Origin of the sequence: Paraburkholderia sp. USG1 (assembly GCF_031570135.1) — a bacterium.
Lineage (GTDB): Bacteria > Pseudomonadota > Gammaproteobacteria > Burkholderiales > Burkholderiaceae > Paraburkholderia > Paraburkholderia dioscoreae.
The window spans coordinates 1-42,543 of record NZ_JAMWXW010000052.1 but is presented as its reverse complement, the minus strand read 5'-3'; the positions used below and the strand labels follow the sequence as shown (position 1 = coordinate 42,543).

Here is a 42,543-nt window from a genome sequence, read left to right as displayed (position 1 = left end):
GAATGGGGGGAAGTCGCGGGGTGTTTCATTAAATGCGGTGGGGACGGCTTGCCAGGGACGGTTTGTTGGCACGGCAGGAGATGTCGCAATTGGCGCGTCGCCATTCCTGACATCGAAGGTAGATTTTCGCTCACATAAAGCAGCGCTTTCCAGCGCCTCTCATTTTTACAAACGAATACCTTCGTATTACGAATGGGTATCGGTGTTCGTGCGTTTTCCAAACGTAAGCACGAGCGATCACGAGAGATCTGGGAGATATAAAAATTGAAAAAAGAGAGAGCGGAAACCGGAAAGGTCGGCCTTCAACACGCAGTTATCCGAGCGGATTCGATCCGGTCAAGGATATCAATAGGCCGCTTCGCTGCCAGCGTTGCAAACGTCACGCTAGCGCTGGCTTTGGCGGCGTGTAGTGGGAATGGCGCGAGCGACACCGCCTCCCAATCCGCACCGACGGCCCGGGATGCGGATGAAGTGGCCGCTGCAGCGGGCGCCGCAGCTTCCAGTACGGTTCCGCTCGCAATGTCGTTGAAGATGAATACAACTGGCATTACATCGGACTCTCAGACGGACCGTTTCATCATTAAATACAAAACTGGCTCTGCTGAACGCGGTTCTTCCTCGGCGGTGCAGTCAAGACTTGACAAGCTTGCAAGCACTTTCCCAGCAAGAGCGCATCATTTGCGTCGGATGGGCATCGGCGCGGATGTGGTGACGACTGAGCGCAAACTGTCCAGCACGCAAGCGAAAGCATTCATGCGCGCCATCGCAGCCGATCCGAACGTGCAATATGTTGAGCCCGACATTACAGTTTCAGGTGGCGCTGTACCCAATGATCCGTACTTTAACGATCAATGGGGTCTTCTTTCAAATCTTGACCTTGGGCAACCCTACGCGGGTATCCGCGTGGCGAATGCTTGGAACACCGGAACCGGCGCGGGCGTGACTATCGCGCTCGTGGACAATGGCGTAACAAGCCATAGCGACCTGAATGCGAACATAGCTCCCGGTGGATCGGATTTTACATTTCTTCCAGGGCCGGGTGATGGCACAAACCCTGGCCGCACAATCGAAAATCCGAACTGCCAGGTAACCTGGCATGGCACTCACGTTGCCGGTATTTTGAGCGCGGTGGCAAACAATGGCCTCGGCGTCGCAGGCGTCGCACCGTCGGCGAAAGTGCTTTCAGTCCGCGCGCTGAGTGCCTGTAACTTCGGCACAATGTCCAGCGTCGTGGAAGCTATGGTGTGGGCCGCGGGCGGATCTGTTCCGGGCTTTCCCATCAACCCTCGTCCTGCAAAGGTCATCAACGCGAGCCTCGGCTCGTCTGGCCAATGTTCGCAGACGTATCAGGATGCCATAGACACTGTGAACGGTTTGGGCGCTACGGTTGTAGTAGCCGCCATGAACGATAACGATGACGCATCGAACACCTAACCTGCCAACTGTCATGGCGTTATCGCTGTCGGTAACACGCAACGCGACGGTTCGCGAGGCTACCTGTCCAACTACGGGCCGACGGTCGACATTTCCGCTCCTGGAACCGACATCTTATCGACCTATAACGATGGAACTTCGGCGGTGGGCAGCGAAAGTTATGCCGCTTTCAGCGGCACTTCCATGGCCGCGCCGATGGTTAGCGGCGTCGCTGCTCTCATACAGTCAGTCGCACCAAAGCCACTAAGCATTGCAGAGACGCGCACACTAATCACGCAGCACGCCCAACCATTCCCGAAACAGCCGGATCATCCTCTGGGTTCAGGCATTCTCGATGCAACGGCGACAGTTGCGGCGGCGAAGGCCGGCCAGATTCCAGCAACGGCAGATTTCAAATGTTCGCAGGCTGTGGCCGGGATGCTGGTTACTTGCGCAGACCTGTCGACCGCGAGAGGTTTTGCATCGATCAAGTCATGGGCGTGGAACTTCGGGTCGAGTAACTCGGTTGAAGTGGTAAACACGCAATCAGTGAACCCGACCTACGACTACGAACATCCGGGCATTTACAACATCACATTGACGACGACCGACAGCACGGGAGCAGTTAGCAGGGTAACCCGCCCCTTTACCGTAGTCGCCCCTGAATCAACTGATTTGAGTTTCGACGTCAACATCACGATCGCTGCGAAAGCAAATGTCATGAAATTTTTCAAGCTGGACGTCCCCGCTGGCGCGCGGATCCTGAGAGTAGCTCTCTCGAACAGATCCAGTCTTGAATCGGGAACGATGTATCTCAGGGCCGGTTCGCCCACTACGGTAAACGCGCCTTGCGTGAGAGCATTCGCTTCAGGCAGTGGCGCCCAATGCATCATGTCAAGCCCGGCAGCAGGCACTTATTACGTCACAGTGAGCCCAAATACAAATCTCAACGACGGCGTGCTTTACGCCACCTATACACCTTGAGGCTTGTGTTGGCGAAATGCATCTGCATCGCTCTTACGCCGCGCAGATGCACAACTTCACGCATAAGCGAAGCTGGTTATCTTTGAAAATGCCTGACGCCACCGCCCATCATTCCTACGTCGTCGACATCGACGCCCTGATTGCTCGCGCGGACGCCGACTATTCCGCCTTACGCATGAGGGATGCGGAAAGCGGCTATCAACGCGCATTGGCCCTAAGCCCGCTCAACGTCCATGCCCTGCATCGTATGGGACTGGTGTGCGTGCACCTGAAAAAAATCGCCGAAGCAGATACTTATCTGGAGCGTGCTCTAAACGCCGATCCGGCACGTGCCGATCTGTGGGAACACGCGGGCCTGATTGCCGCGATGAAGGGCGAATACATACGTTCGGAAGCCTTCTACCGTCGTGCGCTCGGCCTCTCTGGAAGCACCGCGACGTTGCATCGCAATCTCGCGGATTGCCTGCGACTGAGCGGCCGCCTTGCTGATGCGAAAGTGCAATACAAAAAGGCTCTCTCCATAGAGCCGGACCTTCATCATGCGATACGTGCCATCGCGCGTTTGAGTGCCGAACTCGGGGAAACCGATGACGCCGCCGATTATTGGCTATCTGCCTGGGCGCTCGACTCATCTTCCCTGCAAGACGGGTTCGATCTGATCCATGCGCTAGCCAAAGCCAATCGAACGGTGCGGGTAAACGAAGCGGTCGCACAGATCAGCAAACGGGAAGCGGACAATCCTGAAGCATTGCAGGCGCTGTGTCTCGCGCTATACAGAGTGGACAGCTTCGCCAACATGCTGAATGTCGCCCGCCAGGCAATCAGGATGGATCCGCAACGCGTCGCGCTGCACCACTATGCCGCCCATGCCCTGAGCGTACGCGGCAGAGTTGCAGAAGCGTTGGTCTACAGCAGCGAAGCGGTACAGCTCGCGCCCGACGATCCAGTCATGCAGTGTCAGCTTGCATGCCTCGAACTGAGTCAGGGCGACTTCAAGAGCGGATGGGCACGTCGCAATATGACTTACGCCATGCCGCTCGCGCATGCCACGTTGGTTTTTCCAGATTTTCCGGTGTGGAACGGCGAACCGGTTTCCGGGTCTAGTTTCCTGCTCGTCGGCGAGCAAGGACGTGGTGACGAAATCCAGTTCATCCGGTTTGCCGAGTGGCTGCATCAGCAAGGCGCAGTTGTCGATGTACTGGTCAGCCAACCTGTCGCCAGAATTGCGGCCAGCATGACCGGCGTACGATCGGTTTTTACAAAATTACCGGCCGGTCCTTACGACTATTGGAGCCATATGCTAAGGATGCCGGAGCATATGAAGCTCGACCTGCCAATGCTCCCTGTTGCCATGCCATACATCTCGGCATCGCCGCTTCATATTGACCAATGGCGGTCAAGGATCGATGCAGCTTCACCGTCAACTGCGTATAAGAAAACCGCGAGAATCGGCGTAGTGTGGGCAGGCGGCGCCCACACTGCTCTGGATCGATTCCGGTCGATTAGTATAGAAGCGCTGAAACCTCTATTGGAGCATCCGGGGACGACATGGTTTTCATTACAGAAAGGCGAGCATGAACGCGACAGCGAACATCTGGCGGGCAAGTTCGATTTGCACACGCTCGGACCAGTCATCGAAGACTTCGCCGATACGCTCGCCATACTTGAAACGCTCGACCTGCTCATCACCGTTGATACGGCCGTCGCACATCTTGCCGGCGCGGCGAACCTTCCTGTCTGGGTACTCTTGCCCGCGTATTCGGAGTTGCGCTGGCTGACCGGCAGAACAGATAGCCCCTGGTATCCATCAATGCGGCTATTCCGCCAGCGCGAACTCGGAGAGTGGAACACCGTTGTCGAAGAAATGAGGGAGGCTCTGACGGATTGGTGCCGTACCGGATCGATATAGCCGCCGCGCCTCTCCCTTCTTCCACTTCACCGCCGGTTCGACCCCGACACCACATCGATCCACACGGCCAGCACGAGAATGCTGCCCTTCACGATCATCTGCCAGTAAGCATCGACATCGAGCATCGACATGCCGTTATCTAGACTCGCCATGACCAGTGCCCCGATCAGCGCACCGTAGACCGTGCCGGAACCACCGCGCATCGACGTCCCACCGATAAAGCAAGCCGCAATCGCATCGAGCTCGCCCATCGATCCGGCCGAAGGCGACCCCGCAGCAAGCCGCGCCGTATTGACGATGCCGCCGAACGCGCACATCAGCCCCATCAGCGCGAAAATCGCCAGTTTCACGCGGTTGGTGTTGACGCCCGAGAGCCGCGTCGCTTCGAGGTTCGAACCGACCGCATAGATGCGTCGCCCGAACACCGCCTGCGTGGCGATCCACGTAAAGATACCCAGCAACGCGAGCAGTAACAGAACCGGCACCGGAATACCGCCGTAACGGTCGAGCGTAGCGACAAAGCCCGCGAGAATCACACCCGCGCCCACCACCTTCACGACGTCCTGCCAGAACGGCACCACACGCAACTGATAACGCTCGCGGTTGCGCCGCTGCCGTATCGTCAGAAATGCCAGCAGCAGAAACAGCACCACGGCAAGCGTATCGCCCGCGAGCCTCGGCAGATACCCTTGCCCGACGAACACGAAGCCGTCCGACACCGGCGCAATCGTCGAGCCGCCTGTCACGCCGAGCAGAATGCCGCGATACGCCAGCATGCCGCCGAGCCCGACAATGAACGACGGCACGCGCCGGTAAGTCGACCACCATCCGTTGAACATGCCGATCAGCACGCCGAGCAACATCACCACGGGTAACGTGACGGCGAGCGGCCAGTGCCGGTTGACGTCGAGTATCGCCGCCACGCCGCCGAGCAAACCGAGCAGCGACCCGACCGACAGATCGATCTCGCCGGCAATGATCACGAACACCATGCCGCATGCGAGCATGCCGGTAATCGACATCTGCCGCAGCAGGTTCGACAGATTGCGCGGCGTAACGAACGCGCCGTGCGTCAGCACCGAAAAGAAAATCCAGATCGCGGTCACCGCGATCAGCAGCGCGAGAATCTTGTAACGCGCGAACAGTTGCTGAAGGCGCTGCGGACCGCCGAATGCGCCTCGCGGCAGGGTTTCTTCGGCGCGTTGTGAAGTAACGTCGGGCGTCATGCGGCACTCGCTACGGTTGGGTTCGGGGATCGCTGCACGGGACGGATCGCGGCACTAAGAATGTCCTCCTGCGTCAGGCCGTCGTTGACGAAATCGCCTCGCAACTCGCCTTCGCCGATCACCAGCACGCGATCGCTAATGCCGAGCACTTCGGGCAATTCGGAGGACACCATCACGATCGACATGCCGCGCTGCGCCAGCTGAAAAATCAGTTTGTAGATTTCGTATTTCGCACCGACGTCCACGCCGCGCGTGGGTTCGTCGAGAATCAGCACTTTCGGATTGGTCAGTAGCATGCGTGTCAGCACGGCCTTCTGCTGATTGCCGCCCGACAGACTCGCAATCGATAACATGGGATGCGCGGCGCGCACCGAGAGTCGCTTCATCTCCGTGTGAATCGTATCGAGTTCGGCCGCGGAATCGATCCGGCCAGCCGATGCAAAGCGCCCCAACACGGCCAGCGTGATGTTGTGGCCGACGCTCAGCCCCGGCACGATGCCGTGGCGTTTGCGATCTTCCGGCACCATGCCGATACCGGCGCGAATCGCGTCCACGGGTGCGCGAATCTTGAGCGGCTTACCCTCCATCACCACGGTCGCCTCGCTCACACCCGGATACGCACCGAAGATCGCCTGCATCAACTCCGTGCGCCCCGCGCCGACCAGGCCAGCCACGCCGAGAATCTCGCCGCGCCGCAGTGCGAACGACACATCGTTCACACGCTTGCGACGCGGATTGGTCACATCGAAACAGGTGACGTGCCGCGCTTCGAAGATCACGTCGCCGATTGGATGCGGCTCGCGCGGAAACAGGTTCTTGATCTCGCGGCCCACCATCAGCGAAATGATGCGGTCGGTCGTGAGCGCGCGCATTGGCTCGGTCGCGACATGACGGCCGTCGCGAATCACGCTGATGGTGTCGCACACGGCGGCTACTTCGTCGAGCTTGTGCGAGATATACACGCAAGCCACGCCGCGCCGCTTCAGATCGCGCACGATGTCGAGCAGAATGCTGATCTCGGATGCCGTCAACGAAGAAGACGGTTCATCGAGAATCAGCAGCTTCGCGCGCTTGTTCAGCGCCTTGGCAATCTCGATCAGCTGCTGATGGCCGCCGCCGTAGTTCATCACCGGCTGCGCGGCATTGATTCCGCTAATGCCGAGTTCGCGCAGCAGTTCATCGGCGCGCTGATACATCGCGGCGTAATTCATGCGGCCGCCGGGCAGCGTGATTTCATTGCCGAGAAAGATGTTCTCCGCCACCGACAATTCCGGCACCAGCATCAACTCCTGGTGAATGATGATGATGCCGGCGCGTTCGGTGTCGCGCACACTGACGGCTTTCAACGGCGCGCCTTCCCAGATGATCTCGCCGTCCCAGGTGCCCCACGGATACACGCCGGAGAGCACTTTCATCAGCGTGGATTTACCCGCGCCGTTCTCGCCGCACAAACCCACGCACTCGCCCGGTGCGATCGTGAGGTCGATGCCGTCGAGCGCCTTCACGCCGGAAAACGCCTTGACGATGCCGCGCATCGTCATGAGAGGTTGCGTCATTCGCTATGCCTCGCTGCAAGGCGCGCGGCAGCGCCGATACGCATGACGCGCATCGACGTACGCCGCGCATACGTTACGCTCATTGGCTCGCGAGCTGGGCCTGGGTATAGAAGCCGTCCTTGACGACTACGTCGACATTGCTCTTGGTAAGCAACGTGGGTTGCAGGAGCACCGTGTCGACTTTCTTCTTGCCGTTGTCGTATTGCGCGTTATAGGCTGGCTTCTGGCCCTTCGCAAGTGCCACGGAAAGCTTGGCCGCTTCGCCGGCAATCAGTTTCAGCGGCTTGTAGACGGTCATGGTCTGCGTGCCGGCAATCACACGCTTGACCGCCGCGAGGTCGGCGTCCTGGCCCGATACCGGCACCTTGCCAGCCAGGTGCTGCGCTGCGAGCGCCTGGATAGCGCCGCCCGCTGTGCCGTCGTTAGAGGCGACGATCGCGTCGATCTTGTTGTTGTTCGCCGTGAGCGCATCTTCGACAATGCGCAGCGCCGTGGATGCGCTCCATTCCGGCACCCACTGCTGACCGACCACTTTGATGTCGCCCTTGTCCATCGCGGGCTTCAGGATTTTAAGCTGGCCTTCACGCAGCATCTTGGCGTTGTTGTCGGTTGGCGCGCCGCCGAGCAGGAAGTAGTTGCCCTTGGGTTGCGCGTTGTAGACGCCTTGTGCCTGCAATTCGCCCACTTTCTCGTTATCGAACGAGATATAGGCGTCGACATCGGCGTCGAGAATCAGGCGGTCATACGAGACCACCTTGATGCCCGCTTTCTTCGCTTCGGCCACCACATTGCCGAGTGTCTTCGAATTGAACGGCACGATCACGATGACGTCCACGCCGCGCGAGATCAGGTTTTCGATCTGCGAGATCTGCCGCTCTTCGCTCGCGTCGGCGGATTGCACCGATACTTTCGCGCCGAGCTTCTCTGCCGCGGCGACGAAGTAGTCGCGATCGCGCGACCAGCGCTCCACGCGCAGATCGTCGATACAGAAGCCAATTTCCGGATGATCCTTGCTTGCATGCGCGAGCGGCGCGGCAAGCGAGAGGCTGGCGAGCACCGCTCCACATACGAGCGAACTCAACACACTACGACGCGTTGCGAATTTCATGTCTGTCTCCTTCTTCTGATAGCCGGAATACCGGATGGGCGGCCTGCGCTGCGAGCCGCAGGACCGGACAAGCGACAACCCAAAGCTTCCTGTTTCGCGCGGTCGACGTGGCCGCGCGATTTTTATGTGGTGCTGCTACTTTCTCATGCACTGCTTCCTGCGATACGCTTCAGCGTCCGCTGTAAATAGCCTGATTCACGATGTTTTCCATGAGCTCCTGGTGACCGCTTGCGTGCTGCGGGTTCAGACCGCGCGAGAGTGCATCCGTTGCCAGCGTGGAGAGCGAATAGTCGCCGGACAGGATCTTGCGCCCAAAGTCGGCGTCCCAACCCGCATAGCGTTGGCGCTTGAATTGATCGAGACGGTCGTTTTCGATCAGCACCGCTGCGCGCTCAACGGCGAGCGCGAGGTTATCGATTGCGCCGATGTGGCCATAGAACAGATCTTCCGGATCGACACTTTGGCGCCGCACTTTCGAGTCGAAGTTCATGCCGCCCGTAGTAAAGCCACCGTGTTTGAGAATTTCGTAGAAGGCGAGCGTCAGCTCTTCCACACTATTTGGGAACTGGTCGGTATCCCAGCCGTTTTGAGGGTCGCCGCGATTTGCGTCGACGCTGCCGAAAATACCCAGTGCGTAGGCCGTGGCAATCTCGTGATGAAACGAGTGGCCCGCGAGCGTCGCATGATTGGCCTCGATGTTTACCCGAATCTCTTTCTCCAGCCCGTGTTGCAGCAGGAAGCCATGTACGGTTGCGACATCGTAATCGTATTGATGCTTGGTCGGTTCCTGCGGCTTGGGTTCGATCAGCAGCGAGCCTTTAAAGCCGATCTTGTGCGCATGGTCCACGACCATATGCAGAAAACGGGCAAGTTGATCGCGTTCACGCACGAGGTCGGTATTGAGCAACGTGTCGTAACCTTCGCGGCCGCCCCACAATACGTAGTTGTCGCCGCCTAGCCGTTGGGTCGCATCGAGTGCGTGGCGCACCTGCGTCGCCGCAAACGCGAACACTTCCGGATCGGGGCTGGTGGCCGCGCCGGCCGCGTAACGGGGATGCGAAAACAGATTGGCCGTGCCCCACAGCAGCTTGATGCCGGTGTCCTCCTGCTTGCGTGCCAGATAGTCCGTAATGCGCAGGAAGTTTTCGCTGTACTCCTTCAGGCTCGAACCTTCCGGCGAGACGTCAGTATCGTGGAACGTGTAATATGGCGTACCGAGCTTCGAGAAGAACTCGAATGCGGAGTCCGCCTTCTGCTGTGTCCGCTCCATTGCATCGCCGGCTTGCTGCCAGGGACGCCGAAACGTTCCCTGCCCGAAAATATCCACGCCCGGCCAGACGAATGTATGCCAATAGCACACCGCAATGCGCAGATGTTCTTCGAGGGTTTTTCCGAGTACCTTTTTACTTTTATCGTAGTGGCGGTATGCAAGCGGGTTATCCGATTGCGGGCCTTCGTAGCGGATCTCGGGAATGTGTTCGAAATAGGACATCTGCGTCTCCAGTTATGTTGCACCGCAACCCGTGCGACGTCGTCGCGCCGGTCGACAAGGTGACGCCATGCTGCCGCTTGCAAGATGCGTCGGCAATTGCGAAATTGCGCAGCGTGCTTGATGTTTCTTACCGCCTTCCATTTTGTTTCGCACCGGCGCGTGATTCGGGGCCTAGAATAACCGGACGCTTAAAACCGGTGCCGCGTGAAACGCGTGCCTTGCCCACTGCCATGACCCGTCCGCAAACACCGCAAACCAGCCACCGGATCGCGTTGCTGTTCAACGCGAACAAGGTCTACGACCGCGAGATCATCACCGGTATCGGCAATTACCTGCTGTCCACGCGCGTGGCGTGGGACCTCTTTCTGGAAGAAGACTTTCGCTGCCGGCTGACGGGCATTGAACGCTTCGACGGCGACGGCATCATTGCGGATTTCGACGATCCCGCCGTGGGCGAAGCGCTGCGCGATTGTCCGCTGCCCGTGGTCGCCGTGGGTTCGTCGTTCGAAGATCCGGCGCACTATCCTCCGGATTTGCCCTATATCGCCACCGACAACAGCAAGCTCGTCTCGCTTGCGTATACGCATCTGATCGGCGCGGGTCTCGAGCATTTCGCGTTGTATAGCCTGCCGCAGGCGCAGGAAAACCGCTGGGCGCAACAGCGCGAACTCGCGTTTGCCCATTTACGCCGTGCGGATGGTCGCAGTGCAGCACAGATAGACGGCGAGATATATCGCGGCCTCTCGACCAGCGCGCCGTCATGGAACCAGGCGACCGAGCAACTCACCGCATGGCTGCGTGACTTACCGAAGCCGGTCGGCATCATTGCCGTGACCGATGCGCGTGCCAGGCATCTGCTCCAGGCGTGTCTGATTGCCGGCATTCCGGTGCCGGAGGAAGTCGCGATCATCGGCATCGACAACGATCCGCTAACGCGCACACTGACGCGAATTCCGCTTTCTTCGGTAATTCAGGGCACTGAAGAAATGGGCCGCACCGCGGCTCACCTTTTGCATCAGATGCTGCACGGTGCGCGCTTTCCGGGGCGGCGCATTCTCGTGCCGCCGGTCGGCATCAACGTGCTCGAATCGACCAGGCACCAACCGCTTGCGAGCCCGTATGTGATGCGGGCTCGCCACTTTATCCGGCAGTACGCATGCCAGGGTATTCGCACCGAACAGGTTGCCGATTATGTGGGCGTGTCGCGCTCGTCGCTCGAAGAGTACTTCAGGCGCGAGCGGCAGTGCACCGTGCATCAGGAAATTCTTCGCCATAAACTCGATGTTGCGAAAGCACTGTTGGCCAAGCGCGATGCGTCGAGCGCGGAAGTGGCGATCCATTGCGGCTTCACGTCGCTGCAATACATGTATGCGGTGTTTCGCCGTGAGCTCGGTTGTACGCCGCGCGAATACCAGGAGCGGGTGAATTCGACACCGGCACCGGGCTGAGCATGCCTTTACCTTTTTATTCCACCGACGACATGATGAGCATCGCACAACTTTCTTCCGAGCCGTGGGGCACATTGCGCGGCGGCGATTCCGTCAGGCTCTTCACGCTGCGCAACGCACACGGCATGAAAGTCGCCATTAGCGATCTGGGCGCGACGCTGGTGTCGTGGCACGCACCGGATCGCGCGGGCGTGCTCGGCGATATCCTGCTCGGCCACGACACGCCCGCCGAGTACGTGGCGGCCACTACTTATATGGGCGCACTGATAGGCCGCTGGGCAAACCGCATTGCCGATGCCCGCTTCACGCTACACGGTATCGAATACGCACTCGACCGTAACGACGGCACGAACCTGTTGCATGGCGGCACGACGGGATTTCATCGCGCGCTGTGGGAAGCGAGTGAAGACAACGGTGCGCTGCTCATGCGGCTGGAGTCACCCGAAGGCGACGCCGGTTTTCCGGGCAACGTGACCACGCAAGTGCGCTACTCGCTCGACGACGACGGCACGCTGACCATCGCCTATGAAGCGATCACCGACGCCGCGACGCCGCTCAATCTGACGAGCCATCCGTACTTCAATCTCACAGGCCGGCCGGGTGCGGATATTCGCGGCCATATGCTGTCGATCGACGCCGACCGGTTCTTTGAAGTCGACGCCACCATGATTCCATGCAAGCTGGCCGAGGTAGCAGGCAACGCATTCGATTTCCGGCGCAGTGCGCCGATCGGTGCGCGATTGGACTGGCCGCACGCGCAGTTGGCAACGGCGGGCGGCTTCGATCATTGCTACGTGTTGCGCGATACGCCTGACACCGGCATGAACGGTGCCACGCCGCCCATGCGCCAGGTTGCCTGCGCTTACGATCCCGGCAGCGGACGCGAATTGACCGTCTTGACCGATCAGCGCGGCTTACAGTTCTATAGCGGCAATTCGCTGAATGGCGATCCGGGACGCGGCGGCATTGCATATCAACCGCACGCCGGTTTATGTCTTGAAGCAGGCGGCTTCCCGAACCAGGTCAATATGGCTGAGCAGGACGAGGTGATCGTGCGCGCCGGCAGCACTTATCGGCAAGTGACCGCCTATCGGGTAGACGTACGCAAGGGCGTATAAAACGATTCTTCAGATATTACATCACGCCGACTTGCTGTTTGTCGCAACACTGAATTACCGTCTTAGTGGTTTCCCCTAGATCACTCGCTTCCTAGAATCCGTGCAGGGTGTCAAAGATTGCTCGGCGCCTAAAAAAATATTCTCGGAGGGAAGCATCATGAAATCGCTTATCAAGGCAACGACGCTGGTCGTCGTCCTCGCAGTCCCGCTGGCATCATTCGCGCAATCCGAGCAACCGGTCACGCGTGCCGAGGTCAAGGCACAATTGAAGCAGCTCGAACAGGCCGGCTACAACCCCGCGGTAGCAACCGACTCCGTCTACCCCGCCGACATTCAGGCAGCCGAAGCCCGCGTTTCCGCGCGGAACAATGCAGCTACGGCGTACGGTCCTTCCACGACCGGGTCGTCCGAAACCGGCTCCGGCGTTCCCGCCGGCAATCCGAATCTGCAAGGGCAGTAGGACGCCTTTGTCGTGCAATTCGATTGGTGCGCTCCTTCGCAATGCCTTCAGGAGTTAGCGCTTGGCACGCTGACCGGATCGGCGACGATACGATCACGTCCCGCCTCTTTCGCCTGATACAGCAGACGATCGGCGCGCCTGAAAAGACGATCCACGTCACGCGAATCGCACGCTGACGCGAACGCGACGCCAAAACTCGCAGTGATGGTGAAACCCTCGCCACCGCTAAAAGGGATTCGGGTCTCGCTGATCCTGCGACGCAAACGCTCCGCTACGGCAAGCGCTTGTGCTGCATCCTGCACACGGCTCAATACCGCGAACTCTTCCCCACCCCATCTCGCCACGACATCCGATTGCCGGCAGATTTCACGGCAAAGACGGGCCACGAGTTGCAGCGCATGATCGCCGGTGGCGTGACCATACGTGTCGTTGATTTTCTTGAAGTGGTCAATGTCGAACATGATCAGCGCGAGCTCCGGCTCGGCCGCGTTCCGTTCTGCACAGCTCAGGCGCGCCCTGCTCTCGAATGCGCGGCGGTTGAGCAGATGAGTCAGAAAGTCCGTTTCCGCCGTGGCTTTGAGTTCATGAATCAGACGGCCACGCTCCCGTTCGAGCTGCTGCCTCTCCACGCTGTTCGCCTTCAGCACACCGATCGCATTGAACATGGCCTTGATTTCGCCGCGATAGCGTGCTGCCGGAATCTCTGCCGTGAGGTCACCGTTTGCAATTGCTCCAATTACGTGGGTCGCATCGACAAGCGGTCGAATCACGCGCCTTCTGAATAACATCGCCATCGAGAGCAATATCGCTATCAGCAGAAATGCGGCCAGCCCGCTGACCGCCAGAAGGCCCAACGCATTGCTGCGGTGATGACCGATCTCCGTTTCAGCAAGGTCCAGCACCTGATCGCGGAATGCCGTGATCGGACGCATCATCGGCACGTAGCGGTCCGCGAGCTGCGCGGGCGATATCGCAACGCCACCCGGCCGGCTCGCCAGGCTGCGGACCTCGGCAATATAGGCAATGCCCTCGCCGAAGTACTGCCGGTTCATTTTGTCAAACGCCGTGGACTCCAGCGTCGGCCGGTCCCGCACGTGCGAATCGATCAATTCACGCAACTGGTCGATTCTCCCCTCGGTTCGCTCGATCACGAGCTGATTGTCTTCACCTAGCGTCCTGTGCGCGGTCAGCGTGGCGGTAAAGTGCGAGCCGAGCTGGCCGGCGGCTTCCCGCAGGTCCGCAGTCAGCGTAGCGAGGATCAGACAATTCAGTGCGCGAGTATCGCCCTTGACCACGTTCGCAGCCAATGCATCGATGGCAGGCGCAAACTGCGGAATGACCTTGATCATCCGGTCCACTGCATTCGAGAGCGTGCGCTCCCGCCGTTGCGCCAGCGGCAGGCCTATCAGTTGATCGACGTTCTCCCGTGCGCTTGCGAGGTCGTTGCGCGCTTCCTGTATGCGAGCAAGCTCGACGGCACACCCCGGGCAACGGCCGGCCTGAAGCATCTCGAGCAACTTCTCGATCCGCGCATCGCTTTCGTCACGGGCGCGGCGCAGCGAGACCCGCCTCGCTTCCGGGATCGGCAAATCTTCGCCTAGCACGCTATTGGTCGGGCCACGCTCCGCGGACACGCTCTCGATTGCCAGCAATCCGGCGCGATAGGTCTGGAACGCATAGAGGGCGCCGTCAGCTACCATGTATGCGTGCCACTCGTGCACGACCAGCCTGCCACACAAAACCAGAACCGGCAGGAGTGCGACCGCAACACTAATACTGAAGCGCCTGTCTATGGACATGGCGGAGAATGCATTCCTGATCATGGAAACTTGCGCGAGACATCGCGCGTCAAAAAACGATGAATACCGCAGGCGGGCGCAAACGTATGCGGATATTTCTACGCACGTTGCAGCCGCCTAAGGGAGGCGACATCACTCAGTGCTCGACCGTCTCGCTCATGATAGCGGTCACAAGCCGCTGGCGCGCCGACCGATAGGCCAGACTGTCCGGCCCGTGACTCACTGCTGCCGCAATCAGGGCTCGCTGTGCTGTCGGATCCGACAGTCCCTTTGGCAGAATGGACTCCGTTTCGCTAAAGAACCTTGAGAATGGGCAAACCTGGCAGGCTGAGTCGAGCGGCGCCGGCGCAACGGGTTCGACGACTCCGAGCGTAACCGGTATCGTCACAATATCAGACAGCCGGCCGAACGCGCGCGGATCTTCACAGATCAGGTGCAGGCGTTCTTCCCAGATCAACAGCGTGGCCAGTTTCCCCAAGGCGCTTCTCGCGTCCAGAGAACGCGGCAAGTAAGGCTGGTTATGCATCCATGCCGTCAACTGCTGCGCAGGCATGGGGCGTGCGATCGCATAGCCTTGAGCTACGTCGGCACCGAGAATGACAATGGCTTCGAGCATCCCCGCATCTTCGATCCCTTCCACCACCACCGATTTGCCTAGCGAACGGCCAAGCCTGGTCAACTGGTAGACGAAACGCAACACATTCGATGCATCCTGACCGGCAACACTCACGATACTGCGGTCGATCTTGATCCAGTCGAACGGCAGTTCGCGCAACCGGTTCAGGCTGCTGTGCCCGGACCCCAAGTCGTCTTCGGCCAGGTTGATGCCGAGCAACTTGAATTTCGCCAGTTCACCGGATACGTCCATGCCCGATGGAAGCGCGTCCGTTTCCAGAATTTCCAGAGTCAGCATGTCGGGACGGCAAACGTACTCCGTCAAGGCTTGCCGCGTGGCTTCGAAATAGCGGTTGTCGCCCATCGCACTGGACGGCAGATTGACCGACACCTTCAACTCGACGCCAACCTGCAACCAGCGGTTCCTCTGGGACAACACCTGTGCGAGTCCGCGAACGTAGAGCTCAAGGAAATCATCCGTGGATAGTGCCGGGAAAAACTCGCCGGGCGTCAAGACGCGATCGCCTTCCCGCAGCCGGGCCAGCGCCTCGACTTTGGTCACCTGCCCGGTTTTAAGATCCAGTAGCGGCTGGTAGTGCATTTCCAGCGCATCGGACCGGAGCAGCGCAGCCCAATGTTGTCGCGTGGCGTACGGTACGGCATGAGTACGCCCTTCCTGATTCTCGATCCGCGCGATGGCGAGCCCCAGAAGCGTTTGCAATGGCATGATAAAAGCCATCTGGTCTGCTGCCGAATATCCGCCGGGAAATGAGCTATAGAGCGAAAGGATGGCCTTGGGCGGATGCCCGGGTTGTCGCAGAGGAATCGCCACGCTGGAGCGGAAATTCTCGTACAGCGCCAGCGTTCTCCACGGCTCCATCAGCGGATCCGTTGCAAAGTTGATGCTTCGCTCCACGTTCCCGCTGCGCCAGGCGCGTCCGACAGGTCCTTGCCCCTGAGGCAGATCGCCATTCGAGACCGGCCGTTCCGCGGAATTCTCCAACTCGGCAAGATACCGCTCCATCGACTTGCCTGACACCGACTCGAAACGGAAGACCCCGTCACTATCAGGCCGGCCAACCGAACAGCCTGTCACCTCGTCGTGTTCGCCGAGTATCTGAACAACCCGGCCGATCAGATCCGTATAACTCTCCACTTCCCACGCGAGTTGGGTCACGCGCATCAACACGTCCTGACGTGAAGTCTGCAGACGCTGGTAGGCCTCCGTCTGCCACGCCAGATCCTGCGTCAAGCGCCTTCCCAGCACCGCCAGTGCCCTTCCGTGCAACGTCGTATCGAGTGTGTCGTGAATCGCAGCGGAAAGGATTCCCCGGCTGCGAATCAGATCTTCCCACTCCAAACCTACGATGGCATGGATACGTCCAACCCGTAGCGCCATCGTACGGTGATCCATCGCCGTCAGGTCGGGTGACGCGAGCGCGTACAGATTCTGGATCTGTTGCGTCTTGAGATGCTGAAGTTCATGCTCCGACAGCGCCGCGAGCGTGTGCTTCGACTTGGGCAAGCGAATCAGGCCATCATAGAAGCGCTTCACGATATCGATGGCGTTGTGCCGCAAAACCTCCGTCAGCGAGGTAAGTGCCGACGCCCATGCCTGGCTATACAGATGCGAACCATCGTCCATCAGGTCGTTGTCAGGCGTTGCGTCGGAAACGTCGTTCGACATGGCCATGGAAGCTCCGGGGTGTAGGCTTTCTTGCAAGTTGTTTGCAGCAAGTCGTGCAGACATGCCTGGCATGTGCTCGTCCCGATCCGAAGGTTCGAAGCTGCCCATAGGCCAGGCGTCTGTTCCGGCGGCTTATACAGTCCGCACGCGCAGAATGGGTGTCGGCGGTTTCAGCGCGGACGTAGGCGCTGTTTCGACACGCCGGAACCGCACTGCGTGCCTGAGCCGCGAGGCGCATGCCAGCGCCATGCTAGGCGTCCAGCCGGAACGTGGACACAATGGCCTTCAGATCGTCCGCCTGCATCTCTAGCGAACTGGCTGCGGCTGCGGCTTCTTCGACCAGTGCCGCGTTCTGCTGCGTGACCTGATCCATCTGCGTGACAGCCTCATTCACCTCGCCGATGCCCTTGCTTTGCTCCTGCGACGAAGCGGCGATTTCACTCATGAGATCGGTCACGCGCCTGACCTCGTGCGTAATCCGGTCCATGGCTTCGCCGGCTTCCTGCGCGTATCCGGCACCGGTGCGCACCCGTTGAACCGAATCGTGAATCAGTTCCCTGATCTCTTTCGACGCGGTCGAAGAACGCTGCGCGAGCGAGCGCACCTCGGAAGCGACCACTGCAAAGCCTCTCCCCTGTTCGCCGGCACGCGCCGCCTCCACGGCCGCGTTCAAGGCGAGGATATTGGTCTGGAATGCGATGCTTTCGATCATGCCCACTATGTCGGCGATCCTGTCGGAGCTGGCGTTGATCCCGTCCATCGTTTCAACGACACGCGTTACGACGACACCACCCTGCTCGGCCACCTTGACCGCCTGCGCAGCGAGCTGATTGGCCTCGCTCGCATTCTCGGCGTTCTGGCTCACCGTGGAGATCAGTTGCTCCATGCTGGCCGCCGTTTGCTCCAGAGACGCAGCCTGCTCCTCAGTGCGTTGAGAGAGGTCTTGGTTGCCCACCGCGATCTGATGCGAAGCGGTAGCGATCGAATCGGCTGCAATCTTGATCCCGCTGATCGTGCGCGTGAGTTGCTCCTGCATGCTTTTCATCGAAAATAGCAGGCTTGATCGATCATCCCGAGTCGTCTTGACCACTGCGGTCAGGTCATTGCCGGCAATCTGGTTGGCAAGCTCGGCGGCATAAGAAGGCTCTCCGCCCATTGCGCGAAGAATGCTGCGATTGAACAGCACCACGACAGTCGACAAAGCTGCGATCATCACCAGCATGATTCCGAGGCTGCGATACAGCATTGAACGGAACGCCGCGTCGATGTCGTCGACGTAGACTCCGGTCGTGAGAATCCAGCCCCACGGCTGATAGCCCACGTTGTAGGAGATCTTCGGAGACGCTTCCGATGAGCCCGGCCGCGGAAACGCATACTCGTTGAATCCCTTGCCGTCGCGCTTGACGGCGTCAACCGCGGCGCGAAAGACATACACACCGTTCGGATCTTTGTAGTTGCTGGCGTCCTTGCCGTCCATCTCCGGACGCGTCGGGTGCATCAACACCGTTGCGGCCGAATTGATGATCGCGAAGTAGCCTTCGTCGCCGTACCGGATGGCCCGAATCTTATCCATGGCCTGTTTCTTTGCTTCCGTCTCAGTCAGCGATCCTGCGGCTACGGCGTCACCATATGTCTTGACAAGACTAAGGGCGATGTCGGAAGCGTGGATCAGATCCTGTTTGCGATCTTCCAGTTGAGCTTCCCTCCCTTCGAAGGCGTTGTAGATCGATATACCGGCAAGACATAACAGGCTCAGGACCAGCGGAAGCCAAAGCTTCTGGGAGAAGGACAACTTCATACGTTAACGAACCTCTCAAATTGACCGCGACGGGCTGACAGTGCTACCGCTCTATAGTCTGCTAACGGCCGCAGGATCGATATCTTTAGCGATCACGTCGGGAAATAACGGAATCTCACTTCGATATAATGTTCGGTGTACAAATTATTGTTGGCCAGCCAAAGTTAGATATATTTCTCCGTCACCTTCCCATTGCGCTCCCGTGTATGGAATTCAGCTATTCCCGGTTAGGCAACGTTCCCATCCAATAGAAGGATCTTGTAACGCCTGAGCGAACAAACATCGCACACTGCGTCGGCCAGCTCGGCGGACAAACCCTCTACATGGGTGCATTTATTTCGCAGAATCCTGTTGATTATCCTACGTTCATTGTCGAGCAACCCTGCAGCTTCGTTGCTCAGTAGTTCGTCCAATATTGCGTAGAGACGGCATATCGCTGAACCGGACACAGACACAATCGGCCATGCATTCATCAAATAGCACAGCGGTAGTACCGCGCGCCTTTCACACCACTCGTCGAACAACGTCAGACAACAGTCATCGACTGACTGGGCGCACAAACACCAATGATCACGCATGAGAAAGCGTGCCGTTAAGTGGACGGTTCATATAGGTAACAAAGGTCTGACGAATGCCAGGCTGATCATGCTAAAGCTATTAGTATTCAGATAAGGCCCCACCACGATACCGGTTCGCGTCGTGACACTTCATTCTTTGCCGACTCGGCAAACCCTCTCATTTGACTTTAGTCAACTTGATACGCTGTATCGATGAGCGCATGAAGTCGACCGGGGAATATGATCGGTTCAGGAGTACGGTTCAACCAGCTTTTCAGCTCTCACCCCCCGGATCCAATCTGGAGTGCCAATGCCGAGAAAATGGTTGTCGAGGGGACAGATGTAAGACAACGAAATTTCTGCGGATACGCCATACAGCCACAAGCCGAATCGGCGTTTTCAGTTCTCCATTGCATCACAGGCTAATGACTACAATTCCGTTAAGACAGCCAATCGATGCGGCGTACGCCACTGAGTAAACGGTCGGACGCTGCACGTACGACTAGCGGACACTCGCGGGAGTGTCCACCCGCGAATGGACACGCCCCTCGTCAGTTTGTCGACGAACGGGTAATGCTCCGCCAATCAAAACTACGCCACGCGAGCGAGTCACCCGGTACTCTTCATCAATGGATCACGAACTGTTAATCGCCCTTGGCAAGCAATCTTTCGCTGGCGATCGCCCCAATCATTGTGCTCAATGCGGAATCCGCGAACTATGTCTTGGAAGTGGCCTTGACCTGCATCAGGTGTCCAATCTCGCCGACGTTGTTGTCGAAAGAAGGCGAGTCGAGCAAGGTAAGGTTCTCTACGAGCAAGGGGCTCCATTCACACATCTATTTGCGATTGCGAGCGGTTCGTCAAAGGCCGTGGTGCGCTCTGTCGACGGGCGCCCGCAGATTGCGGCACTCGCCCTGCGGGGTGATGTGGTGGGTTTCCTCGGTGCCGCGTCTGGAGCGCAAACCGTTACGGTGGTTGCGCTTGAGAATTCAGTCTTCTGTGTTATCCCTTACCGGCATCTGCTGCGGCGCATCTCCCAGAACCAGTTGATCGGCACTCAGTTTCATCGTCTCATTGCCCGCGTCATGCAACAACGGCAGGAGGCGTTCCTGTTCACCGCGAGTGCCAATGCCGAACGGCGCGTTTGTGGATTCCTGCTCTGGTTTTCAGACCAGCTCGCTGCGCGCAAACAGCACTTCACCGAGTTTTCGCTTCCCGTCAGTCGAACCGATATTGCCGACTTCGTCGGACTGCGACTGGAAACCGTGAGCAGGGCATTCACCCGGCTTTGCGATCTGAATCTCATCGAGGCCAAGGGGCGACATATCCGTATCCCGGACGTGCAGGGATTACGGCGATGGTTTTCGGCCTCACGTTGAGCCCCTGCGCACAGCTTGTCTCTTCGCTGATGCTATCGGTTGTCCGTTATCCGTTAGTTAGTGCCGCACGGCGACCGATTGCTGTGCATGCGCCTTTGCAATCGCTACGCTTTTGGCAGGAGAACGTTTGCGCTTGGGGGCGTTGTCGGTAGCTTGCGATCCGTTCGCAATCCTGGATGCTTCGACAAGAAGGCGCGTTGCGTGACTGGCGGTGAGACGCGCTTGAGGGACGCCCTTTGCATCGAGCGCAATCACCTGGAAGAGTTCGCGTTCGCATTCGAGATCCTGATGATATTGCTCTGCAGTGTCGACGAGCAGTTCGAGCATGGTCTGACGGCGGTGTCTTTCGTAGCTCATGATGGCAGGATTCCTACACATTGAAGACGCTAGTGTGATTAGCGTATTCAGTTTGCCCAGTTGCCGTTCGCATAGGTCGAATGCAGACAGCGCGAGCTTTTCGTATTGGAGTACGTCGACAGGCGGGCGTGAAGCGGGTTGATTTTTTGCGGTCTTGCTCATGGTGCGATCTCCCTGTTACTGCTCAGATCGCCCGACACTCGCTTGGAAAGTGGGTGAGCGGGCAGGTAGCGGGATTGGAAGACCGGTGTAATGCCAAGCCGGCGAGCCTCGCGGCTCCCCCACCACCGCCCGCCCATTGTGGAACAACAGACGTGCAGGGATAGACGCACTCCCCGCCTGAGCGGGTGTGCGGGCATTACATGCAGGCTTCCAAACCTGACCTTCGGGTGTTTCCCGAAGGCTTGGTGATTATAAATCAGGCCAGGTGCGGAGAGAGCAACTGGGTGCGCTAAAAGGTTTGATTTTTGGGTGGGTAAGCGCCTGAATGTGGGCGCGAGGGTGACGAGTAAAGCAAGCAGATATCCCGGTTAAAGTCAGCCATGGAAAAGCCAATATCAGGTAAGGGAAGTATGCAGCCGATTGACGCACGCGCGATGTGAGCGTGATTTGATGCTCAATAAGGGTGCCGCCACAAGTTTATGCGATTCCCTAACGCTCTAACTATCGGTTTTTCACTTATGATTTACCGAAAAACTCGGGGGCGCTATGTCGGGGCGTGAGACGAACAAGCACTGGTTGGACTATGTGGCGGCTTGGGTTGCGTTATGTGCGGCTATCGGCTCGCTGTTGGGCGCGGGTGCGTCCTGGTATCAGTTCAGGGCATCCAGAGATCAACTGCAGTCCATGAAGTTTGATCAGCGCCCCTGGGTTTCACTGGAAATGGAACCGGAAGGGCCACTTGTCCATGACGAGAGCAACGGATTGGCATACACGTTTAGGTATAGCCTAAACAACGTGGGCCGATCACCGGCTTTCAATGTCATGTTCACAGCCACGATGATGCCGCTAGCCGATTCGAAAGAGACGCCTCCAGTTTCCGGCGGCTTTTCTTATCCTGAACCGCTTGAGGCCCTACGGCGTGCCATAGCTCAAACGTGCCAAGAGAACGACGTTGCACGCACGCAGGGAATGGGCGAGGTAATGTTCCCGAACGCGGCTCAAAATCTACGATGGAAGGCCCACAGTCCGGGCCTTGCCAAAGGTTTTGTTCCTGGCTTCGCCGTAGTGGCGTGCGTCGCATATCAGTTCAGCGGCGACCCGGCTGTTCATAAAACTGTGCGTGTATTCGATTTGGAGCCGCGCGAATACGACAAGATGATTCATCTTGACTCTTCCAACGGCGACTCGCCGGAGTTGGTATTTTCCCCGCGGCTGGTCGAAGGTTTTTCGGCCGACTAACGCCTGAACGACCATGATGGTGCGGTTCGCTTACAAGCGGTCTAGTTGCCGATGCCATCGGCGTTGACGACTCGCACCACCTCGGCAAGCGTGAGGCTGTGCGACTATCCGCAACGGCCGATGACCCGTCAGCAAACATCGCCCAATGAACGTCCGCTGCACTTTGTGAAAAGCTATTGATGCCTCTACGTACCGGAAGTCCGCTGAGGGTCTACCGGAGTCAACCGTGTTAGAGCGCGGTGCGGTCATGAACGCCCTTGGCGTCGAACCTCCAAACAGCGTTCGAACATCGGCATTGCCATAAAGAGCCGACAGTTGCGGCGCGGGCAGGCCAGGGCTAATGGTGATAGTCGGAAGGGGCGTGTTATTGTCGGGCAATGCCCTGTCCAGCCACGATACGGGGAACCTGCCCGAAAGCGTTGAAAACAGGACTTAGCTATTACCGCCCCGAACGTTGTGGAGTCGACCTACATGAACCAGATCAATTCTGTGATACCGGATACCGACTTTGGACGCTACTTGGCCTCGGTAACTGAGCGAGATATCGACCTGCTGCTGTTGGAGGAATTCCACGTCAATAACGACTTCGTCGCATGGTTCTGTGGCAAGATTGACTTGCACAACGTCACTGCAGCGGGGGCGTGGCACAGTCTTTCCGACACGGACGGTGAGAGTGACCTGGTCCTCCGCGTGTTACAAGAAGAGCGCCGCATCGGCATTCTCATCGAAAACAAAGTCAACGCTCCGGCTCAATACAGACAAGCGGAACGCTATCATCTGCGCGGAAAACGGCTCGTAGATGAAGGAAAACTTGACAGTTACAGAACCGTTATCTGTGCACCTCAATGCTATATCAGTCCTCCGCTCCAAGAGAATGACTATCAGCACCGTATCTTGTACGAGACTATCGAAACCTGGTTTAGGGAACAACAAGGACAAGGGCGACGCGCGATATGGCGGCGCTACGTTATGCTGGCCGCGATAGATCAGGGGCGACGCGGCTACACGATGGCAGTCAACCCCGCTATTACTAAATTCCACCTGGATTATTGGGAACATCTCAGATTGCGGCACCCCAAAATTCAGATGGCACGTCCGCAAGGTCGCGGGAACGGATCGACCTGGATCGTGTTGAAAGGAATTGGCTTCCCAAGGGGTGTGAAGTTAAGTCACAAATTTGATCAACAGGTGATGGAGCTCGGTTTCGAGAAGCGCACGGTCGACGAGATCCTGGCTGTGAAGTCGGACTGGCCAGATGACATCCATCCCGTGCAAAAGGGCGGAACAACTTCGTTGGCGATCGACATACCGGCGATCGATATGACCCTCGACTTTGGCGCGCAGACGACTGGCGTCGAAAAGGCGTTGGAGTCTGCTTATAGACTGATGCCGTACGCTTCACTTTTTACGTAGCAGTCGACTTCGCAATAGTCCGTATCTGCTCTAAACGGGACACACGGAAGTGGGGCTGTCGAGAGTCGGTTCAGGATCGAAAGTGCGCATTCGTTGAAACCGGTAACGGCCGTTCGTCTATGGCCTTCATCCAACGACTGGTCCGCATCGGTAGTTGGGTATATTCGTGCTGACACATCAACGGCAGCTAAGGCCAAACAAGCAGCCGTTGTCCAAGTTGGCCCACCAAGTTGCGAGCACATGAGAACGCACGTGGTGGCGCCAGCATCGCCTGTCGGCCTCTCACTTGGGCCGAGACCCGCGATTCATCGACCCACCCAAACCTATTTCCCCGCGGAGTACAAGAGCCTTCGAAGGCGGCCACGATAACGCGTCTTGCCGTGCTGGCACCAAGCGTGTCAGCTAACCTGGCCACTCCGTCTCCCACCGAAATAAATACGAGCAAGCCGATATCCCCACTCCATTCACCCCCCGCATAAACTGATTCCCCGAATGAATTTGCAACCCCAATCAAACATGGTCGAATATCGGGCGCCGCATCTCTCCCCAGTCGGCGGCCGCCCCACCCACGCATCTATTCAAAAAAGTAACCAAAGGCCCCCCATGAAACCCCTCCTCGCAACCCTAACGTTTGCACTACTCGCAGCATCATCCGCCAGTGCAAACGCGAAGGATTGGTCGACCGTACGCTTCGGTGTCGACGCGAGCTATCCGCCGTTCGAATCGAAAGCCGCCGACGGCAAGCTCGTCGGCTTCGACATCGATCTAGGCAACGAGATCTGCCGTCGCCTGAACGCAAATTGCGTGTGGGTCGAAAACGCCTTCGACGGGATGATTCCCGCGCTGAAGGGTCGTAAGTTCGACGGCGTGCTATCCACCATGTCGATGACGCCGGCACGTCAGGCGCAGATCGCTTTCTCGTCGAAGGTATTCCGTATCCCCACGCGCCTCGTCGCGAAGAAAGGCTCGACGATCACGCCCACGCCTGAAGCGCTGAAAGGCAAGCGAATCGGCGTCGAGCAGGGCTCGATCCAGGAAACCTATGCGAAGACCTACTGGGAACCGGCCGGCGCAGCGATCGTGTCTTACCAGGATCAGGATCTCGTGTACTCGGACCTGATCGCCGGCCGCATCGACGCGTCGCTGCAGAACGCCGTGCAGGCTAACGTCGGGTTCCTGCGCACGCCGCGGGGCAAGGACTTCGCATTCGCCGGCAATCCGCTTTACGACGCGAAGACGCTGGGAAGCGGTACAGCGATCGGCTTGCGCAAGGAAGACACCGACCTGAAGGCGAAGATCGACAAGGCGATCGCCGACACGCGCGCGGATGGAACATACGACAAGATCGCGAAAAAGTACTTCGACTTCGACGTCTACGGGCAGTGAAAACGGCCGGACCAATGCGCGCGACCGCGAGGTATGGCGGTCTCTCGCGATTGTCTAACCAGATCGGTCAGTTGATTAAAGCGAACTCAACACGAGCCTTAATACTTTTCCGTCAGTTCTATATCGATACAAATTGGAAGGCCGCGCGCACGGGCAACGCTAACATGAGCGTTTTGCCCCTCCACTTCCCCGCGTATCAAAGCGATGTCAGCCAAACTTCCACGCTTCGGCGTCTGGGCACTTGTGCACGGTAGCCGCGCCGCGTTGCAGGATCCCGCAGAACCCTATGATGCTTCCTGGGCCCGCAACAAGGCGCTCGTACTCGAGGCCGAGCGTCTCGGATACGACTCGGTGCTCGTCGCCCAGCACACGATCAATCCGCATGACCCTTCTCTCGATCAGCTCGAGGCGTGGACCGCATCGGCGGCATTGGCGGCGCTAACGTCACGCATCGAAATCATCACGGCGATCAAACCGTATCTCTATCACCCGGTCGTGCTCGCGAAGATGGCTCAGCAGATCGAGCACATCAGCGGCGGGCGCTTTGCAATCAACCTGGTGAATGCGTGGAATCGTCCGGAGCTCGAACGTGCGGGCATTGGCTTTCCCGAGCACGATGAACGTTACGCGTACGGCCGCGAATGGATCGAAGTCGTCGCCGCGCTGCTGCGCGGCGAAGCGCTGAATCATCACGGCGACAACTTTCATATCGACGAATATCAGTTGCGTCCCGCCGATCCGTTTCGCGCGCGTCCGCGCATCTATGTCGGCGGCGAGTCGGAACCGGCGCGCGAACTGGTGGCGGCGCACGGCGACGTGTGGTTCATCAACGGTCAGCCGCACGACGACGTAGCGCGTCTGATCGCCAATGTATCCGCTCGCGCGCGGCCCGCCGGGCAGGATGCGTTGCGTTTCGGTCTGTCGGCGTTCGTGATCGCACGTGAAACCCAGGCGCAGGCAGAGGCTCACCTCGCGCATCTGTTCGCACTGGCCGAGTTGGACAAGCCGCTGCGCGAACGGCAGAAGGCCAATATCGATCCGAAAACCGTGATGCACCAGACCTTCGCGCAATCGCCGCGTGTCGGTTCGAATGGCGGCACGGCTGCAGGGCTAGTCGGCGATTACGACACCGTCGCGCAGCGCGTTGCCGCGTTTCATCGGGCGGGCATCGAACTCTTCATGTTGCAGTTCCAGCCTTTCGAAGCGGACATGCGCATCTTTGCAGAAGAGGTCGTGCCGCGCGTTAAGCGGCTCCTTTCGAACTGAGCACAGCCGCACGCCCCGCATCATGCGGGGCCGTAGGGTATGTTCAGAAGAACGCACCAGTGGGCGGAAGCTGGCCGGTCAGCAGGTTCTGCCCAAGCAGCCGCTCCTTGTACAGGCGCGGATTGTGCGAAGCAATCACCTTGATGTTGCGCCAATGCCGGTCCAACGCGCCCACGCGTGACACGACCGAGCCCGATCCAAGATCGATCAGCCAGCTGGCGATCTGCGGAGCGAGATCGTCGATCACGACCTTGGCTTCCGCTGCGGCGAGCGTTGCGGCCAACGTGGTGTCATATTCGTCGGCCGTTCCATAGCTATCCCATGCTCGCTGAAGCGCTGACACAGCGCGATCGGCGGTTGCCTCGACGCTCGCCGCATAGGCGCGAATCCGGCCAAGCAGCGTTTGCAGCACCGGCTCGTCGGTGGGATGCGCGGCGTCGCCGTGATAGAAGTTGCGCCCGCGTGCGCGCAAAACTTCGACGGCGTCCAACGCTACCCGCCGCACAATGCCCGCGATGCAGTTGGTCAGATAGACCTGGTGGAAGGTGTATCCCCAAGGCGCTGCTTCGTCGGTTCGCGGCGGATCTGTCGGATAGACATGCGCCGCGGGCACGGTCACGGCATCAAACTTCGCCGTGCCTGAGCCCGTCAGGCGCTGGCCGAATCCCTGCCAGTCGTCATCGTTGCCGACGCCCTGGCCTCGCTCCAACACGTACTGCACGGTCTTCCCCTCACGGCTTTCCACCGCAAGGCCGACGAATGCGTCGTTGTAGAGGTTGCCGGTCGCGTACACCTTCACGCCTGAGCCGATATATACGCGCCGCGCTTCGTCCCATTCGAGCCGGCTTAGCACCTGGCTCGGACGCGCGCCGGCCGCCACGGCATCGGTCTCGGTGAAACTGAGGCCGACGGTTTTCTTCTTACTCGTCAGATCGAGAACGTGCGCATGGAACGGATGATCCCGGCGTCTGAGCGCCGCTTCCACTTGCCACAGATGATTGCGAAACGCGTGAGCGATGTTCGAATCCGCTGCCGCAACATCACGCGCTACGGTGAAAAGCTCGCTCAACGAAACGCCTCGTCCGCCGGCATCTGCCGGCTGGCGCAGCGCGCCGAAGCCGAGCTCCTTGAGCATCGCGATCTCCTCGTGCGGCAAACGGTGACTGCGTTCCCGCTCCGCTGCGATCGATGCGATATGGGCGATGGTTTCAGCAAACCCGAGTGTTTCTGACAATGGCGAGACAAGCGTGGTTCTCATGATATGTTTCATCAAACCTTGACGCTGTAATCCGCGACCTTGATTCGCGAGTTGATGATCTTGCGTTCCGCGAGCCAGTCGGCGGCGCGTTGGAACTGCGCGATGAATGCGGCGTCGTCGGGTTCGTGGAATTGATTCACGCGCTTCAGGCTCGTCAGATAGTCGCGCACCTGATCTGGATATTTGGCTTCCTTCTGCACGAGCTGTTCGGATTCGGCGGAATGCGCCGACTGCCACGCGCCTTCGACATAGTACGCATCGATTACCGCGCGAATCAGTTCCGAATTCTCTTCGGTAAATTTTCGGCGTGTCACGAGAGAGCTGTAATCGATCAGGAAATCGAGGTCGCGTCCTTCGTTGAAAATGTCCTTGGCGTTGTTGCTATAGCGCGCGATATCCACGGCCGGGGACCACATCGACCAGGCGTCGACCACGCCTTGCGCAAACGCCGGCGCGGCATCGGGCGGATTCAGGTAAACGAACTCGACCTTGCTACGGTCGATATGATTCTTCTCCAGTGCTGCAATCAGAAGGAATTCACCCAATCCCGACCGGTTGATCGCGACCTTGCGGCCCACGAGATCGGCAACCGAATTGATACCGCTTGTTTTCTTCACGATGATCGCAGTCGAGCGCGGCGAATAGATATCGAACGCATTGAACACGAGCGGTGAGCCGGCCAGCATCGCGGCCAATGCCGGCGTAGTCGATCCCCAGAAGCCGAAATCCGCGCTCCCGCCAACAACGGCCTGAATCGACGGCGCATGATTCGGGAACGGCCCGACCCATTCGACCTTGATGCCCTTTGCAGCCAGCGTCTTTTCGAACACACCGCGCTGCCTGGCAATGTCCGGCAGGCTACCGTATCCCCATCCGACGCGAACCGTATCGGTGTTGCGTGTCAGCTTGCGCGGCTCGGCCGCGCGAACGGGAAACAGGCTGCTGGCGGCGACGCCGGCCAGCAGGCCACCCGCCGCGCGCAACAGTTGGCGGCGGCTCAGTGAAGAATCGTTCATCCTTGTCAGGTCCTTGGAGTCATGCAGAAAAGCGCTCAGTGAGACTGAACGCCGAGCTCTTCGAGCAGGATCGGCCGCAGTGCCTGCGGCGTGTAGTTTTTGGGTTGGAAGGAAGCGGCGATGCGTCCCGAACGCATCACAAGAATCCTGTCGGCGAGCGTGAGCGCCTCATCCACGTCATGCGTCACGAGCAGCACGCCGGGGTGATGGCGCGCGACGAGCTCCTTGACGAGTCCGTGCATCTTGATCCGCGTGAGCGCGTCGAGCGCGGCGAACGGTTCGTCGAGCAACAGCAAGGCGGGATCGCGGACGAGACCGCGCGCCAATGCCACGCGTTGCGCCTGACCTCCGGAGAGGTTGCGCGGCCAGTCGTCTTCGCGGCCGGAAAGCCCGACTTCGGCCAACGCACGCGCCGCCCCCGCACGACCAATCGTCGTTTCATGACCGAGCACGACGTTCTCCCACAGCGTCGCCCAAGGCAGTAGCCGATGCTCCTGAAATACGACGGAAGGGCGTTCGGGTGCGCGAATCTGCCCGGCGTCGGGCTGATCGAGCCCGGCCAGCGCACGCAACAGCGTGGTCTTGCCACATCCGCTTTCCCCCAGTAGTGCAACGAATTCGCCTTCGCGGATATCGAGGTCCAGCGCATCGATAACGACACGGGTGCCGTAGCGGCGCTGCAAACCACGCACCGAAACGGCGAGCGGCGTGCGGTTCACTCGCTCTTCGGTGGCAGCCGGAACAGCGGCATCCTGGGGCAGTGCAAAATCAACGCTCACTTGCGCGCTCCTTTAGCGTAATTCGCGTGCCATGTGAGGAAATGCGCTTCAAGCAGCCGCACCAGCGCGTCCGCCACCACGCCGATGATCGCGTAGATGATGATGGTCAGCAGAATGACATTGGTCTGAAGGAATTCGCGGGCATCCATTGCCAGAAAGCCGATGCCTTTCGTCGTCGCGAGCGTTTCGGCAATGACGAGCGCGAGCCACGCGTGAGCAAGCGCATAACGCACGCCCGTGAGGATCGACGGCATGGCACCCGGCAGAATGATCCGGCGCACCACGGCGGGCCAGTCCAACCCGACAACCTTCGCGAGCTCCATCAGCTTCGGATCGATCTGCCGAATGCCGAGCATGGTGTTGATGTAGATGGGGAACAGTACCGCAAGCGCGACCAGAAAGATTTTTGCCACTTCGCCAACACCGAACCACACGATGACGAGCGGCAGCATGGCGAGGAAAGGAATTGCGCGCACCATCTGGATCGAGCGGTCCAGCAGCGCCTGCGCGAGCGGCGAGAAGCCGACCAGGACGCCGAGCGCGAGTCCGATTGTTCCGCCGATTGCAAAGCCCGCAGCCGCACGCAGCAGCGAAACGCCGAGGTGAACGAAGAGATCACCGTGCCTGGCCAGATCCAGCGCGGTTGCCGCGACGCTGCTCGGGGCGGGAAGAACCTGAGGAGCAATCAGTCCGACACGCGATGCAATTTGCCAAAACACCACCACCAGCGCTGGAACGATCCACGAAAGCCACCTATAGAGCGCGCCCTTCGAAACCCCCAGGTACAATCGGGTCGAAGCGACATAGCTATTGCGAGAATAAGTGACGTCAGCCATGTCGGTCCCAGATTAGCCTTGAAAAAGCACGGTTCCGAAACGGAGCCAGTACGGGTCAACACACCTCGGGGCAAATTCATTTTGCGCGGCGATCCAGGTAGCGAACATCTACCGGAAAAGGCAAAAGGCGGAGCCTCATAAAGGCGAGTTCGTTATTAAAGGCCGACCGGTATTGCAATGACAAACAGTTTTTTATGCTTTGCTTTTCAGTTCTGACGCATTGCTCGATGTTGGCGATACCTAACGCTTCACCACACAGTCGTTGCTGTAAGGTCTGCTGTCCGCGCGCGGCGGCTCACACAGGAGAATGCGTCTCTTCGTCAGGTTTACCGAACCATTGCGACGCGGCCTGAGCTGCCTCATGATCGTTAGGGGAAGCTGCACAGGCCCACGCGACGAAGCCATCAGGACGCACGAGCACCGCGCTCAAACCAAGCCGATCCTTGACGTCGCTTGCGACATACGTGATGCGGTCACTCCGGCGGCTCGCCAGTTCCTGAAGCGATGTGCGAGAGTCAAAGTCCAGCAATAAGCCTCTCCCCTTCGTGAAAAGCTCACCGAGCTTCGTCCCGTCGATCAGCTCGAAGTCGGGAGCGCTGCGGCCCACCAACGGGTGGCTGCTGCCAAGGTCGTAGCGCAGAGAAGTAGCCCAGACGCGCTCGGCGAAATAGGTAGCACCATCGCGGGTGTCGATGAGATCACGGATGATGGCTTCGAGCGCGCGCGAACTGCGGCTCGGCCGCATGATTGCGACCTGGGCGCGCGACCAGTCGAGAACCTGCGCTCCTACCGGATGCCGTTCGCTCGTATAGCTGTCGATCAAACCGGCGGGCGCGTCGCCACGGATGGTGGCAGCAAGCTTCCATCCGAGGTTCATTGCGTCACCCAGACCAAGGTTGAGGCCCTGGCCGCCTAGCGGGGAATGGATGTGCGCGGCATCGCCTGCGAGCAGCACGCGCCCTTTGCGGTAGGTCGTGGCGTGATAGGCGCGATCTGTCCACGTGGTGGCAAGCTGAAGGGCCGTCACGGTGACGTCGGTGTTAGAGATGTGGCGCAACACCGCCTGCACATGATCGAGCGTGACCGGCTGGGTTCGATGGAAAGCGCCCCCATCGAAATCGACCATCGCGATGGTTCCGGGCTTCTGATAGGTGTACATGCCCGTTGGCGTGTAGTGGCGGCCCGGTTTGAGCTTTTCCGGATCAGCCATCTCGACCTGAACGGAATAGCCGGTGAATTCGGGATCCGAGCCGACGAACTCAAAGCCGCCAGCTCTGCGCACTGTGCTGCGCCCGCCGTCACAACCGACGAGCCATCGTCCGCGAAAAATTTCTCCGCCGGCGTGAACGGTCACGCCCTCTTCCGACTGGTCGAAACCATCCACACTCAGGCCGCGCCTGATCTCCACCCCCAACGCCATTGCGCGCGCGGCCAATACGGATTCGAGGTACTCCATCTCGACCGCCATGCTGGTGCCGGCCGGACCTGGCAAGCGGTACTGCCACTTCGAGGTGTCGATGTTGTCGTAATAGAACTGGATGCCGGCGAAATGGCCGCCGGGGCGGCGTTGCTGTTGCATCCAATGTGCGGCATTCGGCACGCTGCTGCCCGAATCGTCTTTCGCGCGTTGGGGCGCGGCGATCTCGTTCAGCATACCGCGCCGGTAGAAGGCTTCGATGGTGGGTGCAGACAGGCCGCGCAATCCGAACGGAAGACGCTTCAACGGGGAGCCCGGATCCTCGGCTTGCTCAAGCACCAACACCGGCAGGCCCGCGAGGCGCAACTCACAGGCGAGAAACAGGCCGACGGGGCCGCCGCCGGCAATCACAACGTCATAGATCAAAGTGAAATTCCTTTAAGTGCCTTGATCGCTGCCGTGTGGTATCGAGAAAGCCTGTGGGCGGCCGCCGTCAGCACGGCTAGCTTTTATGCACGACCTCGAACGAATATCCGTCAGGATCAAATACATCGGCAGCGTAGTAGCCCGAATAATATTCCAGTCTCGCGCGAGGCGAAATATTATCTCTCGCGCCCGCCAGAATTGCGGCCTTGTAGAACTCATCGACCGTATTGTTATCTGGCGCCACGAACCCCCAATGGATTGCTCCGGGATCCGGCTTGCCCTGCTTCAACCAGAAGATCGCGCGCTGGCCGTCACCGAATCCCCACAGATCGGGATGACCGTTTTCTCCCTTATAGGGCATGAAGTATCTGATGTTAAGTGGCTTGAGTGCGGCGTCATAGAAAGCAAGCGAACGTTCTACATCGCTCACGGAAAGGATAATGTGGTCAAGCATGAGCACCCCCCGGACACTGTAGCTGGTGTTAGCCCATTCTACTTGTCCCACGCAATGTCTGGTTGACTGGGTTAAGCCAAACGAACATCAGCCGTAGCGACGAAGACGAATCGAGAATTCCCTCAGGGCGTCGATGCGACTCTGTTCAGCACGTCGGCACCACTCCTCCAACTGGCAGAGCAGTTGTTCGCGAGAACGGTTCGAGCGCTCCCAGATTGCCGCCAGATCTTCGCGCAATTCAACGTAGACCAGAAGCTTCGCGTGGTTGTCGCAGAGTTCTGTCGGCACCGGTTGACGCGCCCCGTCTTGCGCCGCCTGCCCGTCGCGAAACCATTTTCTTACGCCACGCATAAGCACGGCTCTCTCGCGCCGGCTCATGTGCTTCACGCGCGCAAGTTCCTGCCGGTACGCATGCTCAGCCGTTTGGGCATAACTTGCCATCACCTCGCAGCGATTTCGAAGCACGGCTTGCAGCGTCTCGTCGTCGAGTATCGACTTGCCTTCGACCAGATGCGGTCTGAGCGCCACTTTCCTGACCTTCGCCAGACCGAGCGCGGAAAGGACACAAATGTACATCCAGCCGACGTCGAACTCGTACCATCTGTTCGACATCTTTGCGGATGTTGCATATGCGTGGTGATTATTGTGAAGCTCTTCGCCGCCGATCAGAATGCCGATCGGAAACACGTTCGTGCTCGCATCAGGAGGACCGAAGTTGCGGTAACCCCAGAAATGGCCCAGCCCGTTGACCACGCCGCCTGCCCAGAAAGGAATCCACATCATCTGGATGGCCCACACCGACACGCCGACGACACCGAACAGCAAGATATCGATCACCATCAGCAAACTGACGCCGAGATCCGGATATTTTTCATAGACGTTCCGCTCCATCCAGTCGACCGGCGTGCCGTGGCCGAACCTGCGCAGTGTTTCACCGTTCTTCGCTTCGGTTCGATAGAGCTCGGCACCGCCCAGCAGCACTTTCCAGATGCCCCTGAATTGTGGACTGTGAGGGTCCTCTTGTGTTTCGCACTTCGCGTGGTGCTTGCGATGGACCGCCGCCCACTTGCCGGTCACTATTCCCGTTGTCATCCACAGCCAGAAGCGGAAAAAATGGCTGGCCAGAGGATGCAGGTCAAGCGCGCGGTGCGCCTGGCATCGGTGCAGGTAGACCGTCACACTGACGATGGTGATGTGCGTGGACACCAGTGTGGCCAGCACGATCTGCCACCATGAAAGGGCCAATAGGCCGTCTGAGAGAAATGCGAGTGAATGACTAAGCAAGTCGACCTTCTTTCTACAACGAGGTAGCGCCGATCCGGGAGCGTGTTACCACTAGCCTGAGGCCCCAGGCGGTCAGAGAGCGGACGCGCGCGGCATTGGATTCGGGTCGAACCGATTGCCACACATCGAGCGCGGCGAAAACAAAAGCGGTGGAAATGAACAATGTGAGTGGATTCATGCCGGTTGTCCTCCGAATGGGCGGCGGCGTGTGATCGCCGGCAAGGCTGGCATTGGCAATCCGGGCATGACTTTGCCGTCAGGCCACGTCTTTCAACGCCCGTCGCGTTCATGATGTCCAAAACCACATGACAAGTCGGTACGGTGCCGCACCGGTTGGCAATAAGTTATCGGCGCGGGATAGAGGTGATCAACGATGGACATCCTCGCCCAGATACCAGTCGGCAAGGAGCGCACGGAGCGCAGCACGGCGATCTGCCGGCCGACCACGGCGTGAGTTGCCGGCTAGGCATGAACGACAACCCAGCCAGCGGAGGGACGATTACGAATCAACGGATCCTTGAGATCAACGTCGTTTCATCTTGATCACGCGCGAAATCTGGCCGAGCGTAAAGCCGGTGTTCTGCACGTATTGTGCGTAGTCGCCCGGCGCGGTAAGCGATTTGTCCGTGACGTACTCGCCCATGTAACGAAACCGGTCAGTCGCCGTTCTGACAAATACAGGAAGCGGATCGGTCTGTCGCGCGAGCGTTCGGCCGGCCGCACGTGCTGCGGCACTGCTGTCGCAGACGATCACATCCGGCGCATGCGGGTTGAGATCCTGACGCAATCTCGCAGCAACGACCTTCCCGCCCTTCACCGGCAGGAATGCCTGTTTGCATCCTCCCGTCACACTATGAATCTCTTCCCGAGAATACTCTTTTCCAGCTTCAAACATGATTTTTCTCCCAAGAATGGCGCCTCGCTGTGGAGCAGCGGCGTCAAGCGGAGCGATGATATCGAGCAGCGCCTAAATCCTTCGTATAAAGCGCGAGCTTGCCGATAAAGAAAGCATGTCGGTTGAGCGGAATCACGAGCCATGCGCCAGAGATCACATGCGGTTGCATCCTGGGCTGCGCGCCTGGATATACCGCATTAACAGTACGCACCCTTCGGTTTTATAACTTCCTTATACGGTCGATGACAGAATCTCGAAATCGGAGAGCGAGGTTCCAGATGTTCTGGATGAGATGTCGTCAGTACAGGAAAATGGCAGCAGTGAATATCGAACATGCCGGTAGGAACAGAAGCGTAATCGTCGGCCGTCAGATCCAGCGCCGCTGGTGTCGGGGGCTTGTAGCTACTGCGAGTGTTTCTACGGTGCTGGCGATTGGCTCGGGGTTTACCACTGTCGGAGTCGCTATCTCCGTCGCCGCAATTTTGCCGTTCGCGTTCTTTTCGTAGACGGTTGCCGCAAGCGCTTGTAGGAATACGCCAAGGTGTACTGACGCCGCGAAACGCACGAAGTGTATGGATCGACCATACGCCGAGGATGTGTTTCTACGAGCGCTTGCGGCAGCGTTGCGCTACTCACTCGCGGCGAAGGAATCCGTAGCCCTGGCAGCGGTCCACGCCGCGAGCCGCCTGACTCCCGTTCGCCGGCATCATCGCGCAAGTTCCAGCACTCAATCCAGCCCGAATCGCCGCACAAACCAAGTTTTCATCAGATGCGTCAGCACGGCGTAACTCAGGAGGATCAGCACAAGGGCCGGCCAGTACGCCGACGGCAATGGAATGAAGCCCAGGAACGTGCCGAGCCACGTATAAGGTATGGCGATTCCCACGCCGGCGATGATGAGACTCGTCGCGATCAGCGCCGCACTTGCGCGACTCTGCAGGAATGGCACCTTCGAAGTCCGGATGATATGGATGATCAGCGTCTGGGTGAGCAGCGACTCCACGAACCAGCCCGTCTGGAACAGCGAAGGCTTGTCCCACGCGCCGAAGACATAAAGCATCATGAAGTAAGTCACATAATCAAAGATAGAACTGATCGGCCCGATCAGCAGCATGAACTTGACGATGTTGCCGATATCCCAGCGCCGCGGCACACGCAGGTACTCTTCGTCCACGTTGTCGGTGGGAATGGCGGTCTGCGAAAAGTCGTATAGCAGGTTGTTCGTGAGCACCTGGATCGGCGCCATTGGCAGGAACGGCAAGATGATGCTGGCGCCGAGCACGCTGAACATGTTCCCGAAGTTCGAACTGGCGCCCATCTTGATGTACTTGGTAATGTTGCCGAACACCTTGCGGCCTTCGAGCACGCCTTCGCCAAGAACGGCAAGGCTCTTCTCCAGCAGAATGATATCGGCGGACTCTTTGGCGATGTCGACCGCGCTATCAACGGAAATGCCGACGTCCGCAACCTTCAGCGCGGGCCCGTCGTTGATGCCGTCCCCCAGGAAACCGACGACATGTCCCTTCCGATGCAACGCGTCGATGATCGAGGCCTTTTGCGACGGCGATACTTTGGCAAAAACAGAAGCGGTTTCCGCCAGATCCGCCAACTGAGCGGGCGACAGTGTTTCGAGTTCCTTGCCAAGCACGACCCGGTCCACCGTGAGTCCAACCTCATGGCAGATCTTGCGGGTCACGATATCGTTGTCCCCGGTAAGAATCTTCACCTGCACGCCGCGCTCTTTCAACGTTGCGATCGCCGCCGCGGCCGTCTCCTTCGGTGGATCGAGAAACGCAATGTAGCCGAGCAATATCAGATCGGCCTCGTCGCCGACCGTATAGGTAGCCTGCTGCGGCGGCATCTCCTTATAGGCGACCGCGACGACCCGAAACCCGTCTGCATTGAGCGCAGCGGTGGCTTCTTTTGCCGCGGTGAAATTGCGTTCGTCGAGCGTGCCCATATCGCCGTTGATCACATAACGGGTGCACGCCGAGAAAATCTCCTCCACCGCCCCTTTGCAGATCAGGATGTGAGCACCGTCTCCCCGCGCGAGCACGACTGACATGCGGCGCCGCTCGAAATCGAACGGCATCTCGTCGATCTTGGTGTACTGCTCGTGTACCTTGAGTTGCTCATGAAGCTCCACATGCTTTAGCACGGCGACATCGAGCAGGTTCTTGAGACCCGATTGGTGCGCGCTGTTCAGATAGGCATATTCGAGCACCTGATCCGATTCGTCTCCGTGTAGATCCAGGTGGCGTTTGAGAATGATGCGGTCCTGCGTCAGCGTGCCGGTCTTGTCCGTGCAAAGAACATCCATCGCGCCAAAATTCTGGATCGCATTGATGCGTTTCACGATGACTTTCTTCCGCGACATCGCAATCGCACCCTTGGCGAGATTGACGGTCACGATCATCGGCAGCATCTCGGGCGTGAGTCCCACCGCCACCGCGACCGCGAAGAGCAACGCCTCGAACCAGTTACCTTTGGTCAGGCCATTAATGACGAATACGAGCGGAACCATCACCAGAATGAAAGCCATCATCAGCCAGGTGAATCGTGCAATGCCTTTGTCAAAGCTCGTCTCGACGCGTTGCGCGGCTATCAGGTCGGCGACGCGGCCGAAAGCCGTCCTGCCGCCCGTGAGCACAACGACACCGCAGCCGACACCGCTGACAACGGCACTGCCCATGAAACAGATATTCGGCAGGTCGAAATGCGTCTGCGCGGCGCCGCCGGAGGCATGCGCCACTTTCTCGAGCGGCATTGCCTCGCCGGTCAGTGTCGATTGATTGACGAACAGATCTCTCGCCGAGATCAGCCGCAGATCGGCGGGAATCATGTCGCCGGCCGACAACAGGACGACGTCGCCCGGCACGAGCTGCTCGATGGGAATGTCGACATGATCCGCTTCGGTTCCCGTTGTACGCCGGCGCACCGTGGCGGTCGTGCGCACCATCCGCCGCAGTGCATCCGCGGCTTTGTTCGAACGGTGCTCCTGAAGAAAACCGAGCGAAACGCTGAGCACGACCATCACCGCGATCATGATCGTGGCGCGTGAATCACCGAGGAAGTACGATGCGCCCGCCAGCGACAACAGCAGCAGGTTCAGCGGATTGACCGATCTGTTGGCGAGTTCACCGAGGATCGTGTGGCGCACTTCGTGAGCCACCTGATTGGAGCCGGTAGTACGTAAGCGCTCTGCTACCTCCTCGGCGGAGAGGCCGCTCGCCGCACTGTGCAGCCGCTGGAGCGCTTCGTCAGGTGAAACCCTCGCGAACTCGGTGAGCGTTTCGCTGCAGGTGGCCGACACGTGCACAGTGGCCGGCGACGGCGAACGTCGCAGCCAGGTCGTCAGGACCGGGATCATGGTGCGCATGCCATATTTGCCGTCGAGAAATATCATGGCCTGGTCGATCGGAAGTTGAACAACACCGGCGCCCTTCGTTTGCGGAAAAGGAGAGGTGAGGAAGAATTCTCGTGCGAATTCTTCCTCACCATCATGCACCCTGCACACGTCATATGCGGTTCTGCGGATGCTCGCGCAGGTCAATCGGCGCTCAGTTGACGTGTATCAACGAACGCTCCCGCGTGGCCACCGCTGTCAGGAAAGTGTCATATAGGCAGCCGAGACTGGGCGAGTTACCCAGACAACCGGCTGCCATGACGCAAAAGACCCAAGCAATCGCTGCAATGGGACAGCGCAGCCTGCTGCTGCCAGGCTGGATCAAGGCGGCGCTGTCTGCCAACGACCGCCTGAAGCTCTACCTGAGCGTGCTGCAGGTTGCATTCGCGCACGCTGAACATCCCGACCGCGAATTACCGGATCTGACTGCGGAACTTGTCGCCGCTCACGTCGACGCGCCCTGGCTTCGGGACATGCCGGCGAGCGCTTCGCTGGTCGACGGCACGCTGTTGTTGCCCGATCTCGCACGTCTCGTACAGCGTCTCGCCGAAGATCTGGAGACGATGGCGCGGCCGCTCCTTCAACCGGATGATCCGGCAAACGCGTTGCACACGCGTGTCCAGCACTGGCTGGACGAACTCGACACGCTGCGCGGCGAACGCCTTGGCCGCCCGCAATTGCAATCGCTGACGCGCGGCCAGCGAACCAATGGCGACGACAGCCTGCATTTGCTGGTGATGGACCTTCACCATGCGCTCAACCAGTTGGCGAGTACGCTCTCCAGCGAGGAGATCGACGGCGCGCACGTGTGGCAACTGCAACCGGCAGATCGCGCGCGCGTCGTCGCGTTCATGCGCGGGCTGAACCGCACGGCGCCGCTCAAATTCGACCATCCCGGGCTCGACACGGCCGCGACGCGTGACGGCGAGCGGCTGCTGGTGCAGAACGACATCGGCACCAATGATGTACATGTACTGGTCGTGCAGATCGAAGGCCTGACGATCACGCTGAGTTATTCGGATCTGCACCGGCCGCGCTTCGAGTTCTTCCAGGCGCTGCTGGTGCCTTATGGTGCGAAGTGGAGCGACCTGCAATCGAAGGTGAACGCCACGCTGAACGAAGGCGACGCCTACACGTTCGGCGTTGCACGCTTCGATTGCGCCGACGAGCGGGCGCTCGAAACCACGCTGGAAGGAATCGGATCACGCATCGTGTTCCTGATCGACTGGAACAGAGCCCGCAAGCGGCTGCTCTCGTTTGTCGACAAAGACCACGCCATCGAGGTCTTGCGCGAGGCAGTCCGGCTCGAAGCCGGCCACATGGCCTGGTTGAAGGCCGGTGGCGAAGAGCTCATCTACGCTGCCATGCAGGCCGTCGGTCAAGGGTCGTTTCGCATCGGCGACCGGCTCGACACGGTGCTTGGCGCGAACGATGCGCGAGCGTTCATGATCGAAGTGCTGCAGATGGCAAGCCACGCCCTGCTCAGCGGGCAACCCGTGGCGCTCGTCGCAGATCAGACGCGGTTGTTGCTCGCGCGGCGCGTGCACCAGCACAGCAGCGCGTTCGAACTGCTGGAGGAGCACGCAGGTTACTGCCATGCACTCGCGCAAGCGGTAAGCGACGGCCTGACGCACGACGTCATGTCCGCGCCGCCGGCGGGCGAGAACCCCGCGCAAGCACAGGCCGCCAGAGCCAAGGCATGGGAGCGGCAGGCGGACCATCTGGTGATGCGCGCGCGTGAGCAGGCGCAGCGTCAGCCTCGCTGGCAGCCGTTCAAGCACCTTCTCGAACTCTCCGACGACATCGCCGACGCACTCGAAGAAGCCGCGTTCCTGATGAGCCTGATCGCCGACGGTCATCAGCAAGGCTGGGACGGCAATGTTCACGAATCGCTGTCGCGCCTCGCACAAACCGTGCTGATGGCCACCCAGGAGCACGTCAAGTCGCTCGCTATTGCGCGCTGCCTCGGTAACGCAAGCGATACGATCGACAGCGATGCCTTTCTGGCCGCGTCGTGGAACGTGCTGCGTTCAGAGCGCCAGTGCGACGAACTGCTGCGCGCGGCACGCCGCGCCATTCTCGCCGTCGTACGCGACGCCGCCGCATTGATGCTCGCCCACGACCTCGCGAACACACTCGAACTGGCCTCGGATCGTCTGCTGGTGGCCGGTTACGCGTTGCGCGACGTCGCATTCGGTGAAACCGGAGCGAACACATGACAGCACTTCAACCTGACGCCGTTCAACTCTGGCCCGACGAGGTCTATCTGATCGGCTGCGACGGCGCACCGCGCGGCAATCCCGACCCGGCTGGCGCGTCGGCGGAAAAGGTCGGTTTCAAGGCCTACAACCTGCTGCGCATGGCTGAGCTCGACCTGCCGGTGCCGCCGGCTTTTGTGCTCGGCACGCACTACTGCCGCGATGCTCAGGCGCGCGAAACCGCGACTGCAAGCACGGTATGGGAACCCGGTCTGCACGAACTGGAACGCACCACCGGTCAGCGCTTCGGCGATGCACGCCAGCCGCTCCTGCTCTCGGTGCGCTCGGGCGCCCCCGTGTCCATGCCAGGAATGATGGATACGCTGCTTAACGTCGGCCTGTGCGATACCACGCTTGCCGGCATGCTCCGCCAGACCGGCAATCCCCGTCTGGTCTGGGACACTTATCGCAGGCTAGTTGCCAGCTACGGTGAACTGGTGGCCGGCGTGCCCTCGTCTATCTTCGAAGCGGAATACACCGCGTTCGCCGGGACACGCGACGAGCACGGACTCGATTTCGCCGAACTGCGCGAACTCACGCATCGTTGCCTCGCCGCCTATGAGCGCGCCGCCGGCCAGCCATTTCCGCAGGATCCGCAGGTTCAACTGGCGAATGCCATCGGCTCGGTGCTCGCAAGCTGGCAATCGGACAGGGCATGCGCTTACCGCAAACAGTGCGGTATCAGCGACGCAATCGGCACTGCCGTGACGGTGCAGACGATGGTGTTCGGCAATGCCGGCGGCCGTTCGGGCGCGGGCGTCGGATTTACGCGCGATCCGGTCAGCGGCGAGCCGAAGCTTTGGGTCGACTTCCTGTTCAACGCCCAAGGAGAAGATGTCGTATCGGGCCGGCGTAGCGCGCGCGGCCACGAAGAACTGGCCCAGGCGATGCCCGCGGTCTGGAAGGCATTGCAGGATGCCGCGACGCGACTCGAGCATGCGCTCGACGACATGCAGGACGTTGAGTTCACAGTGCAGGACGCGCGCCTGTACATGTTGCAGACGCGTAATGGCAAGCGCACGCCGCAGGCCGCCGCGCGGATCGCGCTGGATCTGCTCGACGAGGGCGTGATCAGTGCCGACGTGGCACGCGAGCGCACCGCCGCACTGAAACCCGCTGCATTGACACGCACGCGTATCGTGGCATCGGATGATCGCCCCTTGACGCCGCTCGCGCATGCCGCAAGTGCGAGCAACGGCGTCGCGGCAGGGGAAATCGCCTTCGACGAAGCACGCGCACGCACGCGCCATGCCGCCGGCGCATCGGTCGTGCTGGTGCGGCGCGACGCCGAGACCGACGACATCGCCGCGCTGGAAGTGGCGGCGGGTCTGCTCACGCAGCGCGGCGCACGCACCTCGCATGCGGCGGTTGTGGCACGGCAACTCGGCAAGGTCTGCCTTGTGGGCTGCACGGCGTTGCGCCTCGACGAGTCGGCACGCACGCTGCAATTGGGCGATACTGTCTTGCATGAGGGCGACGAAGTGACCCTCGACGGCAACGACGGTGCAATCTATGCGGGCACGGCACGCACGGTCGTCGAACCGATGAGCGAACTGCAGGCACGCCTTGAGCGGCTGCGCGCGCCGTAAGGCGGGCTGCGTGATTGGCGAAGCCGAAGCGATTGAGCGATTGGCGATAACGCCTTTTTCATCAACGGCGCCGCGCCCGACCGATAGCACCTTGACAAGAATCAAGGTTGAGCATTCCATCTGGTGAAACACTAACCCATGAAAGGCGAGATCTTTCGCCTGTGATCCAAAAAAGGAGTGTTGAATGTTCCCCGAATTTCGCGACCTGATTTCCCGCCTCAAAACCGAAGACGCTCATTTCTCGCGGCTCTTCGAACGTCACAATGAACTGGACCACCAGATCAGCAACATGGAAACGGGCGTTACCCCTTCCGACAACATCGCTATCGAAGCACTAAAGAAAGAAAAGCTTCAGCTCAAAGACGAGCTCTACGCTGTTCTGAAGAAAGCTTCCGCAGCGTAACCTGCGTTCCCCCGGTGATGAACTTGGACTTGCCCCTGCATGACCGGACATGCGGTCACGCTTAGGTTGGTGAATCTGCTCGCTGGCGAAACTCGCGTGGTGAGCAGTATTTCAGGGCGCTGTGCGGATGCGACTCGTTGTAGTGGTCAA

Annotated in this window: 31 protein-coding genes and 1 pseudogene; 15 read left to right on the top strand and 17 right to left on the bottom strand. The window is 59.4% G+C overall.

Annotated features, from left to right (window positions below):
* The 4 genes and pseudogenes from NE850_RS38110 to NE850_RS38095 all read left to right on the top strand — a co-directional run.
* Positions 1–268, top strand: a 268-nt coding sequence (locus NE850_RS38110) for a hypothetical protein (protein ID WP_310700260.1), incomplete at its 5' end; no start/stop codon positions are given.
* Between the two features lie 251 nt (positions 269–519).
* Positions 520–1,749, top strand: a pseudogene (locus NE850_RS38105) (S8 family serine peptidase); the annotation flags it as partial.
* Between the two features lie 102 nt (positions 1,750–1,851).
* Positions 1,852–2,397 (top strand): pre-peptidase C-terminal domain-containing protein, encoded by a 546-nt coding sequence (locus NE850_RS38100; protein ID WP_232292863.1) that lies wholly within the window; start codon positions 1,852–1,854, stop codon positions 2,395–2,397.
* A 16-nt stretch (positions 2,398–2,413) separates the two neighbouring features.
* Positions 2,414–4,306, top strand: a complete 1,893-nt coding sequence (locus NE850_RS38095) for a tetratricopeptide repeat protein (RefSeq protein WP_310700259.1) — start codon at positions 2,414–2,416, stop codon at positions 4,304–4,306.
* A 26-nt stretch (positions 4,307–4,332) separates the two neighbouring features.
* On the opposite strand, the gene NE850_RS38090 is transcribed toward NE850_RS38095, so the two are convergent.
* The 4 genes from NE850_RS38090 to xylA form a co-directional block, all read right to left on the bottom strand.
* Entirely contained in the window at positions 4,333–5,532 is a 1,200-nt protein-coding gene (locus tag NE850_RS38090) for an ABC transporter permease subunit (protein ID WP_310700258.1), read from the bottom strand.
* Positions 5,529–7,088 carry a D-xylose ABC transporter ATP-binding protein gene (gene xylG / locus NE850_RS38085; protein WP_007176106.1) on the bottom strand — a complete coding sequence of 520 codons (1,560 nt, stop codon included), beginning with the start codon at positions 7,086–7,088 and terminating at the stop codon, positions 5,529–5,531. Before xylG ends, NE850_RS38090 begins: the two co-directional genes overlap by 4 nt.
* 79 nt (positions 7,089–7,167) lie before the next feature.
* The gene (xylF, locus tag NE850_RS38080; RefSeq protein ID WP_007176105.1) at positions 7,168–8,196 is read right to left on the bottom strand and encodes a D-xylose ABC transporter substrate-binding protein; all 1,029 of its coding nucleotides are present in this window, start codon (positions 8,194–8,196) and stop codon (positions 7,168–7,170) included.
* A 169-nt stretch (positions 8,197–8,365) separates the two neighbouring features.
* Positions 8,366–9,688, bottom strand: a complete 1,323-nt coding sequence (gene xylA / locus NE850_RS38075; protein ID WP_007176104.1) for a xylose isomerase — start codon at positions 9,686–9,688, stop codon at positions 8,366–8,368.
* Between the two features lie 230 nt (positions 9,689–9,918).
* Here xylA and NE850_RS38070 point away from each other — a divergent pair, with 230 nt between their 5' ends.
* The 3 genes from NE850_RS38070 to NE850_RS38060 all read left to right on the top strand — a co-directional run bounded on the left by NE850_RS38070 (position 9,919) and on the right by NE850_RS38060 (position 12,714).
* Positions 9,919–11,136: a DNA-binding transcriptional regulator gene (locus tag NE850_RS38070; protein WP_310700257.1), complete on the top strand. Its 1,218-nt coding sequence runs from the start codon at positions 9,919–9,921 to the stop codon at positions 11,134–11,136.
* Positions 11,137–11,168: 32 nt separating this feature from the next.
* Positions 11,169–12,254: an aldose epimerase family protein gene (locus tag NE850_RS38065; protein ID WP_310700261.1), complete on the top strand. Its 1,086-nt coding sequence runs from the start codon at positions 11,169–11,171 to the stop codon at positions 12,252–12,254.
* 157 nt (positions 12,255–12,411) lie between these two features.
* Positions 12,412–12,714, top strand: coding sequence for a DUF4148 domain-containing protein (locus tag NE850_RS38060; protein ID WP_310700256.1), 303 nt, complete (start codon positions 12,412–12,414; stop codon positions 12,712–12,714).
* Between the two features lie 47 nt (positions 12,715–12,761).
* Here NE850_RS38060 and NE850_RS38055 read toward each other — a convergent pair whose 3' ends face one another.
* The 3 genes from NE850_RS38055 to NE850_RS38045 all read right to left on the bottom strand — a co-directional run bounded on the left by NE850_RS38055 (position 12,762) and on the right by NE850_RS38045 (position 18,613).
* Positions 12,762–14,414 (bottom strand): diguanylate cyclase, encoded by a 1,653-nt coding sequence (locus NE850_RS38055; protein WP_232064294.1) that lies wholly within the window; start codon positions 14,412–14,414, stop codon positions 12,762–12,764.
* A 235-nt stretch (positions 14,415–14,649) separates the two neighbouring features.
* On the bottom strand, positions 14,650–16,923 hold the full coding sequence (locus NE850_RS38050; protein WP_232064292.1) for an EAL domain-containing protein: 2,274 nt from the start codon (positions 16,921–16,923) through the stop codon (positions 14,650–14,652).
* A 142-nt stretch (positions 16,924–17,065) separates the two neighbouring features.
* Positions 17,066–18,613, bottom strand: a complete 1,548-nt coding sequence (locus NE850_RS38045) for a methyl-accepting chemotaxis protein (protein WP_310700255.1) — start codon at positions 18,611–18,613, stop codon at positions 17,066–17,068.
* 1,186 nt (positions 18,614–19,799) lie between these two features.
* Here NE850_RS38045 and NE850_RS38040 point away from each other — a divergent pair.
* Positions 19,800–20,549 (top strand): Crp/Fnr family transcriptional regulator, encoded by a 750-nt coding sequence (locus tag NE850_RS38040; RefSeq protein WP_035516419.1) that lies wholly within the window; start codon positions 19,800–19,802, stop codon positions 20,547–20,549.
* A gap of 57 nt (positions 20,550–20,606) precedes the next feature.
* Here the strand turns inward: NE850_RS38040 and NE850_RS38035 are convergent, their stop codons facing one another.
* Positions 20,607–21,068 (bottom strand): hypothetical protein, encoded by a 462-nt coding sequence (locus NE850_RS38035; RefSeq protein WP_310700254.1) that lies wholly within the window; start codon positions 21,066–21,068, stop codon positions 20,607–20,609.
* Between the two features lie 684 nt (positions 21,069–21,752).
* Here NE850_RS38035 and NE850_RS38030 point away from each other — a divergent pair.
* The 4 genes from NE850_RS38030 to NE850_RS38015 all read left to right on the top strand — a co-directional run bounded on the left by NE850_RS38030 (position 21,753) and on the right by NE850_RS38015 (position 26,372).
* Positions 21,753–22,307: a hypothetical protein gene (locus NE850_RS38030; RefSeq protein ID WP_165187716.1), complete on the top strand. Its 555-nt coding sequence runs from the start codon at positions 21,753–21,755 to the stop codon at positions 22,305–22,307.
* Between the two features lie 471 nt (positions 22,308–22,778).
* Positions 22,779–23,720, top strand: coding sequence for a hypothetical protein (locus NE850_RS38025; RefSeq protein ID WP_310700253.1), 942 nt, complete (start codon positions 22,779–22,781; stop codon positions 23,718–23,720).
* Between the two features lie 603 nt (positions 23,721–24,323).
* Positions 24,324–25,106, top strand: coding sequence for an ABC transporter substrate-binding protein (locus NE850_RS38020; protein WP_310700252.1), 783 nt, complete (start codon positions 24,324–24,326; stop codon positions 25,104–25,106).
* A gap of 204 nt (positions 25,107–25,310) precedes the next feature.
* Complete coding sequence (locus NE850_RS38015) at positions 25,311–26,372, top strand: LLM class flavin-dependent oxidoreductase (RefSeq protein ID WP_310700250.1); 1,062 nt, start codon at positions 25,311–25,313, stop codon at positions 26,370–26,372.
* A 43-nt stretch (positions 26,373–26,415) separates the two neighbouring features.
* Here the strand turns inward: NE850_RS38015 and NE850_RS38010 are convergent, their stop codons facing one another.
* From NE850_RS38010 to mgtA, 9 genes are all read right to left on the bottom strand, one after another.
* Positions 26,416–27,630, bottom strand: coding sequence for an acyl-CoA dehydrogenase family protein (locus NE850_RS38010; protein WP_232064290.1), 1,215 nt, complete (start codon positions 27,628–27,630; stop codon positions 26,416–26,418).
* An 11-nt stretch (positions 27,631–27,641) separates the two neighbouring features.
* Positions 27,642–28,646 carry an NrtA/SsuA/CpmA family ABC transporter substrate-binding protein gene (locus NE850_RS38005; RefSeq protein ID WP_007176090.1) on the bottom strand — a complete coding sequence of 335 codons (1,005 nt, stop codon included), beginning with the start codon at positions 28,644–28,646 and terminating at the stop codon, positions 27,642–27,644.
* A gap of 35 nt (positions 28,647–28,681) precedes the next feature.
* On the bottom strand, positions 28,682–29,425 hold the full coding sequence (locus tag NE850_RS38000) for an ABC transporter ATP-binding protein (protein WP_007176089.1): 744 nt from the start codon (positions 29,423–29,425) through the stop codon (positions 28,682–28,684).
* On the bottom strand, positions 29,422–30,261 hold the full coding sequence (locus NE850_RS37995; protein ID WP_007176088.1) for an ABC transporter permease subunit: 840 nt from the start codon (positions 30,259–30,261) through the stop codon (positions 29,422–29,424). The genes NE850_RS38000 and NE850_RS37995 overlap by 4 nt, the downstream gene beginning before the upstream one ends.
* Before the next feature lie 295 nt (positions 30,262–30,556).
* On the bottom strand, positions 30,557–32,104 hold the full coding sequence (locus tag NE850_RS37990; RefSeq protein WP_165187706.1) for an FAD-dependent monooxygenase: 1,548 nt from the start codon (positions 32,102–32,104) through the stop codon (positions 30,557–30,559).
* 76 nt (positions 32,105–32,180) lie between these two features.
* On the bottom strand, positions 32,181–32,558 hold the full coding sequence (locus tag NE850_RS37985) for a VOC family protein (RefSeq protein ID WP_165187704.1): 378 nt from the start codon (positions 32,556–32,558) through the stop codon (positions 32,181–32,183).
* A gap of 87 nt (positions 32,559–32,645) precedes the next feature.
* Positions 32,646–33,842, bottom strand: coding sequence for a fatty acid desaturase (locus tag NE850_RS37980; protein WP_007176085.1), 1,197 nt, complete (start codon positions 33,840–33,842; stop codon positions 32,646–32,648).
* Between the two features lie 523 nt (positions 33,843–34,365).
* Entirely contained in the window at positions 34,366–34,737 is a 372-nt protein-coding gene (locus NE850_RS37975; protein ID WP_007176083.1) for a hypothetical protein, read from the bottom strand.
* A gap of 727 nt (positions 34,738–35,464) precedes the next feature.
* Positions 35,465–38,143 carry a magnesium-translocating P-type ATPase gene (gene mgtA, locus NE850_RS37970; RefSeq protein ID WP_007176081.1) on the bottom strand — a complete coding sequence of 893 codons (2,679 nt, stop codon included), beginning with the start codon at positions 38,141–38,143 and terminating at the stop codon, positions 35,465–35,467.
* 257 nt (positions 38,144–38,400) lie between these two features.
* Here mgtA and NE850_RS37965 point away from each other — a divergent pair, with 257 nt between their 5' ends.
* The 3 genes from NE850_RS37965 to NE850_RS37955 all read left to right on the top strand — a co-directional run bounded on the left by NE850_RS37965 (position 38,401) and on the right by NE850_RS37955 (position 42,393).
* Positions 38,401–40,362, top strand: a complete 1,962-nt coding sequence (locus NE850_RS37965; RefSeq protein ID WP_165187702.1) for a phosphate transport regulator — start codon at positions 38,401–38,403, stop codon at positions 40,360–40,362.
* On the top strand, positions 40,359–41,990 hold the full coding sequence (locus tag NE850_RS37960; protein ID WP_165187700.1) for a PEP/pyruvate-binding domain-containing protein: 1,632 nt from the start codon (positions 40,359–40,361) through the stop codon (positions 41,988–41,990). Before NE850_RS37965 ends, NE850_RS37960 begins: the two co-directional genes overlap by 4 nt.
* Positions 41,991–42,174: 184 nt before the next feature.
* Positions 42,175–42,393, top strand: a complete 219-nt coding sequence (locus tag NE850_RS37955; protein ID WP_007176078.1) for a YdcH family protein — start codon at positions 42,175–42,177, stop codon at positions 42,391–42,393.
* Positions 42,394–42,543: the final 150 nt, after the last annotated feature.

Bases quoted from the DNA above. Each gene is read 5' to 3' on its own strand.
- NE850_RS38065 (WP_310700261.1), top strand. From the start codon at position 11,169: ATGATGAGCATCGCACAACTTTCTTCCGAGCCGTGGGGCACATTGCGC.
- NE850_RS38020 (WP_310700252.1), top strand. From the start codon at position 24,324: ATGAAACCCCTCCTCGCAACCCTAACGTTTGCACTACTCGCAGCATCA.
- NE850_RS38090 (WP_310700258.1), bottom strand. From the start codon at position 5,532: ATGACGCCCGACGTTACTTCACAACGCGCCGAAGAAACCCTGCCGCGA.
- NE850_RS37975 (WP_007176083.1), bottom strand. From the start codon at position 34,737: ATGTTTGAAGCTGGAAAAGAGTATTCTCGGGAAGAGATTCATAGTGTG.
- NE850_RS38070 (WP_310700257.1), top strand. From the start codon at position 9,919: ATGACCCGTCCGCAAACACCGCAAACCAGCCACCGGATCGCGTTGCTG.
- xylG (WP_007176106.1), bottom strand. From the start codon at position 7,088: ATGACGCAACCTCTCATGACGATGCGCGGCATCGTCAAGGCGTTTTCC.
- NE850_RS38015 (WP_310700250.1), top strand. From the start codon at position 25,311: ATGTCAGCCAAACTTCCACGCTTCGGCGTCTGGGCACTTGTGCACGGT.
- NE850_RS37955 (WP_007176078.1), top strand. From the start codon at position 42,175: ATGTTCCCCGAATTTCGCGACCTGATTTCCCGCCTCAAAACCGAAGAC.
- NE850_RS38060 (WP_310700256.1), top strand. From the start codon at position 12,412: ATGAAATCGCTTATCAAGGCAACGACGCTGGTCGTCGTCCTCGCAGTC.
- NE850_RS38045 (WP_310700255.1), bottom strand. From the start codon at position 18,613: ATGAAGTTGTCCTTCTCCCAGAAGCTTTGGCTTCCGCTGGTCCTGAGC.
- NE850_RS38055 (WP_232064294.1), bottom strand. From the start codon at position 14,414: ATGGTAGCTGACGGCGCCCTCTATGCGTTCCAGACCTATCGCGCCGGA.
- NE850_RS38040 (WP_035516419.1), top strand. From the start codon at position 19,800: ATGGATCACGAACTGTTAATCGCCCTTGGCAAGCAATCTTTCGCTGGC.
- NE850_RS38095 (WP_310700259.1), top strand. From the start codon at position 2,414: ATGCATCTGCATCGCTCTTACGCCGCGCAGATGCACAACTTCACGCAT.
- mgtA (WP_007176081.1), bottom strand. From the start codon at position 38,143: ATGATATTTCTCGACGGCAAATATGGCATGCGCACCATGATCCCGGTC.
- NE850_RS38035 (WP_310700254.1), bottom strand. From the start codon at position 21,068: ATGAGCAAGACCGCAAAAAATCAACCCGCTTCACGCCCGCCTGTCGAC.
- NE850_RS38005 (WP_007176090.1), bottom strand. From the start codon at position 28,646: ATGAACGATTCTTCACTGAGCCGCCGCCAACTGTTGCGCGCGGCGGGT.
- NE850_RS38025 (WP_310700253.1), top strand. From the start codon at position 22,779: ATGAACCAGATCAATTCTGTGATACCGGATACCGACTTTGGACGCTAC.
- NE850_RS37985 (WP_165187704.1), bottom strand. From the start codon at position 32,558: ATGCTTGACCACATTATCCTTTCCGTGAGCGATGTAGAACGTTCGCTT.
- xylA (WP_007176104.1), bottom strand. From the start codon at position 9,688: ATGTCCTATTTCGAACACATTCCCGAGATCCGCTACGAAGGCCCGCAA.
- NE850_RS38050 (WP_232064292.1), bottom strand. From the start codon at position 16,923: ATGGGCAGCTTCGAACCTTCGGATCGGGACGAGCACATGCCAGGCATG.
- NE850_RS37965 (WP_165187702.1), top strand. From the start codon at position 38,401: ATGACGCAAAAGACCCAAGCAATCGCTGCAATGGGACAGCGCAGCCTG.
- NE850_RS37960 (WP_165187700.1), top strand. From the start codon at position 40,359: ATGACAGCACTTCAACCTGACGCCGTTCAACTCTGGCCCGACGAGGTC.
- xylF (WP_007176105.1), bottom strand. From the start codon at position 8,196: ATGAAATTCGCAACGCGTCGTAGTGTGTTGAGTTCGCTCGTATGTGGA.
- NE850_RS38100 (WP_232292863.1), top strand. From the start codon at position 1,852: ATGCTGGTTACTTGCGCAGACCTGTCGACCGCGAGAGGTTTTGCATCG.
- NE850_RS37995 (WP_007176088.1), bottom strand. From the start codon at position 30,261: ATGGCTGACGTCACTTATTCTCGCAATAGCTATGTCGCTTCGACCCGA.
- NE850_RS38030 (WP_165187716.1), top strand. From the start codon at position 21,753: ATGAAGTTTGATCAGCGCCCCTGGGTTTCACTGGAAATGGAACCGGAA.
- NE850_RS38010 (WP_232064290.1), bottom strand. From the start codon at position 27,630: ATGAGAACCACGCTTGTCTCGCCATTGTCAGAAACACTCGGGTTTGCT.